The 57,671-nt window shown below is 35.5% G+C and carries 45 protein-coding genes (1 of these 45 only partly in view); 37 read left to right on the top strand and 8 right to left on the bottom strand.

The genetic code is table 11. The features are described 5' to 3' along the window. The 3 genes from TX86_RS17395 to TX86_RS25865 all read left to right on the top strand — a co-directional run. Positions 1-3,306, top strand: the 3' portion of a protein-coding gene (locus tag TX86_RS17395; RefSeq protein WP_042350864.1) for a S8 family peptidase. It extends 186 nt beyond the left edge of the window; only the last 3,306 of its 3,492 coding nucleotides appear in the window; its start codon lies beyond the left edge, outside the window; it ends in the stop codon at positions 3,304-3,306. Positions 3,307-3,530: 224 nt separating this feature from the next. Next, positions 3,531-7,067, top strand: coding sequence for a S8 family peptidase (locus tag TX86_RS17390; RefSeq protein WP_042350862.1), 3,537 nt, complete (start codon positions 3,531-3,533; stop codon positions 7,065-7,067). Between the two features lie 358 nt (positions 7,068-7,425). Beyond that, positions 7,426-9,378 (top strand): phosphodiester glycosidase family protein, encoded by a 1,953-nt coding sequence (locus TX86_RS25865; protein ID WP_052343719.1) that lies wholly within the window; start codon positions 7,426-7,428, stop codon positions 9,376-9,378. Positions 9,379-9,476: 98 nt separating this feature from the next. On the opposite strand, the gene TX86_RS17380 is transcribed toward TX86_RS25865, so the two are convergent. From TX86_RS17380 to secA2, 3 genes are all read right to left on the bottom strand, one after another. After that, on the bottom strand, positions 9,477-10,241 hold the full coding sequence (locus TX86_RS17380) for a TerC family protein (protein ID WP_081707737.1): 765 nt from the start codon (positions 10,239-10,241) through the stop codon (positions 9,477-9,479). A gap of 330 nt (positions 10,242-10,571) precedes the next feature. Next, positions 10,572-11,471, bottom strand: coding sequence for an accessory Sec system S-layer assembly protein (locus TX86_RS17375; protein WP_042350860.1), 900 nt, complete (start codon positions 11,469-11,471; stop codon positions 10,572-10,574). A 190-nt stretch (positions 11,472-11,661) separates the two neighbouring features. Continuing rightward, positions 11,662-14,019, bottom strand: a complete 2,358-nt coding sequence (gene secA2 / locus TX86_RS17370; RefSeq protein ID WP_042350858.1) for an accessory Sec system translocase SecA2 — start codon at positions 14,017-14,019, stop codon at positions 11,662-11,664. A 398-nt stretch (positions 14,020-14,417) separates the two neighbouring features. Between secA2 and TX86_RS17365 the strand changes: the two genes are divergently transcribed. Together TX86_RS17365 and TX86_RS17360 are read left to right on the top strand one after the other, a co-directional pair. Continuing rightward, the gene (locus TX86_RS17365) at positions 14,418-15,479 is read left to right on the top strand and encodes a glycosyltransferase family 4 protein (RefSeq protein ID WP_042350856.1); all 1,062 of its coding nucleotides are present in this window, start codon (positions 14,418-14,420) and stop codon (positions 15,477-15,479) included. Between the two features lie 587 nt (positions 15,480-16,066). Continuing rightward, positions 16,067-17,374 carry a Na+/H+ antiporter family protein gene (locus TX86_RS17360; RefSeq protein ID WP_042351198.1) on the top strand — a complete coding sequence of 436 codons (1,308 nt, stop codon included), beginning with the start codon at positions 16,067-16,069 and terminating at the stop codon, positions 17,372-17,374. A gap of 291 nt (positions 17,375-17,665) precedes the next feature. On the opposite strand, the gene TX86_RS17355 is transcribed toward TX86_RS17360, so the two are convergent. The 3 genes from TX86_RS17355 to TX86_RS17345 all read right to left on the bottom strand — a co-directional run bounded on the left by TX86_RS17355 (position 17,666) and on the right by TX86_RS17345 (position 20,784). Further along, positions 17,666-18,739, bottom strand: a complete 1,074-nt coding sequence (locus TX86_RS17355; protein WP_042350854.1) for an LCP family protein — start codon at positions 18,737-18,739, stop codon at positions 17,666-17,668. A gap of 382 nt (positions 18,740-19,121) precedes the next feature. Beyond that, positions 19,122-20,093 (bottom strand): LCP family protein, encoded by a 972-nt coding sequence (locus tag TX86_RS17350; protein WP_042350853.1) that lies wholly within the window; start codon positions 20,091-20,093, stop codon positions 19,122-19,124. 52 nt (positions 20,094-20,145) lie between these two features. After that, entirely contained in the window at positions 20,146-20,784 is a 639-nt protein-coding gene (locus TX86_RS17345) for a YigZ family protein (protein ID WP_042350852.1), read from the bottom strand. Positions 20,785-21,304: 520 nt separating this feature from the next. On the opposite strand from TX86_RS17345, the gene TX86_RS17340 reads away from it, so the two are divergent. The 31 genes from TX86_RS17340 (at position 21,305) to TX86_RS17185 (ending at position 53,768) form a co-directional block, all read left to right on the top strand. Next, positions 21,305-22,447 (top strand): sensor histidine kinase, encoded by a 1,143-nt coding sequence (locus tag TX86_RS17340; RefSeq protein ID WP_042350851.1) that lies wholly within the window; start codon positions 21,305-21,307, stop codon positions 22,445-22,447. A 76-nt stretch (positions 22,448-22,523) separates the two neighbouring features. Next, positions 22,524-23,207, top strand: a complete 684-nt coding sequence (locus TX86_RS17335) for a response regulator (protein WP_042350849.1) — start codon at positions 22,524-22,526, stop codon at positions 23,205-23,207. A 408-nt stretch (positions 23,208-23,615) separates the two neighbouring features. Beyond that, entirely contained in the window at positions 23,616-24,458 is an 843-nt protein-coding gene (locus TX86_RS17330; protein WP_042350848.1) for a DegV family protein, read from the top strand. 227 nt (positions 24,459-24,685) lie between these two features. Continuing rightward, entirely contained in the window at positions 24,686-26,119 is a 1,434-nt protein-coding gene (locus TX86_RS17325; RefSeq protein ID WP_500676234.1) for an ATP-dependent helicase ComFA, read from the top strand. After that, complete coding sequence (locus TX86_RS17320) at positions 26,112-26,831, top strand: ComF family protein (RefSeq protein ID WP_052343718.1); 720 nt, start codon at positions 26,112-26,114, stop codon at positions 26,829-26,831. The genes TX86_RS17325 and TX86_RS17320 overlap by 8 nt, the downstream gene beginning before the upstream one ends. A 93-nt stretch (positions 26,832-26,924) precedes the next feature. After that, the gene (locus TX86_RS17315; RefSeq protein WP_042350845.1) at positions 26,925-27,362 is read left to right on the top strand and encodes a TIGR03826 family flagellar region protein; all 438 of its coding nucleotides are present in this window, start codon (positions 26,925-26,927) and stop codon (positions 27,360-27,362) included. A gap of 145 nt (positions 27,363-27,507) precedes the next feature. Next, complete coding sequence (locus TX86_RS17310; protein WP_042350844.1) at positions 27,508-27,924, top strand: TIGR03826 family flagellar region protein; 417 nt, start codon at positions 27,508-27,510, stop codon at positions 27,922-27,924. A gap of 384 nt (positions 27,925-28,308) precedes the next feature. Further along, the gene (flgM, locus tag TX86_RS17305) at positions 28,309-28,575 is read left to right on the top strand and encodes a flagellar biosynthesis anti-sigma factor FlgM (RefSeq protein WP_042350843.1); all 267 of its coding nucleotides are present in this window, start codon (positions 28,309-28,311) and stop codon (positions 28,573-28,575) included. Positions 28,576-28,621: 46 nt separating this feature from the next. Next, positions 28,622-29,110 (top strand): flagellar protein FlgN, encoded by a 489-nt coding sequence (locus TX86_RS17300; protein ID WP_042350841.1) that lies wholly within the window; start codon positions 28,622-28,624, stop codon positions 29,108-29,110. A gap of 29 nt (positions 29,111-29,139) precedes the next feature. Then, the gene (gene flgK, locus TX86_RS17295) at positions 29,140-30,747 is read left to right on the top strand and encodes a flagellar hook-associated protein FlgK (RefSeq protein ID WP_042350840.1); all 1,608 of its coding nucleotides are present in this window, start codon (positions 29,140-29,142) and stop codon (positions 30,745-30,747) included. Between the two features lie 14 nt (positions 30,748-30,761). Next, the gene (gene flgL, locus TX86_RS25860; RefSeq protein ID WP_052343717.1) at positions 30,762-31,868 is read left to right on the top strand and encodes a flagellar hook-associated protein FlgL; all 1,107 of its coding nucleotides are present in this window, start codon (positions 30,762-30,764) and stop codon (positions 31,866-31,868) included. 138 nt (positions 31,869-32,006) lie between these two features. Continuing rightward, the gene (locus tag TX86_RS17280) at positions 32,007-32,579 is read left to right on the top strand and encodes a DUF6470 family protein (RefSeq protein ID WP_336469865.1); all 573 of its coding nucleotides are present in this window, start codon (positions 32,007-32,009) and stop codon (positions 32,577-32,579) included. A 16-nt stretch (positions 32,580-32,595) separates the two neighbouring features. Then, complete coding sequence (gene fliW / locus TX86_RS17275) at positions 32,596-33,033, top strand: flagellar assembly protein FliW (protein WP_042350837.1); 438 nt, start codon at positions 32,596-32,598, stop codon at positions 33,031-33,033. 4 nt (positions 33,034-33,037) lie between these two features. Continuing rightward, positions 33,038-33,259 carry a carbon storage regulator CsrA gene (gene csrA / locus TX86_RS17270; RefSeq protein ID WP_042350836.1) on the top strand — a complete coding sequence of 74 codons (222 nt, stop codon included), beginning with the start codon at positions 33,038-33,040 and terminating at the stop codon, positions 33,257-33,259. 156 nt (positions 33,260-33,415) lie between these two features. Then, a complete protein-coding gene (locus tag TX86_RS27535) occupies positions 33,416-35,131 on the top strand; it encodes a flagellin N-terminal helical domain-containing protein (protein ID WP_042350834.1) in 1,716 nt (571 codons plus the stop codon). 201 nt (positions 35,132-35,332) lie between these two features. After that, positions 35,333-35,689, top strand: a complete 357-nt coding sequence (flaG, locus tag TX86_RS17260) for a flagellar protein FlaG (RefSeq protein WP_042350833.1) — start codon at positions 35,333-35,335, stop codon at positions 35,687-35,689. Between the two features lie 15 nt (positions 35,690-35,704). Beyond that, positions 35,705-37,786 (top strand): flagellar filament capping protein FliD, encoded by a 2,082-nt coding sequence (gene fliD, locus TX86_RS17255; protein ID WP_042350832.1) that lies wholly within the window; start codon positions 35,705-35,707, stop codon positions 37,784-37,786. A 37-nt stretch (positions 37,787-37,823) separates the two neighbouring features. Further along, on the top strand, positions 37,824-38,222 hold the full coding sequence (gene fliS / locus TX86_RS17250; protein WP_042350830.1) for a flagellar export chaperone FliS: 399 nt from the start codon (positions 37,824-37,826) through the stop codon (positions 38,220-38,222). Beyond that, positions 38,222-38,569, top strand: a complete 348-nt coding sequence (gene fliT, locus TX86_RS17245; protein ID WP_042350829.1) for a flagellar protein FliT — start codon at positions 38,222-38,224, stop codon at positions 38,567-38,569. The genes fliS and fliT overlap by 1 nt, the downstream gene beginning before the upstream one ends. Before the next feature lie 365 nt (positions 38,570-38,934). Further along, a complete protein-coding gene (gene hpf / locus TX86_RS17240; protein ID WP_042350828.1) occupies positions 38,935-39,489 on the top strand; it encodes a ribosome hibernation-promoting factor, HPF/YfiA family in 555 nt (184 codons plus the stop codon). A gap of 821 nt (positions 39,490-40,310) precedes the next feature. After that, positions 40,311-42,818: a preprotein translocase subunit SecA gene (gene secA / locus TX86_RS17235; protein ID WP_042350827.1), complete on the top strand. Its 2,508-nt coding sequence runs from the start codon at positions 40,311-40,313 to the stop codon at positions 42,816-42,818. A 180-nt stretch (positions 42,819-42,998) separates the two neighbouring features. Next, positions 42,999-44,100 (top strand): peptide chain release factor 2 gene (prfB, locus tag TX86_RS17230; protein WP_154663152.1). Its coding sequence is split into 2 segments (ribosomal slippage): positions 42,999-43,070 and positions 43,072-44,100, totalling 1,101 coding nucleotides; the frame shifts between segments, so codons are not numbered across the junction. 252 nt (positions 44,101-44,352) lie between these two features. Beyond that, the gene (locus tag TX86_RS17225; protein WP_081707736.1) at positions 44,353-45,198 is read left to right on the top strand and encodes a YitT family protein; all 846 of its coding nucleotides are present in this window, start codon (positions 44,353-44,355) and stop codon (positions 45,196-45,198) included. Positions 45,199-45,248: 50 nt separating this feature from the next. Beyond that, positions 45,249-45,590 carry a cytochrome c551 gene (cccB, locus tag TX86_RS17220; protein WP_042350823.1) on the top strand — a complete coding sequence of 114 codons (342 nt, stop codon included), beginning with the start codon at positions 45,249-45,251 and terminating at the stop codon, positions 45,588-45,590. Positions 45,591-45,909: 319 nt separating this feature from the next. Next, positions 45,910-46,596, top strand: a complete 687-nt coding sequence (ftsE, locus tag TX86_RS17215; protein WP_042350821.1) for a cell division ATP-binding protein FtsE — start codon at positions 45,910-45,912, stop codon at positions 46,594-46,596. Beyond that, on the top strand, positions 46,586-47,470 hold the full coding sequence (gene ftsX / locus TX86_RS17210; RefSeq protein WP_042350820.1) for a permease-like cell division protein FtsX: 885 nt from the start codon (positions 46,586-46,588) through the stop codon (positions 47,468-47,470). The genes ftsE and ftsX overlap by 11 nt, the downstream gene beginning before the upstream one ends. 84 nt (positions 47,471-47,554) lie before the next feature. Then, a complete protein-coding gene (locus TX86_RS17205) occupies positions 47,555-48,877 on the top strand; it encodes a murein hydrolase activator EnvC family protein (protein ID WP_042350818.1) in 1,323 nt (440 codons plus the stop codon). Positions 48,878-49,115: 238 nt separating this feature from the next. Then, positions 49,116-50,258 (top strand): iron-containing alcohol dehydrogenase, encoded by a 1,143-nt coding sequence (locus TX86_RS17200; protein WP_042350817.1) that lies wholly within the window; start codon positions 49,116-49,118, stop codon positions 50,256-50,258. Between the two features lie 188 nt (positions 50,259-50,446). Further along, the gene (locus TX86_RS17195) at positions 50,447-51,895 is read left to right on the top strand and encodes a S41 family peptidase (protein ID WP_042350816.1); all 1,449 of its coding nucleotides are present in this window, start codon (positions 50,447-50,449) and stop codon (positions 51,893-51,895) included. 133 nt (positions 51,896-52,028) lie between these two features. After that, complete coding sequence (locus tag TX86_RS17190; protein WP_042350814.1) at positions 52,029-53,222, top strand: PDZ domain-containing protein; 1,194 nt, start codon at positions 52,029-52,031, stop codon at positions 53,220-53,222. Positions 53,223-53,585: 363 nt separating this feature from the next. Then, positions 53,586-53,768, top strand: a complete 183-nt coding sequence (locus tag TX86_RS17185; protein WP_042350813.1) for a DUF4083 family protein — start codon at positions 53,586-53,588, stop codon at positions 53,766-53,768. Positions 53,769-54,541: 773 nt separating this feature from the next. Here the strand turns inward: TX86_RS17185 and TX86_RS17180 are convergent. Continuing rightward, a complete protein-coding gene (locus tag TX86_RS17180; RefSeq protein ID WP_042350812.1) occupies positions 54,542-55,738 on the bottom strand; it encodes an MFS transporter in 1,197 nt (398 codons plus the stop codon). 108 nt (positions 55,739-55,846) lie between these two features. Between TX86_RS17180 and TX86_RS17175 the strand changes: the two genes are divergently transcribed. After that, positions 55,847-56,215: a winged helix-turn-helix transcriptional regulator gene (locus tag TX86_RS17175; protein ID WP_042350810.1), complete on the top strand. Its 369-nt coding sequence runs from the start codon at positions 55,847-55,849 to the stop codon at positions 56,213-56,215. Between the two features lie 65 nt (positions 56,216-56,280). Here the strand turns inward: TX86_RS17175 and TX86_RS17170 are convergent, their stop codons facing one another. After that, on the bottom strand, positions 56,281-57,126 hold the full coding sequence (locus tag TX86_RS17170) for an aldo/keto reductase (protein WP_042350809.1): 846 nt from the start codon (positions 57,124-57,126) through the stop codon (positions 56,281-56,283). Positions 57,127-57,671 lie beyond the last annotated feature (545 nt).

Raw genomic sequence — 57,671 nt, 5'->3', positions numbered from 1 at the left:
ATCATTAAGTACAATAAAGCACTCACAGCTACAGAACATAAAGCTGCTGGAGGAACGCTGGTTCGGCAAGTTGCTAAATTGAATTATGCCGAAATCAAAGTAAAGAACAAGCAAAATTTAGCTAAAGTCATGAAAGCGTATCAAAAGCTAGGAAAAGTAGAATCTGTTCGACCTAGTATGTTATTCACCACCAGTTCTCTAGGCGATCCTAAGGCGAGCGAACAGTATCAACATGCGATGCTCCGTACAGAGCAAGCATTGCAATTAACAGGAAAGAATAAAGTGATTGTAGCTGTTATTGATACAGGTACAGATTCAAAACATCCTGATTTAAAGAATGTTGTACTACCAGGTTATAATGCTGCAAACCCTGCGAATCAAAATATTGCACAAGACATTGATCATGGTACGCACGTTTCAGGTATTATTGCCGCTGAAAAAGGAAACGGTATAGGTGGCTATGGGATTAACCCTAACGCAAAGATATTGCCAATCGATGTTTTTGATGGTGGCTGGGGTGCGTCTGATGTAAGTATTGCAGATGCCATTTTATATGCAGTTGAGAAAGGTGCAAAAGTTATTAATATGAGCTTAAGTGGACCTGGGACAACACCAATTCTTGAGGATGCAGTATCAAAAGCTATTGAAAGCGGCGTTGTTGTTGTAGCTGCTGCTGGTAATAGTGGCAGTGATGAAGTAGAATATCCTGCAGCCTATGAAGGTGTAATTAGTGTAGGTTCAATCAACAAGAAGAAAGAACTGTCTTCCTATTCTAATTTTGGACCTTCTGTAGACGTTGTAGCTCCAGGAGAAGATGTTTATAGTACGTTATACAATTATGAAAAGAAATCAACTTTCATTTCTGCTAGTGGTACGTCGATGGCATCGCCAGTGGTAGCAGGTGTAGCTTCGCTTCTGCTAGCGAAATATCCAAACTTAACACCAGCTCAAGTAGAATATATTTTAGAGAAAACAGCGGATGATCTTGGTGAAAAAGGCTTTGATACAAAATATGCGAACGGCCTTGTTAATCCCGTCAAGGCATTATCTTATAATGTGAAAGATATGCCATCCTATGTGAAAAATGAATGGACACATAAAGAAATTCAACTGCAAGCTGAGCAAGTAGATGCAACGGAGAAGGTTATTAAAGAAGGGGCTATTACAAAACCTTACGAACAAAAATGGATTCAACTTGAAGTGAAAAAGGGTGAGTATATTCAAACTGTTCTAGAAGGCTCTAAAATGTACGATTACAAAATCATGGGGCATTTCTTCGGGGGAAATAATAAAGTAGAATCATTTGATGTAAATGATTCACAAGAAGGTACAGTTGAAGGGAAGCTCATTCAAGCTCCATTTGATGGAACACTTGCAATTGGTGTAAAAGATGTAAATGGTAGTTTCGATGATTCTGTAAACCAAGCATCTAAATATAAATTAACAGTTGAAAAGGTAGCGGAATTACCTAAAGATGAATCAAGTGTAGAAAAGATGATTGATATTTCAAGTCTTCCATATCAATCGGGTAAGTCATTTACTCTAGCTGGTGAAAAAGGAGATTATGATTACTTTACACTGAAAGTACAGGAGGAACAGTTAGTTAAGCTTAATATGTCTGGTATTCCAGGTCTTAATACGGAAATCAGTGTGTATAATGCAAGCAATTTAGTAGATGGAGATTCAAGTGAACAGCCTTCCGAATTAGAGAAACTAGCTAGACTAAAAGAAGCTTTAGAAGGTGAAGAAAAACTACCAGCAGATTTTACAGGTAATAGTTATGGCGTAGGGAAAGGTGAAAGTGTTACATTTACAGCCCAACCAAACCAAGAGTATATTATTAAATTAGCTGGTGATGCCGTAAATATGAATGAAATCGATTTACTATTTGCTCAAATATTTGGCATTGATTTATCGTTACCAGATGAAGAGAAACCTTCTTCTCTTATTCCATATTCACTTAATGTGACAAGTAAAATGTTACCAGCCGATGAGGATGGATTAGATAGTAGTGTTCTAGGTGAAGAAAATCAAAACCATTCTGTAACGATTATTATTAGTAATGCTGCGAAGAAGAACAATAGTATTCGAGCAGCTGAAGATAATTATTTTGAAGAAGCAAATACAAAAGTGAATACCATATTAGAAAAAGCTTTGCCATACACAATTGGAGATAAAGCAAAAGGCTATATTCAAAATGAAATGGACCAAGATTATTTCTTTGTGGAGCCAGAAGAAACAGCAATCTATCAATTTGGATTGAAAAACTATGATGGCAATATTCCTTTTGCGGATATTATTGAGGTTAGTGAAGAAAAAGGTGAAGATGGTAAGACATATCTGATTCCGAATTATATTAGTGATAACATCGACTGGAGTGGCTTTGACAGAAGTGGTATGGAGCAATTCTATACAGGAATGGAAAAAGGTAAGAAATATTTAGTGAAACTTGCACCTAATGCAGAACAAGGAATATCTTTTGAACCGTATGAGTTAACGTCTAAGAAGATAATAACAGATCCATCTGATGCTTATGAGCCAAGTGATTATAAAAATATTAAAAACTTACCAGCCGCTACTTTCCAAGGTAATTTTGCAATGCCAAATGATAGTGATATTTTCTATTATCAAGCACCTGACACAGGTATAAAAGCAATTTCAGTTACAGCGGAAAAAGCGACTGAGGCGATGAAACAGCAATATCCACAAGAATTACTTAGTGATTTTGAAGGATTCGCTAGTGTAGTCGAAGATAAGAATGGTAATCGAGTGTTTGATGAGGGAGACGAAGTGGTTGCCTACATTGAAAAGGGACCAAGTGGATTCTCTTCAGGTTCATTTAAAGTGAAACAAGGACAAGGTTATTTGATTGAAATTTATGGATATACCACAGGTAATATACCGTTAACATTGCTACCATATACTTTTAAGCTAGAATCTATGAATAAGCAAGATGAGGTCTCAAGCCAACTAAAACCAATTAAAATGAAACAAGAAAATGGTGCGTTACAAACAGCAACTGGCTATTTGAATGCGGGTATTAACGGCGGAGACATTGATTGGTATCAGTTCGAAGTGAGTAAAGATTCGACTGTTACGGTAAAACTTGAAGCAGGTAAAGAAATAGATGGTGTACTCGGTATTTATCAAAATGGGAAGCTCATTCAAAACTCAGATCTTTATCATTTAGGTGATGATGAAGTGATTCAGTTGAATTTGGAGAAGGGCAAATATCAGGTGAAGGTAAATGATGCATATGGTACGGCAAGTATTTCACCGTATACATTGAAGGTTACAACGCCTTAAATTATATGTAATTAAAAAAACTGTTCCGTCTGTCGGTATACCCGGCGGAAGGTGCAGTTTTTTTGTATTTAAAAATATTTGAAATAAATATAAAAATATCCAAAATAATGAAACTTTTCCCAATTTCTATACGTCTAACAATCATGGGGTTTGCTATCTCTTATTGCAAAAGAGATTAGTAAATACATAATCTAGTAATTTTTAATATGAAAAGGGGGAAATGTATGAAGAAGAGTTTGAAAACAGTTGCTGCGTTTGGCTTGAGTTCACTTCTATTAGCATCTGCTGCTATGCCGTCAGCTACACTAGCAAAAGCAAAAACATTGCCTGTGCTAGATAATTTTAAGAGCATCTCCTATTTACAGTCTCAACAATTACAGCAAGATCAGCAAAAATCACCTTTTAGTGAGGATACTTTTATTATTCGATATAACAAACCGCTTACAGCAACAGAACATCGTGCAGCTGGTGGTACACTTGTACGTCAAATCGCTGATTTAAATTATGCAGTAGTGAAAGTAAAAAGCAAAAATGATTTAGCAAAAGTAATGAAAGTTTACCAAAAGCTAGAGAAAGTAACGTCAGTTAGCCCTAGTGTTCTTTATAAGCTGCAATCTCTAGGCGACCCTAAAGCGAATCAGCAATATCAATTGTCTATGCTACAAGTGGACAAGGCTCAACAGCTAGCAGGGAAAAATAAAGTAACAGTTGCTGTTATCGATATGGGAACAGACCCAAATCATCCGGATTTGAAAGATAATTTACTACCTGGTATTAACATTGCAAATCCAGGGAATCAACCGTTTGCAGCAGATCACGGTACACATGTATCCGGTATTATTGGAGCGGTCAAAGGCAATGGTATAGGTGGCTATGGGATTAATCCAAATGTGAAAATCTTACCGATTGATGTGTTGGATGGTAATGGCTATTACTTAAGTGATTATGTGCTAGCAGATGGTATTCTTACAGCTGTTGCAAAAGGTGCAAAGGTTATTAATATGAGTCTAGGAATGCCGTATAATTCTCCAGTCACAGAAGCGGCTGTTCAGAAAGCAATCAAAGCAGGTGTAGTAGTAGTAGCTGCTGCTGGAAATGATGCAGCAGATTATGTGAATTATCCAGCGGGCTATGAAGGTGTTATAAGTGTAGGGTCTATTAATAAGGAAAAGAAATTATCGGAGTTCTCAAGCTTTGGTCCTTCAGTTGATATTGTGGCTCCAGGTGAAGCAGTTTATAGTACGCTGTATGAGCCTTATAAAAAATCAACATACGCGGAAGGTAGCGGTACATCAATGGCTTCCCCAGTCATTGCAGGTGCAGCATCACTTTTATTATCGAAATATCCTAATTTAACACCAGCACAAGTGGAATACATTTTAGAACAAACAGCGGATGATTTAGGTGAGCCAGGTTATGATACGAAATATGCGCATGGGCTAGTGAATATTGTAAAGGCTTTATCATATGATGTTTCGAAACTACCAGCCTATGTAAAAGAAGATTGGACAAAGCAAGAAATCCTTGCGAAAGCAGAGAAAGTAGATGTTAGTAATCCGGTTGTGAAGGAAGATAGTATTACGAAACCGTTTGAGCAAAAATGGCTACAATTTGAAGTGAAGAAGGGCGAATATATACAAACGTCTTTACTAGGTGCAAAACAATATGATTATAAAATCATGACACATTTCTATGGCGCAAATGGAAAAGTACAATCTTTAGATATTAATGATTCGCAAGACGGTAGCTCAGAAGGTAAGTTACTGCAAGCACCATTTGACGGTACAATGGTTATCGGTGTGAAAGATGTTAACGCTAACTTTGATGACTCTGGAAACAAGGCATCTTCATACAAACTTTCTGTAACAGCAGCTAAAGAATTACCGAAAGATGAGTCCACCATTGAACAAATGATTGCTATTCCAAGTCTTCCATATAACACAGCGAAATCTTATACATTAGCAGTGAAAAATGGAGATTTTGATTACTTTACATTAAAGGTAAAAGAAGAACAGATGATTAGAGTGAATTTGTCTGAAATCCCAGGCTTAAACACAGATATTAGTGTGTACAATTTAAACAATATAATTCCAGAAGATGCGACTGGAGAGAATGGGGAACCTCTGTCACCTCAAGCAAAGCTAGATATGCTTAAAGTGTATTTAGAAGGAGAAGAATCAGGTGGACCAGAATTCTATGCGAATAATGGGAAGATTGGTCAAGGGGAATTATTAACCTTTACTGCTCAAGCAGATCAAGAGTATATCATTAAAATAGGCGCAAATGCATACGACTACAATACATTTTATTTCGGTCCGTCAATGGCTACGACAGAAATACTTGCATCTGAAGGTAATAACTCTTCCTTATTACCATACTCCTTAAAAGTTGATAGCAAGGTGTTACCAGAGGATGAAGATGGCATTAATGAAGAAACGTTATATGGAGAATCAGCAGAAAATGAGAAGAGTGGTGAGGCAGTAGCTACTTCTCAAAGATTATGGCAGAAGCAACGTTCTGCTGTTAAGGCTGCAAGCGATCCATATTTTGAAGAACAAAACCGTATCATGAAAACGTTACTTGATGGTGCTCAAAGTTATGGAATCGGTGACCGAGCGAAAGGATATTTACAAAACAATACGGATATAGATGTTTTCTTAATTAATCCTGAAGAAACAGCGATTTATGAATTTGGTATTAATAATAGAGAGAAGAAAACTCCATACGTAAGCATTTCTGAAGTGGTAGAAGAGAAAAATGATGATGGTGAAGTACTAACGTATCTAAACGGTATTAGCGAAAATATGGTTTGGGGTTGGTATAACGCTGACATGAAGGATAAGTTCTATACAGGCTTACAAAAAGGGAAAAAATATCTTGTAACGATTTCTGGTAATTATTATTCTGAAGATGGAAATGCAATATCATTTGAACCATATGAGTTAACAAGTAAATTAGCCGTTGCGAATCCTGAAGATGAATATGAGCCAAACAACGAAAAAGACGATATCGCAAAATTATCTTCGTCAAGTATAAAGGCAAACTTAGCTATGCCTAATGATATTGATCGTTATTATTATGCAGCAAACGAAACAGGTATTAAAGGTATCTCAGTGGAAGTAGATCCTGTGACAAATGCGTTAAGAAACCAGTATCCAAGTGAATTAATCCAACCATATCATGGCTATGCAACAATTATTGAAGATTCGAATGGTAACGGTAAATTGGATGAGGGTGACCAAGAAATTCAAGTAATTGAAAGAGGTTTACAAAATTTTACATCAGGGTCCTTTAAAACAGTTCAAAATAAAGGATACTTTATTGTCGTTGGAGGTTACAGCTTAGACTATACATCTTCATTCTCGTTACTACCTTATACATTGAAATTAGAATCGCTGAATAAGAAAGATGAAGTATCTAGTCAGGCGAAACCAATGAAGATGAAGCAAGCAAGCGGCACTTTACAAACAGCTACAGGCTACTTGAATGCAGGAGTTACAGGTGGAGATGTGGATTGGTATGAATTTGACTTAAAGAAAAATGCTGCTGTAACAGTGAAACTTGAAGCTGGAAAAGAAGCAGATAGCGTTATCAGCCTGTATTCTAATGGTAAATTAATTAAGGAATCCGATTCATACCATCAAGGTGATCTTGAAGAATTCCAAATGAATTTACAAGCAGGCAAATATCAAGTTAAAGTAAGTGATGCAAATGGTGCAGCTAGTATCACGCCATATACATTGAAAGTATATGCTCCTTAATTCAAATAGTTTTTAAGAATGCATGATTAAGAGGTTATTTCCAAAGTGAAAATGGAAATAACCTCTTTTTTACCTGAAAAATGGAATAAAATATGGAAAAATATTATAATTATATCCAATAGAAGAAATATTTTCATAATAGTCTTGTAATACGTTTGGTATATGATAAAATATGTATTGTAATACCATTTCCGTTTTGTAATACGATAAACGTAGGTCAAAGGTTGGTCGAAGACAAAAAAGATATCTGCTTACTAGCAGATATCTTTTTTGTTTTACCCATAACGTTTGGAATAGAAAGGTAAATATAGTAGAGTAGTAGAGTAATAGAAGAAAAATTAGAAAGGTTGTAATAGTTTTGAATATTAAAAGAGTAACATCTAGTTTACTTCTCTGTTGCTGTGCTTTACTGGTTTTTGGGGGTTCGAAGAGTTTTGCTGCCTATACGGCGGTAACACCTGGCGTTGATTGGAGTTCTGAACAAACGGTTATCGATAAGCGGAATCAATTAGTTAATACATTGAAACTTAATTTAAATAACCCGTATACAACGGTTGATTTTGGTGTATCAACGCCTATTGAAAAAATGTTGCCTGTAACGTCACTTGCAAAGGTCGAAACTCGTGACAAACATCACGTTGTCGGAGCTGTTAATGCCTCTGTTTATAATATGACTACTGGTAATATTTCTTATCTATTAGCGAAGAATAATAAAATTCTCCATTTAGGTAAAGAAGCAGATGCGGATACAGGCTATATGCATGTTCCAGCTGCTATCGGTTTAACGAAAGATAAAAAGGCAATTATTGATCGTTTTAATGTTGATATTGCTGTTACACATAATAATCAAACGATAAAGATGAATCATTATAATGTAGATAGAGAAGATAACAATAGTGTTTTATATACTTCTAAATATAGTTATGGAGACACTATTGGTAAAACTCGAACAAATCAATTTGGCTATGAAGTAGTTATTAAAGGTTTATCGAAGATTCTTGATCAAGAGGCATCATTTGGAGAAACTCTTACAGGGAAAGTAGCAAGTATTAGACCTTATGGACAAACAACGGGTAGTACAATCCCGAAAGATGGTTTTGTCTTATCTGCTTCAGGAACGCAAGTAGCTGCTTTGAAAAATATGAAAATAGGAGACTCTGTCTCTGTTACATTAAATATTGATGATAAATGGAAAGATGCACAATTTATGTTAGCGAGCGGTCCGTTGCTAGTGCAAGATGGAAAGGTAAATATAACGGTCTCAGGTGATAAAGCTAGGGAGCGATCAGCTCGTACGGCTGTTGCAATCGATATAACAGGTAAGAAAGTATTTATGGTTACTGTTGATCAAAAAGGAAAAAATAAAGGTATGACATATCGCGAATTTGCTAATCTTTTAATTAAGAAAGGGGCTTACCAAGCTATTAATTTAGATGGTGGTGGTTCAACGACAATGGCTGTTAGAAGTCCATGGAATCGTTATGCTTCATTAGTGAATATGCCAACCTACGGCAATCAACGTTATGTTACGGCTATATTAGAGGCGATTAGCACAGCTCCTTATGGTGTACCGAACGAACTTCAAGTATCTCAATCCACTAAAGGAAATGTAGTGGTAGGAAGTAAGGTAAGCTTTAATGTTACATCTGCATTAGATAGCTATAAAAATCTTTTGAATCCTTCTGCATATCCTGTTCAATATTCCGTTGAGGGAAATATAGGACGTATGGACAACTCAACATTTATAGCGGAACGAGTGGGTACAGGCAGTGTAGTGATTAAGAGCGGTACTGCTGTGAAGAAAATTCCAGTTACAGTAATCGACAATAAACCCGTCGTTGTAAGCTCATTAGATTCTGTTAAACAGTGGAAGCCTGCAAGTGCAAAAGCAAAAACTAGTTTAATAGAAAATCATAGTAGCTTGAAAAAAGAAGGTACAGGATATATTGGAATCAAGTATGATTTTACAAGCTATAAAAGTAGTGCTGTATCTGCTTCATATATGAAGCCTTCATCAAAATTAACTGTACCTTCGACACCAACTTCACTTTCTGTTTGGGTATGGGCGGATGCGAAGAAGCATTGGCTACGAACTAAAATTTTAGATAAGAATGGTAAAGAGTACACACTTAATTTCACGGAAGAACATAAGCTTGATTGGAAAGGACAATGGAAGCAAGTAAAAGCAGTCATTCCAAAAAATATTGCTTATCCAATTTCCATCGAAAGTATTTATGTAGCTGAAGGAAATGCTACTAATAAAAATAGTGGTACAATTTATTTAGATGCATTGATGGCTAACTATAATTAATAGAAAAACGGATGTCCTCGTTTCATAAGGACATCCGTTTTTTATATTCATATAATATGCTATTTTTTATTCGTTGTATGAAAATACAATGTGGAATGTTAGACAGTTCGTCCTTCTTTTCCTTTGTGAAAATAATGAACAACAAATGTAACAACGAAAGCTAAAATCATCACTGTGAAGAAGATACTATTAGGAATTTCAATGTCTAGTAATGTTAATCCCATCTTTGCTCCAATGAAGGCGATAAGAATATAAGCGGTTGTTTCTAGTTCCGGCACTTTATTCATCAGCTCGATAAATAGTGTTGCAATTCCACGCATTAATAGAATTCCTAGCATGCCCCCTAACAGAACGAGCCATAATTCATCCGATACTGCTAGCGACGCAAGGATACTATCAACTGAAAAGCTTAAATCCATCAATTCAATGCTAATGATGGTAGCCCAAAATACACCGAACATCTTGACTAGCATACCACCAGCAGCCTTTGGCGTGTGGTTTTCTTCTTCTGTAGTACTTTTTGAACTATATTTATCTTTAAAGAATTTGAAAGCTAACCATAATAAGTATAGAGCTCCTAATAATTTAATAAACCATAAGTGAATTAAATAGGCTCCTAAACCAATTAGAATAAAACGGAAGATATAAGCACCCCATAATCCATACACTAATGCTTTCTTTTGTTGATGCTTTGGTAGTCGCTGTACAAAAGCAGATAGTACTAATGCGTTATCGGCAGATAGTAAGCATTCTAGTACAGCTAATGATAGAATCATTCCCCAAGAGCTTGGCTTTGAAAGTTCTTCAATCCACATATTTAAATCTAGTAAGCTGGCATATGATGCGAATATGTCATGTATCAACGTTTCTTCCCCCTTAATAGGTAAGTATAGACCTATTGAAGACAATCATCCAGAATCACGCTCAAACTAAGAAAAGCGCAAGCGCCCGTTCTGCGACGTATAGATTGGAGCACTTCGACTGAGATAAAGGAAACACGAAGAGGTGGTAGCCGATTCGATGTTGACTTATCGTAGGGAGATGGGCGAAATCTACTAGTCGCTGGGCGCTGGAGCTAGACACCATTCAAAATTATATACTTTCTTACCTGGTCCTTTTTGATAGGTTCTAGATTCTTGCCTTACTTCAATGCAAAAAACAGACTCATTCAAAAGAATAAGTCTGTTTCTTGATTAAGCTTCTACAGCTGCAACTTTCCAAGAGCTGAAATCAAGCTCATCTTTTAATACTAATGATTTTGGGAAGATGAATGTCCAAGGCTTAGTTGTGTTGGCTTTCACTTCTAAGTCATCTAATTTAAAAGCTCCCTTTGCAACGATGTCACCAGAAGCATCCCATACTTGAAGCGGCAATTGTTGAATGCTAATTGATTTAGGGCTACCGTTTCTGATTAGGACAGTTACATGTAAATTCCCATCTTGATGTTGAACTGCTTGTAGACCCATAAAGTTTACTTCACCGTGTTTTGGAGGAGTTAGCCCATCTACGATTTCTTGCAATTGAGCTTTACCTTCAGAGCTTAAGCTCTTATCCCAAGATTCAGCAAGATCTAAAGCGTGCTTCGGTTTAATCTCAAAAGCAAGTGTCCAATCAGTTGTTGAAAACTCACTTTTCATTAGAGATTCTTTTGGAAATACGAATTGCCATGGACGGCTACTAGTCTTTGGTAGTTCGCCTAGTTCTGACATATCAAATTCATGACGAGCAAATGGCTCTTGGTTTTCGTCTAATAATAATAACGTAACATTTTCAAATGTAATCGCTTTGTTTAAACTGTTACGGACAAAGGCGATAGCAACTATATTATCCCCATTTTGTTGTAACTCAATTCCAGATAATGAAATTTGATTAGGTTTCAGTGGTGATAGTTCATTATTCAAGAAACGATATACATAACCTTGTTCTTGAGAAAGTGTCCAAGAAGGGTGTAACGATAATTCTGTTTCGATTTCTGTTTCTTGACTAAAATCGATATTTTCATCCTTCTGGTTTAAAATTTCCTCTGAAGAAACGGTGCTTTCTTTTCCTTCATTTTTTAGTTTTTTATCATTTTTACGAAACATGGAAAGCATAAGTATTCCTCCTGAATGTCTACTGATTTATTTAATCTCGATGTGTCTAGCGTAAGTAGCTCAGCTCCTAGTGTGCTTCGCCATCCTCCCTACGATAATCGACTGTCGTCTCTTCGTGTATCCTTTATCAATAGGAAGAGGGCTCCAGCACATACGGAGCTTAACGGAGCTTAACGGAGCACTTACGCTTTTATTGTTGTAAATTAATTAACTGAATTAAATGAGCTGTTTCTAGAGCGATGTATTTACCGATTTTGTTGTAAGAAAGTGTGAATAGTTCTAATCCTTCTTTTTGGTAAATACGCATTGGGTCTTCTTGTTGGTAATAGCGAAGACCAATACCTTCTTTTAATCTGGCCATTAGTTCTAGATGGCTAACCCATTGACGATCTAATACACCAATAATGGCATATTTTAATGAAGTCTGGAAGTTTTCAGATTCTTCTTGTGCAAGCAGTTGCTCTAAATAGCTGTCTAAGTAAGGCTTCACGATATCCTGAGCATCTTGTTGATTTGTCATTCGATCAACAAGTGAAATTTCATGAGTAGCTAAGAGGCTATTTAGTTCTTCCTGAAGTGCTTGAATTGGCCATTCTTCTGGAACAACTTCTTCTCGACATGCTTGTTCAATAGCATTGTTCACAGAAAGTGTAATCATTTTTTTCGCTAGCTCGATAATCTCTTCTCCAGCAATTACTTTATTGCGGATAGAGTAAATAATATTGCGCTGTTCATTGATAACATCATCTAGCTTAAGGTTGTATTCACGCATGCCATAGTTTGATCCTTCTACAATACGCTGCGTACGATCGATGAATTCATCAATTATTTTATTAGTTATTAATCCGGTAGTATCTGCTTTTAGTTTTTTACTCATTTTTTCTACTTCTTCATGAGCAAAACGACGGAACATATCATCTTCTAAAGAGAGGAAGAATTGCGTTCTTCCTGGGTCCCCTTGACGTCCAGCACGACCTCGTAATTGGTTGTCTACTCTTCGGCTTTCATGTTTTTCCGTTCCTAAAACAAATAGTCCACCGATTTCAGATACACCTTCACCAAGTAAGATATCTGTACCACGACCAGCCATATTTGTTGCGATTGTAATATGATTTTTTTGTCCAGCTAAAGAAATTAGACGAACTTCTTGTTCAACGCTTTTCGCGTTTAAGATTTCATATTCTAGCCCAGCTTCTTTTAGTAAATCAGCTACTTTTTCAGATTGCAGAATGGATGTTGTTCCAATTAGAACGGGCTGACCTTTACTATGGCATTCTTTCACTTGCTCAAGCATCGCAGCGTATTTTTGCTCTGTTGTTTCGTACATGCGATCTTTTAAATCTTCCCTAGCTTTTGGTCTATTTGTAGGAATTGGCACAACTTGCATTTTATAAACTTCCAAAAATTCCTTCTCTTCTGTTTTGGCAGTACCAGTCATACCAGAAAGGAATGGATACATTCTAAAATAGTTTTGGATGGTGATAGATGCTTGTGTTTTATTTTCTTCTGTAAGAACTAATCCTTCTTTAGCTTCAATTGCTTGATGCAAGCCATCACTCAATGAACGCCCTTCCATGATACGGCCAGTAAACATATCAACAAGAAGAATTTTACCTTCTTTGACAATGTAATCAACATCGCGTTTGAACATAACATGCGCACGTACACCTTGTATCACATAATGGTAAAGTGTTTGGTGATCTAAGTCATATAAGTTATCAACACCGAATGCTTTTTCAATCTTTTCAATTCCAGCATCCGTTAAGTTCGTTGCTTTTGTTTCTTCATCAAATGAATAGTGCTCATCTTTTTTGAATGATTTCGCTAAACGAGCTGAAATATAATGAAGGTCTGTGTTTGCTTCCATTTTTCCGGCGATTATTAGCGGTGTTTTTGCTTCGTCAATAAGTACGCTATCTACTTCATCGATGATGGCAAAGTGATATGGGCGTTGAACTTTTTCCTTTGGATCGACAACCATATTGTCTCGCAAATAGTCAAAACCAAATTCAGTACCTACACCATAAGTGATATCTGCATTATAAGCTGCTTGTTTATCAGGAGTTTGCATTTGAGGTAGGTTTAACCCTACAGTTAAGCCTAAAAATTCATGAATTTGTCCGATGATTTCACGGTCACGATTTGCTAAATATTCATTAACCGTAATGACATGAACGCCTTTTCCTTCAAGTGCTCTTACATAACTTGGGAGAGATGCTACGAGAGTCTTTCCTTCACCTGTAGCCATTTCGGAGATGTTTCCTTCACAGAGAACAAGTCCACCAATTAATTGAACATCAAAATGGCGCATACCTAAAACACGTCTGGATGCTTCACGAACGACAGCGAAAGCATCAGGAATAATATCTTGAATCTTTTTACCGTTCTCTAGTTCACTTTTGAAAGTAACGGTCATATCTTTTAATTGTTCATCACTGAACGATTGATACTTTTCTTCAAGTGAGTTGATTTGATTTACAATCTTATAATATCTTTTAAGCTTTTTTTGACTATTATCTGTAAGTGAATTTTTTAAAAAGGATAACATGATGATTGAATGCCCCTTATATCTAAGTGAATTTTCTATTTTTTACAATATCTTATATCTTACCAAAATTAAGTAATAAAAACTATACTATAGGATGAGAAAGATTTTGGAACATTTTATGACTGAATGAATGATTGCTAGAAAAGGATTCTATTAAGTTTTTAATTACTTCAAATATGATATTAATGAGAAGGAATTGTTAAATTTTATCGATTTCAGATAAAAATAGTTTGAAAGTTTTAGTAGGATTCAGTAAAATATGCTAGAGTGATGTTTTACGATGTAGATATATGGGAATTTAGATGAATGATAATTACCCATACTCTGCAAACAAAAGTTACAATTGACAATTTAAATCTTACTACAATTGGTTATGATAATATCTGAGGAGGTACTACATGGTCTACCTTACCTTGTTAATATGTTTTATTGCTACGCTGATTATTACACCCTTGGTAAAAAAATTGGCCTTCAAGATTGGAGCAACTGACAAGCCCAATCATCGTAAAGTTCATCAAAAAATTATGCCACGTCTTGGTGGTTTAGCGATATTTATTAGTTTTTTAATTGGTATGTTGGTTCTTCAACCACAACCACAAGATAGCACGAGTGCATGGGCAATCATCATTGGTGCAAGTATTATTGTTGTCATTGGTGTCTTCGATGACATGTTAGAATTATCGGCTAAAGTGAAGTTTATCGGTCAAATCGCGGCTGCATTAATCGTAGTGCTTAGTGGTGTCCAAGTCGATTACATTAACCTTCCATTCGGTGGAGAAATTCACCTTGGTATGCTAAGTATTCCATTAACAATCATTTGGATTGTAGGTATTACGAATGCCATTAATTTAATTGATGGTTTAGATGGATTAGCTGCGGGTGTCTCAACCATTGCTTTAATTACGATTTCTGGAATGGCGATGTTAAAAGGCGACATGTTCGTTTTAAGCATTGGTGCGATTTTAATTGGTAGTACATTAGGATTTCTTAAATATAATTTTCACCCAGCTAAGATTTTCATGGGTGATACAGGCGCGCTTTTCTTAGGATTTATGATTGCTGTTCTGTCACTTCTAGGATTTAAAAACGTAACAATGATCTCGTTAATTGTTCCGGTAATCATCCTAGGTGTTCCGATTTCTGATACATTCTTTGCAATCATCAGAAGAATCGTGAATAAGAAGCCGCTATCTGCTCCTGATAAGTCGCATTTGCATCACTGTATGCTTCGATTAGGATACTCACATCGACAAACAGTGCTCATTATTTACGCAATGGCTGCATCATTTGGTTTAGCCGCATTTATTTTCTCAATGTCGACACTTTGGGGTGCGTTGTTAATCATAGGGATCTTGCTATTAGCGATAGAAGTATTTGTTGAGAAAGTAGGGCTTGTTGGTAGTAACTATAAGCCACTTCTACGAATGATTTCAACAAAGGATGCAAATTCCGATAAATAATATAACTAACATTAAGCTGACCGATTATGGTCAGCTTTTTTTGTTGTCTAACTTTATTTCTGCCTTTTTTGATAGAAAGTTCAACAAGATGATTAATCATTAATCAAATAAGACCGATGACGGTTTTCATAATGTCTAGCTCCAGCGCCCAGCTCCTAGTGTGCTTCGCCATCCTCCCTACGATAAGTCAACATCTCGAATCGCCTAGCGTCTCTTCGTGTTGTCCAGTTCCGAACGCCATCGGCTCTCGAGGTCATAAGTCAATCAGTCCAGAAGGTTAAAAGCGACCTTCTAGCCAGCTTGCCTTATGCTTGTCACCGATAAACGGGCGTTCTCCACATTTCGGTTTTTCCTTTATCTCGGTTGGAGGGCTCCAGCACATACGGAGCTAATCATGGCGCTTGCACTTTTCATAATGGCTTTATACATATAAAGGATGCCTTCATCTTTAGTTAATATGCTTCTTATTTTTCCCATATTTTAAATTGACCACATTCTTATGAAATTGCCAAATTATACTTCTAGATACATTCAATTTAGTTTGTTAAAGTACTAATATATTAAAGAAGAGAAGTTGGTTTGATATGATGCTTACAAACGCAGTACTTATTAGTGTGATATTGCTTGTTATATTAAGTTTATTAAGAGTGAATGTGTTATTTTCCCTTATTATTGCAGCTTTAGTAGCAGGTTTAATTTCGGGGATGGATTTAGTTGAAACAACGTCTGTGATGATCTCAGGAATGGGTGGGCAGGCGAATACAGCCTTAAGTTATATATTGCTTGGTATTTTTGCGGTGATGATTGGAATGTCTGGTATTACGACTATTCTAGTGAATAAGATGTTAGTCGTATTCAAAGGGAAGAAAGTTGCTCTTGTGCTAACGATTGCAGGTATTGCTTGTTTATCTCAAAATGTAATTCCTGTTCACATCGCATTCATTCCCATCTTAATACCACCTTTACTGGTTTTATTTGATCAATTGAAGTTAGATAGACGAGCAGTTGCAGCTGCACTAACTTTTGGATTGAAAACACCATATATAATGATACCTGCAGGTTTTGGATTAATATTTCAAGGTATTATAAGAGACGAAATGAAAGCTAACAACATGTTTATTGCTTTGAATGATGTTACGATTGCAATGCTTATTCCGGGTGCAGGAATGATTGTTGGCTTGCTAATTGCTATCTTTATTACGTATCGCAAAGATCGTGTCGTGAATTCCTCTTTGAAGCAACATCAGAATATAGAAGTTAATATAAGTGATTTACAGTGGATATTTACCCATTGGATAACAATCATTGCAATCATTGTAGCCTTAGCGGTTCAATTATTAACAAAATCATTAGTACTAGGTGCATTAATCGGAATAGCTGTATTATTTGCTACGAGAGTTGTTAAAATGAGTGAAGGCGACCGAATTGTCCAAGAAGGAATGAGTATGATGGGGACGATTGCCTTTGTTATGCTTATCGCGTCGGGTTATGCAACCGTTTTGAAAGAAACTGGTGCGGTAAATGATTTGGTACAACAAACAACTGCTGTTATAGGTACGTCAAAGTTGGCAATTGCCTTTGTTATTTTACTTGTTGGATTAGTTATTACAATGGGGATAGGCTCTTCGTTTGGAACAATCCCAATCCTAGCAACGCTATATGTTCCGATTTGTGCGGCAGCTGGATTCTCACCATTGGCAACTGCAGCTCTTATAGGAACAGCTGGCGCATTGGGGGATGCTGGATCGCCAGCCTCTGATAGCACGTTAGGCCCAACTTCGGGCTTGAATGCAGATGGTAAGCATCATCACATATGGGATACATGCATTCCGACATTTCTACACTATAATATCCCGCTGATTGTTTTTGGGATTATTGCTGCACTTGTACTGTAAGTATTTCCTATGCAATAATTTGGGGATGAATTAAGTGTTAGAATGGATTGTATGTATATACAGAAATATAAAGGGAAATGTTATTGTAGAAGTTTCACGGTAGTTTTCTTAAGGTGCTCAAAATATGGGCACCTTTTTTCATTGTATTAAGTATGGGAGAGAACCTGAAAATATAAGCTGAGAGCTCAAAATATGAGCGGAGAACCAAATTATATAAGCAGAGTACCGAATGCATCAGCAAAACCTCGAACATATATAATAAAAGGTGCCACATATTGAGGCACCTTTTTATTATAAATCTTGTTTATCTTCATCATCTGACGAATTAGTATTATTCATTGCTTCATTGATTGGTTGCTGCTCTTGAGCAAGGTTAGAAGAGGAAGCTGTGTTAGTTCCTTCTAAATGTGCTTTCAAGCTGTTTTTTGTATCTTCTAAAGCATCTTCATCAAGCTTGTAGTAGTAAATATCATTGATGTAATCGTCTTCACCTTGAAGTTGGATAGGCTCGATTTCTAAGCCTTTATTTTTTAAAGCGAATGCCATGAATGCTTTCATCTGGCTAAATGTCATGTTTGTTTTCATATTGTCGCCAATAGCCTCTAATACATTTGTATACTTTGCGAGAGAGGAAGCTGAAGTTGCTTTAGAGACAATAGCTTGGATAACTTCTTGTTGACGTTGTCCTCTTAGCATATCAGTGTCTTGTTTACGAGTACGAGCGAAGGCTAACGCTTCTTCACCATTCACTTCTTGTCTTCCTTTTTGTAAATGAATTGCATTATGACGATCTTCTGAATCTTTTTCAAACATTTCATATGGTACGTCTACTTCAATGCCACCCAATGCATCAACAATGTCGATGAATGCATAGAAGTTTACGCGTACATAATAATCAATAGGAATATCTAATAAATTTTCTACTGTTTCAATTGTACTTTTTGGACCGTTTAGTGCATATGCGTGGTTGATTTTTGTATAATCTCCTTTTTCAGGGACATATACATAAGAATCACGAGGAATGCTTAATAGTTTAACGGATTTATCTTTCTTATTAAATGTTGCGACCATTAGCGCATCTGAACGTGTTGAATCTTGGTAGTTACGGGAATTACTATCATCTACACCAATAATTAATATAGAGGTATTTTCTACTTTTGTAGATAATTCAGCGATGCTTCTATCGGTTCCATCTACTGATTCGAATGATTTATTTGCAACTTGTTCTGCTTTATTATATAGGTTAGCTACATAGCCAATTCCAGCCAACATTAGAACGAATATTGGCGTTAAGATCATGATGGCTAGTTTTTTTCGACTTTTTTTCTTTTTCGTAACGATGTAAATCTTACGGTTCTCATGCATCGAGTTGTTCTCCTTTGTTATACGTATCATGAAAAACAGGTATACCAAGATTTATTTTACCTTCTTTTTTAAAGTTCGTAAAATAATAATCACATTCTAGTAGTTTACCATAATGTTTAATTACTGTGTTCTATGTGTAATATTCGTAATAAAAAAGAAATTTGCTAGACATTTTATATCCATTTTTTTACTTTTTTTAAAAAGCGCAAGCGCCCGTTTTGCGATGTATAGATTGAAGCACTTGGTTTTCAAAACAGGTTGGCTTATTTCAGAGCATAGCAGGTGTAAGGTTGGACACAGCACAAATTTATATAACTTCTTATTCTTTTAAAAAAAACGCCTCATTTTATAATGAGACGTTTTGAATGGACGGGTCGCCCTCTTATTTTGCTTTATAATTTAAATGATCTTGTAGTTCTTTTTTCGTTTTTTCTAATGCATCTTGATCAGGCATGAAGTACCATGTACCTAATGATGAATCTCCTTCACCTTCTAAAGTTAATGTTTTAATATCTTGAGAAGTAAAACCTTTAAATTTTGTTGTAAAGGCTAGAAGGTCTGTTACCTTTAAGTTTGTTTCTACATTATCCCCTACGTGCTTCGCTATATCATCGACTTTTAATAAATTCTTTGGTGTAATCAGTGCATCAAATGCAGCTTTTACCACTTCTTTTTGTCGATCAGCACGACCGAAATCTCCATTTGGGTCACGCTTACGCATTCTAGTATAACCTAGAGCTTCTTCACCATTTAACTTTTGTTTACCTTCCTTATAATACAGTTTCTTACGAGGGAAAGTATCTGTGTATTCCCAGAAATCAAATGGTACGTCTACAGTTACTCCACCTATTTCATCAATGATTTCTTTGAAGCCTTCAAAGTTCACAGTGGCATAGAAGTCAATCGGAATGTCTAGAAAGTCTTCCACAGTTTCGATTGTTGATTCTTTACCATTATTATAGGCAGAATTTATTTTTGCTTTTTTATCTTTACTTGGAATGTATACTCGTGTATCTCGTGGGATACTCATTAGCTTCATTGATTTAGATTCAGGGTTGAAAGTAGCAACCATAATGGAATCTGTACGGCCACCTTTTCCTCCAGAGGCATAATCTTCTACACCTAATAAAAGAATGGAAACAGGCTCCTTACCAAATTGAACAGCTTTATTACGCAGTTTAGATTTTTCACCACGAGAAAGTTGAACGTATGAATCATTTGCAGCTTTTGTGGCTTCGTAGACAACGTAAGCACCATATCCAGCTATAGCAAGTATTATTACCATAAAGAAAAGAAGAACTTTTCTCCATCTTTTCTTTTTCTTCTTAACAATTCTTCTTCGAGTCTGTTCCATTTATGTTTTCTCCTTATGGATTGTGTAAAAATATAGACGTATAAACAGATAATTAAGTTTCAATAAGTTGCTCTTGGTATAATTGCTCTCCTTCGCGGATTTCACATTGACCATTTGTTAATTCAATCATCCAAGAAGTGAATAGATCTTTTTGAGGTTCTTCGACAAATGTAGAGATTTCTACTTTATCAAGGTAATTGATTTCTTTCAAACCATAATGGGAAGAGCGTAGTTCATTTTCCAATTTGCCTAACCATGTATAATCAACGGTTGTATGCATGACACGCATTAGCTTTCTCTTTACAATGCCTGTTGCGTTTAACCCTTCAGAAGTAGATTTACCATAGGCGCGAATCAAACCACCACCGCCAAGCTTAATACCTCCAAAGTATCTAGTTACAACGACAACTGTGTCTTTTAACCCTTTTTTCTTTAAGACTTCTAGCATAGGAACACCTGCTGTACCACTTGGCTCACCATCGTCATTCGCTTTTTGAATTTGATCATGCTCACCTATCATATAAGCGGAACAGTTATGAGTTGCATCCCAATGTTTTTTCTTTATTTTCTGGATAAAGGCTTGAGCCTCTTCCTCAGTAGTGACACGGTCAACATAGGCAATAAAGCGTGATTTTTTAATATCGATTTCATGTTCACCGTACCCTTTAACTGTAAGATATTCTTGAAGCATTCCTTACCTCCTGACCTAAGCAATTGTTCGTATGTAAATATAATGATTAAAAAAATACTATAACTCTTTTATTATAATCTTCATATTATTTGTGTTCAATTATTCATTTACATATTATAAAAAGAAAACCAGTTCTTTTTTATGCTGAAATAGTAAAAAGTTGTAATCAAAATTTAATACTATTGTACCAATAGCGTGTTATAATAAAAACTATGTCCATGGTGTTAATCCTTTAGAATGAGAAATTAGTTCAATATATTATCATTTTTTGTTTGATTCTGCTAATAATTAGGTTATTAGACGTATATGCAGAGTCAAGATTTATTTATAAGATAAAAGTGATGAGATATTGTACATATCTCCAAGGATAAAAAGACCATGTATTTTGATACATTCCTTCAAGTCAAAGTGTTAAATGCGGAATAAAGGTAACACTTGATGACTTATAACAGAATGATCTGCAACACACATCGTTTAAGATTTACTGAAAATATAGTTTGGTTAGTATGGAGGATTCCCAGTGACCATTAAAAATAATATAAATATTGCAGATTTAGATCAAATTGTAGACAAAATGATTCAAACTGTAGGGAATAGTAAAGATGAAATTTTTAAAATAGGCGAACAGAGTCGAAAAGAATTTCATTCTATTGCAAAAGAACTTGAAACCATTAAGAAACTTGTTCTACAAACAATCGAAAAAGGTGATGCACTCGAAATAAAAGACCGCCTTGCTCGTAACAGATTAGCCGAAGTAAAAAGCGATTTTACTAACTTTTCTGAAGACTATGTAGAACAAGTATATGATATAGCGAGTAAGATTCAGCTAGATTTACATTCAACAAGACAAAAAGAAAAGGAACTTCGTACTCGTCGCGATGATTTAGCGCGTCGTTTAATTGGTTTGAAAGAAACAATTGAGCGTGCTGAGTATCTAGTTTCTCAAGTAAGTGTTGTTTTTAATTTTTTAACAAGTGATTTAGTTAAAGTCGGAGATATGCTTCATGACGCCAAACGGCATCAAGAATTTGGTTTCAAAATTATTGAAGCTCAAGAAGAAGAGCGAAAGCGTCTATCAAGAGAAATTCATGATGGTCCGGCTCAAATGATGGCCAATGTGATGATGCGTTCTGATTTAATCGAACGAATTTTTCGTGAACGAGGCGTTGAGGAAGCGCTTGCTGAAATTAGAGATTTACGAAAAATGGTCCATAGTGCTTTATATGAAGTGAGAAGAATTATTTATGATTTAAGGCCTATGGCATTAGATGACTTAGGCTTAGTGCCTACACTTCGAAAATATTTACGTACAATTGAAGATTATAATAAATCAACAAAAATCGATCTTGTTACTATTAGACAAGAACTACGACTACCAACTAAACTAGAAGTAGCATTATTTCGTTTAATCCAGGAATCAGTGCAAAATGCTCTGAAGCACGCAACTGCATCGCTGGTCCAAGTTAAAATAGAGATTAAGCAAAAAAATGTGATTGCAATCATTAAAGATAATGGTAAGGGTTTTGACCCAAAGGCTAAGAAAGATGGTTCTTTCGGTCTTCTAGGGATGAAGGAGAGAGTAGAGCTTTTAAATGGTGATATCACTATTGATTCTAATGTGGGAAGTGGAACTCTCATTATGATTAATCTTCCAATTGTTTAAAATAAGAGTAGTATAAGAGTTAGCTCACACTAGGGTACAAATTTTAAGATGAACAAGGATTAGGGAGGGGAAGCAGTTGACTACAAGCATCATTATAATTGACGATCATCAACTATTTCGTGAAGGGGTAAAGAGGATTTTGGAGTTTGAATCAACGTTTCAAGTTGTTGCTGAAGGCGACGACGGCAACGAAGCACTTGGTTTAGTAGAAACTCACAGACCAGATGTAGTTATTATGGATATTAATATGCCACAATTAAATGGCGTAGAAGCTACAAAACAATTAGTACGTCAATTTCCTAATACGAAAGTAATCATATTATCCATTCATGACGATGAAAATTATGTAACGCACGCACTGAAAACAGGAGCAAGCGGCTATCTGTTAAAAGAGATGGACTCTGATGCACTAATTCAGGCGGTTAAAGTAGTCGCAGATGGTGGTTCATACCTTCATCCACGTGTAACTCATAATTTAGTTAAAGAATATAGAAGATTGGCTTCAGATTCATTTGGTGAAAGTGCTGCTACAACCGTAACCGAAATCAGAAGACCACTACACTTACTAACAAGAAGAGAATGTGAAGTATTGCAATTGTTAGCTGATGGACAAAGCAACCGTACAATCGGAGAAACGCTTTTCATTTCAGAGAAAACGGTTAAAAACCACGTAAGTAATATTTTACAAAAAATGAATGTAAACGACCGAACTCAAGCTGTTGTTCTAGCTATTAAAAACGGCTGGGTTGAAGTGAAGTAATAAATAAGTTTGAAAAAGGGATGCGATTATATGATTGCATCCCTTTTTTTAATGATAAGAAAGCATATAATTTTGTGTGGTGTCTAGCTCCAGCTCCCAGCGACTAGTAGATTTCGCCCATCTCCCTACGATAAGTCAACATCGAATCGGCTACCGCCTCTTCGTGTTTCCTTTATCTCAGTCGAAGTGCTCCAATCTATACGTCGCAAAACGGGCGCTTGCGCTTTTCTTAAGTTTATTTAGCAATTAGAAAATGAGTAAAAAAGTATAAATAGGCCGATAATGAAAACAATTAATAAACTAAAATTACTGTAAAATAACATTTTAATGCAAAGTTGTACATTATCATATAAAATGGTTAATATAATTGGAAAGAAGAAATATCTTAAATAAGGTAGGTACTATTTTATGAAAACGGCAGTTGTTACGGATAGTACAGCGTATATCCCGAAAACGTTGCGCGACAAGCTTAACATACATATGATTCCGTTAAGTGTAGTCTTTGGAACAGAATCTTATAGAGAAGAAATTGACATAACAGCAAGTGAGTTCTTTGAGGAAATTAAAAAAGAAGGTAAACTACCTACTACATCTCAACCTTCAGTAGGTATGTTCTTACAAACATATGAAGATTTAGCAAAAGAATATGATGCAGTAATCAGCATTCACTTATCAAGTGGTATCAGTGGAACCTTCCAAGGAGCAGTATCTGCTGGTGAAATGGTGGAAGGAATCGATGTTAATTGCTTCGATTCTGAAATCAGCTGTAGAATTCAAGGCTTCTACGTATTAGAAGCAGCAAGAATGGCACAAAACGGCGAAACACCTGAACGTATCATGGAGCGACTAGCAGAAATGAAGCAGTCAGTGACAGCTTACTTTATGGTAGATGATTTATCAAACCTTCAACGTGGTGGACGTTTAAGCAGTGCTCAAGCTCTAATCGGAAGCTTACTACAAGTAAAACCAGTTCTTCACTTTCAAGATAAGGTAATCGTACCTTTTGAAAAAATTAGAACACGCAAAAAGGCATTAAAAAGAATCATTGACTTGTTTGAAGAAGAGGCAAAAACAGGAGTTCCAATGGAAGCTGTTGTCATTCATGCATGTCGTGAAGAAGAAGCATTAGAATTAAAAGCAGAATTAGCAGCAAAATATCCAAACGTTAATTTTGAGCTTAGCTACTTTGGACCTGTTATCGGCACACACTTAGGTGAAGGTGCTATGGGTATTGGTTGGTATAAGAAATAATAATACGAGAGGCTGTTCCATATATGGAGCAGCTCTTTTTTGTTATGGCAAATAAATGATGAGTTAAAGCTAATAAAAGGTTGGATAAGGCGAATAAACGGAGAGATACGGCAAACAAATGAAGAGTTCGGGCAATAAATACTGAATATCCGTAGAAAATACTCATACGTGGAGGGATTTTGTGATGAATTGTCGAATGTACACTCAAACTCAAAAAGGAGGCGTTAATTATTTTCACTCAGTTATCATCCCCTAGTATTGATTGTAAACCATTTGATGCAAATTTCACTCCTTCACTACCGCTCCAACAGTTACTCTACGGAAAAGCATTGCTTCTAGATGAAATAGATCCTCAACACAATCTCACGGAACATGATCAGCAAGGATATATAGGTTATATAAACGCCATAGAACAAGATGCGAATGGACATAAATGCAATAGATGTGGAGCTAATGAATCGCATTGTTTTTATAAACATCATTGTGCCAAATGCCAAAAAGAATGTGTCTATTGTCGAAATTGCATTATGATGGGTAAATCGCGGAGTTGTACGAAATTAGTACTTTGGGCAGGAACACCACTTTTATTTTCGCCACACCCCGAACCTCTTCAGTGGCAAGGAGAATTATCAGATGGACAAGAAGCAGCCTCTAATGCTGTCGTAGAAGCAATTCTGCAGAATAAGGAGTTTTTGACTTGGGCAGTATGTGGAGCTGGGAAAACGGAAGTTCTTTTCAAAGGAATCGCTGTTGCTCTTTCTAAAGGTAATCGAGTTTGTATTGCGACACCTCGAACGGATGTAGTTTTGGAGCTTGCACCAAGACTAAAACAAGCTTTTCCACATACAACCACCGCCGCATTATATGGAGGAAGTGAAGAGAAAAGTGTTTGTGCACAATTAGTCATTAGTACCACTCATCAATTATTAAGATACTACAAAGCCTTCGATACAATCATAATTGATGAAGTAGATGCATTTCCTTATTCGGTAGATCGTGCTTTACAATTTGCTGTTGAAAAATCTAGGAGGGAACAATCTTCTCTCATATACTTAACAGCCACACCTTCTAATGTAATGAAAAAAGCAATGAAGGCAAATGATCTACCTTTCGTAACTATTCCGGCTCGCTTTCATCGTCATTCGATACCAGTCCCACATTTAAAATGGTGTGGTAATTGGCAAAAATCCTTTTCGAAAGGCAATATTCCCTCATCACTACTCAGCTGGTACCTTCAGAAACTACAAAGTAAGACACCTTTCCTCATTTTCTTTCCAAATATTGATTTGATGAATCAAAATCTAACTCTCTTTCAAAAACATTACGAAAAAATAGAAGCGGTGTATGCAGAAGATGTCAATCGAAAAGAAAAAGTAAGTAAGCTACGTGAAGGAGCAAGCTTAGGACTTTTAACAACTACAATTTTGGAAAGAGGCATAACCATTCCAAAATTAGATGTGGCCGTGATTGGAGCGGAAGAAGCTATTTTTACAGAAAGTGCCCTAGTTCAGATAGCAGGGAGAGTTGGAAGAAGCGCGATGTATCCAAGCGGAGATGTTGTCTTTTTTCATTATGGGAAGGCCCGAGAAATGCTTAAGGCAGTGAAACAAATTCAAAGTATGAACAAAGAAGCTAGAGAGCGGGGATTAATTGATGATTAGTTTATTTGCAAAACAAATTTGTTGGTTATGTCAAAGTGGTACTCCACTGACGTATTCCTGGAATTCGCTATCTCTACAACAAAACAAAGCGAACTTATGTCATCAATGTAGTAAGCAGCTCTTATTGCTGACTGGTCCACGTTGTTCAAAATGTTCAAGAATGCTAGATGAGCTAGACAAAGATTATATTCATGGAACAGTTTGTCACGATTGCTTCCGTTGGGAACAACAAGAGAGATGGAAAAACATCCTTCATGAAAATATCTCCTTCTATAAATATAATAGCTTCTTAAAAAATTTGATGGCTCGTTACAAGTACCGTGGTGATTATGCTATTGCAGAACTTTTTGCTACAGATATAAAAACAACTCTTTCTAAATATCCTATTGATTACATTGTTCCTATTCCTTTAAGCGAGGAACGTTTAGTAGAGCGAGGCTTTAATCAAAGTGAAGCATTTATTAAAATGGCTAAGCTCACACCTACTAATTTACTAGTTCGTATTCATTCGGAAAAACAATCTAAAAAGTCGAGAAAGGAAAGAATGGATTTAGACAATCTCTTTCAGTTGAAGGAGGGAGTAGATGTGAAAGATAAAAATATATTCTTAATAGACGATATATATACTACAGGCTCAACTTTACGATATGCGTCGGAAATACTGCGAAATGCTGGTGCGTATTCTGTGTCTTCTGTCACGATTGCTAGATAATAATATAGAAAGAAAACCAACAATACCATTCATTGCATAATGTATAAGACATATGGTTGAATTATTTTTAAAAAAGATTAGGAGGGAATTGCTGTGGGAGAAATTGCGAACTGCCCTAATTGCTCCACTATATTTGAAAAAACAAAATTTCGTGATGTATGTGATCAGTGCTATAAAGAAGAAGAAAAAATGTTTGATAAAGTTTATCGTTATATTAAGAAGAAGGAAAATCGTACAGCTACTGTTGAACAAGTACTTGAAGATACAGGTATAGAGGAAGAGCTATTAATAAAATTTATTAAAACAGGGCGCTTAAGACCATTACTTTATCCTAATCTTCGCTATAAGTGTGAAAAGTGTGGAGAATTAATACGAGAAGGTCAACTTTGCCCAACATGTAAAGAAAAAATGGTTAAAGAATTAAAAACATTTGAAGCAGAAGAAAAACGAAAAAATGACATAATAGAAAGAAGTAGTCGTAATACGTACCATGTAAATGATTACAAAAAAAGGTTTACGGACAACGACTAAATAATACCCTCTTCAGGCTTATTTCGCTATGTTTGTTAACTTATTGTGATATTTAGAAACTTCGAGAGTTTTTTGTTATATAATATAAAAAGGTAAAAATTAACTATTTTGTTGATTAATCTAGTTATGAAGGGGGATTCTACTAATGGGGGATGTATCGAATTGTCCTAAGTGTAGGGCTATTTTTCTTAGAACGAAATTTCGTGATGTGTGTGATAAATGCTTCAAGGAAGAAGAGAAAATCTTCGAGGAAGTGTATCAATATATTAGAAAAAAAGAAAATCGTAAGGCTATGATTAATCAAGTTGTTGAAGACACTGGCGTAGATGAAGACTTACTTATTAAATTTATTAAAATGGGTAAATTGAAATTATCGCAATTTCCGAACCTTGGATATAAATGTGAAAGCTGTGGTTCTTTTATTCAAGAAGGCTCACTTTGCGCTACTTGTACAAACAATATGCGAAAACAATTAAAGACATACAATCAAGAGGAAAAGCGTAAAGCCGAGCTAATTGAAAAAGAAAAGAAAGTTACGTTTTATACAAAGAATGAAGAGTAAACCGTGTGAGGATGTCATGCGGTTTTTTTGTAATTAGCCTCGCACTTGTCGTTTGGCTTCTTTTTACTTTGAAGGAAAAGAAGTAGCAAATGCAACAATTAAAAAGGACCGGTGCTGGTTTTTCTTATTGTCTAGCTCCATCGCCCAGCGACGTATAGATTTCGCCCATCTCCCTACGATAAGTCAACATCGAATCGGCTATCGCCTTTTCGTGATTCCTTTATCTCAGTCGAAGTGCTCCAATCTATACGTCGCAAAACGGGGCACTTCCGCTTTTCTATGTTGTCAATAAAAAATGTTACAATTAATTAAAACTTATTAGAGAATAACCGATATTGTATGTAAGATGATGTGTTACGGTTTCGAAAGTGAGGGAAGTGAATTATGAAAATCAATAATGTAGGCCCATCTGGTATGAATCCTTATAAGAATAATCTTAATAAATTCGATGCAACAAAGAAGTCTCTTTTCAGTGGAAAAGACAAGATTGAAATATCTACTACAGCAAAGGATTTACAGCAATCATCACAGATTGTGGCACAGCGCCAAGAAAAAGTTCAACAGTTGAAGCTTTCCGTCGAAAACGGAACATATAAATTAGATCCAAGAGGAACGGCAAGAAGTTTAGTTGACTTTTATTCGAAGAAGTAGCGTCAACAACGCTACTTTAATCGATGCGAAAAAAGGGAGGAACAACATGACTGCCGCTGCAATTATGAAACAAATTGATCAATTAATAAAGCTTCACAAAAGCCTTTTAAAATTGGCAGAACAAAAAACAGAAGCTATAACCCATAATAATATACAGGCTTTAGAGAAGCTTTTAAACGAAGAACAAATGCATGTTAAAGCAATCAATCAAGTTGAAAATCAACGTCAGAAAGAGGTAGTTGAATTTGGAAGGAAACATTCTTCAGCTACCTCTTTGACTATGTCAGACATTATTGCATCTATAGAAGGATCTGAAAAAGAACAGTTAATTCTTCAAAGAGAAGAATTAGTCCAGCTTTCAACAGAACTTAAAAACAAAAATAATTTAAATCAGCAATTAATCTTCAATTCGCTGCAATATATTAACTTAACATTAGACATGCTTAGACCACAGGATATGGTTTATAACTATGATAAACCAGCGCAGGCTAGTCAGCAGACTTTGAAAAAGGGTATGTTTGATTCTCAAGCATAAAAATATTCGAATGAAATGGAGGAAAGGTTATGGCTTCAACCTTTTTTGGATTAGAAACGGCAAAGCGTGGAATGTTCACTCAACAAGGTGCATTATACGTGACTGGGCATAATATTTCGAATGCGAATACACCTGGATATACGAGACAAAGAGTAGATTTTGTAACAACAACACCATTTTCAAGTCCTGGTATGAACCGTCCTGGTTATCCTGGTCAATTAGGAACTGGCGTAGAAGCGGGTGCTATTACACGCGTAAGAGATAGTTTCTTAGATGTTCAACTTCGTACACAGAATACGAATCTAGGTTTCTATGGTGGTATGACGGAATCATTAGTGAAAATGGAAGAGATTATGAATGAACCATCATCAAGTGGTTTGCATAGCGTTATGAATAAATTTTGGAATTCACTGCAGACATTAGCAAATAATACAGAGAATAGCGGTGCTCGAGACGTTGTTACCTCTACCGGTCAGATGGTCGCGGATACATTCAATTATTATTATAATTCTCTAACTCGTGTGCAAAATGATTTGGGAAGTCAAATTGATGTAACCGCTAAAGCAATTAACGATACGTTAAATAGTATTAATCAATTAAATAAGCAAATTTCTGAAGTTGAACCGCATGGTATGTTACCAAATGATTTGTATGACCAAAGAGATATGTTAGTAGATAAATTATCTGGGTTAATTAATATCAAGGTTACTAAGGTAAAACCAGATCATTATGGAAATGCGAAAGAAATTGCTGATGGACTATATAATATTGAACTTGTGCAAAAGGATGGAAAGCCTTATGATCCACCGATTAATTTACTCGAGGTAAATCGAGATGGAACAAGTGACTTTAAGCAATTACATGTCTATAAAGATGGCAATAAAGTTGAAGGTGTATATATAGACTCTATTACTAATTTTCCTCCTAATGCAGAATTGCCAACAGATTTACCAGCAGATTCACTTACTGGTGATCAAATGAATTTTTCAGGGGAACTATCTGCCCTAATTCAGAGTTTTGGTTATGAAACTGAGGATGGTACTGTTAAAGGGCATTACCCTGAAATGATTGATAATATTAATAAAATGGCACAGGCATTTGCGGCCGAATTTAATTTAGTTCACAAACAAGGTTACGAGCTAAATGGAGGGAAAAGTAATTTGGATTTCTTCCTAGGTGATCCTGATACTGGTGAAATTACAGCAGCAAATATCAAAGTAAACAGTGTAATTAAAAATGATCCTTCTAAAATTGCCGCAGGATTAGGTGATGGGAACGCAGGCAATAATAAGAATGCTCAAGCTCTAGCGGATTTAAAAACGAAAGCGTTTAGTGAATATCTATCTAAAGATCAAATTGATCCAGGTTTAACTGGGAATATAGATTCATTCTATCAGGGGATTATTGGGAAGTTAGGTGTCGTTTCACAAAGTGCTGCACAAGATTATAGTAATTCTAGTATTATTGCTGCTTCAGTAGAAGAACGACGTCAATCGGTAAGTGCGGTTTCGTTAGATGAAGAAATGATAAATATGATTAAGTTTCAACATGCTTATAATGCATGTGCTAGAAATATTACAGTAGTCGATGAAATGCTGGATAAAATTATTAATGGTATGGGTATTGTGGGTAGATAAGGAGCTGAAAATAAATGCGTGTTACACAATCAATGATTAGTAATAATACATTAAGAAATATCAGTAGTAGTTATAATAAGTTAAGCTATCTTAATAACCAGTTAATTACACAAAAAAAGTTCTCAAAGCCATCTGATAATCCGGTAGCTGCTATGCGTGCCATGGGATATCGAACAGATTTAAATCGAATTCAACAATATCAACAAAATGTTGGTGAAGTAAAGAATTGGGTTGATACAACAGGAGATTCTTTAGATCAAAGTGTTAAGGCGTTACAAAAGATTCGAGAACTTACTGTACAAGTTAGTAATGGTACGCTTGAAGAAAGTCAAAGGTCATACATTGCAACAGAAATTGAGCAACTAAAGCAACAAATTATGAACATCAGCGATAGTCAGATTGGTGGCAAATATATCTTTGGTGGTACACAAACTGATAAAAAACCTTCGGATAATTACTATGCTACTACAGGTACTATTGAAATTGAAGTGTTTGAAGGAATCAGATTACCTGCAAATACTTCTGGGGCAAATCTATTCCCGGGTGTTGTAGGAGCATCATCGAGTACTAGTGTCTCACCGTCAACAGAAGGTGCTAATATAGTGACTGGAACTTACAATGGTACGGAAGATAAAAAGATTTCTTTAAAATATGAAAATAGTAAGTGGCAAATATCTGAAGATGGAACTAATTGGACAGACATGACTGGGCCAAAAACAATAGATGGTGTAACGATTAATGTTCCTACTACAACCGAAAATAGCTCGTATGAAATCAATCTTAATCCTGAACGAAAAGGTGTAATTTCAGAATTAATTGATACGATTAATGGAAATGGAAGTAAAGAAGAAATTAATAGTTTTTTAGAGAAAATTGACACGCAAATTGATAATTTCTTAAAAGAACAAGCAAACATTGGAGCAAGACAAAATCGTGTCGATTTAATGGAAGATCGTTTAGGTAATCAAGAAGTATTTGCAACTCGAATTTTGTCTGATAATGAAGATGCTGATATGGAAAGAGTTATTATTGATTTAACAACACAAGAAGCGATTCACCGTGCTGCTATGTCTTCAGGGGCACGAATTATTCAGCCAACACTTATGGACTTTTTAAGATAGAAAGCTATTCCGACGGGATAGCTTTTCTTTGTAATTTATATAGTAGTAAGAATTAGTACACGAGAGATTATATAGATGCCAATTATTCGAGGATATATGTTGTACTTTTTATAAAGAGCCTAAGTAGAAGGAGTGAAAATGATGAAATTGCCACAGATCAGAATGCAATCTCAGCAGGCTTTGATTTCTCTACAAACCAGAAATGCTATTATGGAGCAACAGCAACCTGCTGCACAATTAGACATTCAGCAACCACCAGCTGAGATGACAATAGATAGAACGCCTTCAAAGTTAACGATTGACCAATCGGCTGCAAGGGAAGCAATCGATTTAAAATCAATTGCTAAGAGAATTGAAGAGTTCGCTGAGAATGGACGGCAAGATTGGTTACAAGGTATAGCAAGAAGAACGCAAGAGGGCGAAGAATTATTGAAAATCGAAAATGGTGGAAATCCAATTGCTAATCAAGCAAAGCAAGTTAGCGAAAGATCAGAAAAACAATTTAATATAGGGTTTGTTCCTCCTCTTTTTAGTGTAAAGTTACATTATGAGCCTACTAAACTTGATATTAATTGGAATGTAAATAAAGTGATTAATAATACAAAGATAAATAAGCCTACTTTAGATTACACTCCAGGCGAAGTTGAAGTAGGGTTAAGACAAAAAGAGTCATTGCAGATTGATTATGTGAATGTGAACTTTCAAGCATAGGGAGAGACCTTGAGAAATGAAAATTAATACGAAATACCATGGAGATATAGTAGTGAATCAGCAAGATATATGGCAGTTTCCAGCAGGCGTACCAGGCTTTTTAGATGAAAAGCAATTTGTTCTGTATCCTTTGGCAAATGATAATGTCTTTTCTGTTTTACAATCTGTCTTACATAAAGACATTGCATTTATTGTAACGAATCCATTTTTATTTTTTAAAGACTATGATTTTATTCTGGAAGATCAGATTGTTTCTTTCTTAGAGATAGGTAACAAGCAAGATGTGTTAACTTTAGTGATTCTTACATTAGGAGAATCTCTTGAGTCAACAACAGCTAATTTACAAGCTCCAGTGATTCTTAATATGAAAAACCATACAGCGAAACAAGTTATACTACATAATTCACCTTATCAAACAAAACATGCCTTAGTTGTACATGTTGGACAGGGGTGATGGAATGTTAGTGCTAACTAGAAAAATAGGTGAAACGATTATTATAGGCGAACATATTGAAATTAAAGTAATAGAAGCGAAAGGTGATCAAATTAAATTAGGTATTTCAGCGCCAAAAGACGTTGAGATTCATCGGAAAGAAGTGTATGAATCTATTCAGAACGAGAATAGACAAGCTGTAAACAATACATTTTCGCTGGAACAATTGCTAGGTGAAAAGAAATAAGACAAAATATATAAAGTTTATTAAAAATAAACTAAAATAATTGAAAAATGAGACGATATATTACTTGTAAAGAAAGTGGTGTACGGCCGACACCCTTTCATAAATAAAAACAGTTCACAAGGATGTGAACTTACCTAATTCAAGGAGGAAAATACAATGAGAATTAATCACAATATCTCAGCTCTTAACACATATCGTCAAATGGGTGCGAATCAATCTGCAGCATCAAAAAACATGGAGAAATTATCTTCTGGTCTTCGTATTAACCGTGCAGGAGATGACGCAGCTGGTCTTGCAATCTCTGAAAAAATGCGTGGTCAAATCCGTGGTTTGGATATGGCATCTAAAAACTCACAAGATGGTATCTCAATGATCCAAACTGCTGAGGGTGCATTAAATGAAACACATTCAATCCTACAACGTATGCGTGAACTAGCGAACCAAGCTGCCAACGATACTAACGTAGGCGTTGACCGTGGAGAAATCCAAAAAGAAATTAACCAATTAACTTCTGAAATCAACCGTGTAGGTAACACTACTGAGTTTAATACTCAAAGTTTATTAAAGGGAAATGGTGGAGTTAAATTAGAAGGCATTGGAGCTGGCGCTGCAAGTTTAGGAGCACTTACAAATGGTGCGGAAAGAACTACGACAGAAGCTGCAGTTACATTAACAGTTGGTACAGCTGCAAGTGCAGCTGATACAGTTGCTGTGACAATTAATGGACAAACTTTAACGGCAACATTTAGAGCTAATGGTACAGCTAATCAAGCATCACATGAAGGATACAACATAGCATCAGGTGGTAATAATACAACTGCAGATATCAATATCGATGCCAGTCAAACTACAGGTGAGACAGCTGATGCATTGAGAGATACATTCCAAAAAATGATTGATTCTAATGATGAATTAAAAGGTAATTATGTAGTTTCTGGAACTGGTAACGATCTTACAATTACTGCTGTTAAAGGTGGTAAATACGAAGGAAGTGCTGGAACGGTTTCTGCATTTACGGCAGCAGCAGTTAGTGTTGGTGGCGGTAGCGTGGGTGCAGCGGCTACTGGTACGACGACTGCTGCAACCCAAGCTAATAGAACAATAACTATGCCAACTGTAGCTAATGCAGATGATGCAGCTGCATTAATTGGTAAAGGTATGACGATTAATGGAAAATCGATAGAGTTTTATGATGCTAATAAAGGTGTGTATACTGGCTCTGCTCAAGGTATTAACATAGGTGGACTTACAACGACTACAGCAATAGTAGATGCGATTGTTTCACAAGCTAAAATTGATGGAGTGACTTTATCGAATGATGCAGGTAATCTAAAAGTTTCAGCTTCGCAAGGTGGAGTTGCTGGAAATAAAATTGTTGTAGCGGATGGTGGCGTACAAAAAGATTTCCAAGCTACTTTCCAAGTAGGTGCTAACAAAGGTCAATCAATGACTATTCAAATTGGTGATATGCGTTCAGCTGCTTTAGGTCTTACTGGTAAAGCTGGAGACGAAGGTTTCACTACAACTGATGTTGTAAATGATGGAACTAATAATACTGCTAAAGAAGCAGCATTAGATGTTTCTAATCATGAAAAAGCTTCTAGCGCTATTAAAGTAATTAATGATGCTATTGAACAAGTATCCGCTCAACGTTCTAACCTAGGTGCATTCCAAAACCGTTTAGAGCACACTATCAATAACTTAGGTACATCTTCTGAAAACCTAACAGCTGCTGAATCTCGTATTCGTGACGTTGATATGGCTAAAGAAATGATGGAACAAACTAAGAACAACATCTTACAACAAGCTGCACAAGCTATGCTTGCTCAAGCTAACCAACAACCACAAGGTGTTCTTCAATTGTTACGTTAATTTTCAGTTTTATAAAAAAGGCTCTAGCTTTGCTAGAGTCTTTTTTCCATTTAATAATATAAAAAGATAAAAAGTGTATAAGTTGATTATTGAATCTTTAATTACAATATTTACTGGAATTCAATAATTTTTATAAAAAAGATTCGTATAAGACCGATACTAAATAAAAGAGTTGAAGTTATTTTGAAGGGAGCGGGTTCAATGATTGATAAAACTTCTTTGTCTGCTGGTACATTTCAATCTAATATGAATAGAAATTTAGATTCTAAAGTAGAAAGGGGAAGTATATCAGAAAACATTGAGCAGCCAGAAAGTTTACTTCCTAATAATCAAATAAAAGAAAATCTTAGTAAAGTTGTAGATAGTATGAATCAATTCTTGCAGCCATCTAATACGCATCTGAAATTCGAATTTCATGATGAGTTGCAAGAATATTATGTTGCGATAGTGGATAACAAGACTGATGAAGTTATTAAAGAAATCCCTCCTAAGAAGCTACTCGATATGTATGCTGCTATGACGGAGTTTTTAGGGGTATTAGTGGATAAGAAAATTTAAGGAGGCAGATTTTTAATGAGAATTGGTGGTTTAGCCAGTGGAATGGATATCGACTCCATTGTGAAAAAAATGATGCAAGCTGAAAGCGTACCTTTAGATAAAATTAAGCAGAAGAAACAAATTTTAGAGTGGCAACGTGATGATTATCGTTCAATGAATTCAATATTATTTAATTTCAGAACTAACGATTTGATGAATATGAGGTTAACAACAGCTTATCGAGTAAGAAATGTTTCTTCTTCGGATGAAGCGAAAGTAACAGCTACTGCAACTGCTGCGGCCAATCCTTCTTCTTACAATATATCTAGTGTCAGTAAACTAGCAAAGTCAGAAATGAGAAAGAATCAGAGTTCAATTGGTAAACTAGATGAAAATAAGAGTATCTATTTACAGGATAAGAATAATGCAGCATGGCACGACGGAGCGATCAACAATGCTTCCAAAACAATTGAAACAGAAGGAAAACAATTTGATTTGGAATTGAAAAACGTTACTATTTCAAGCTCTAAAGATGAGCGCGCTATGTGGAATGTGAAAGTGAATGGTAAAACGTATGAAGTTGTTACTCAAGAATCTAATTTGACGAATGATAATCAAGTCTATATAGATATGGATGGTAAGCTTAATTTTAATAATAATATTGCCAAAGGAAGTACTATTTCCATTGAATATACAGCAGATGCTCGTACAGAGAAAGTGAAACTAGGTGAAAATCCAGGTACGTGGCAGCTTGGACAAAAACCAGTTAATTTTGATGCAACTAACCCCATCACCTTTAAAATAATGAAGAATGGTGTAGAAGATACAACGGAAAAATATGAAGTTGATACCGATGGGAAAACAATCAAAAATAAAGCTGGTACAGCAGTTGGAACAATCGAGTTAGAAACTGGTAAAATCACCTTTAATTCAGACGGCTTGAAAAGTGATAGCAGTACGAAATATGAATTAGAAATTGAATACAAACATAAATATTCTAATTTTGGAATTGACACGATTACTTCTACTGGAGAAAGAAAAGCTAATTTTCTTGTTAGTGGTAGTGATTCACTGAATTCTATTATCTCTAAAGTAAACAATTCGAGTGTGGGCGTGTCAATGTTCTATGATTCATTTAAAGGTGATGTAACGTTGACTAGAACAGAAACAGGTGTGTTTAAGAATGATGGTACTAGTGTAGATGATTCTACAGTACCTCCTCCAACATATGTATCGCAAATCAGTACAAGTGGAGATTTTATGAAAGAGTTCTTGAAGTTTGATAATGCTGATCCTGTTCTAGAAAAGGCACAAAATGCTACATTTACAATTAATGGGTTGGAAACGCTGCGAAGCTCTAATACATTTACGATTAATGGTGTATCGTTCACTCTTAAACAAGAATTTACTACGGGACCCGCTGTAACAATTGGTATAACAAATGATAGTAAAAAAGTATATGAAAATATAAAGGGCTTCGTGGATAAATACAATGAAATGATTGATAAAATTCAGTCCAAGTTAGATGAAGAGCGATATAGAAAATATCAACCTTTAACTGATGATGAAAAAGAGCAACTAAGTGACAAACAACAAGAAAAATGGGAAAGTTTAGCGAAAAGTGGTTTGTTACGAAGAGATCCAACTTTAAGTAACGTATTATCTCAAATGAGACTTAATTTGTATGGAACTGTAAATAATAGTGAAATTTCACCTGAATATAATCAATTAACTAAATTGGGTATTACAACCACTAAGGATTGGTTATCAGGTGGTAAGCTTGAAATTAATGAAGAACAGTTAAAAAAAGCAATTGAAAATGATCCAGAATCAGTTGAGCAACTATTTCGTGGTGAAGGTGGAGTTATTCAAAAGCTATCTGATACTATTACAAACGGAATGGATACTTTAAGAGACAAAGCAGGAAGTGCGAACTCCGTAAATGATACATTTTCAATTGGTAAAGAAATAAATGATCTTGAAAAACGTCAAGTGAGCTTTGAAAAGAAATTACAAAGTTTAGAAACTCGATATTGGGCACAGTTTACAGCAATGGAACAAGCCATGCAAAAAGCTAACTCACAGTCATCATATCTAGCGCAATTCTTTGGTAATTGACAAGAATACTTAACTAAAAAAGGGGTGTCTTGATTTCATGGTTATGAATAATCCATACAAAACTTATGAACAGAACACTGTAAATACAGCTTCACCTGGAGAATTAACCGTTATGTTGTATAATGGTTGCTTGAAATTTATTTCAAAAGCGAAACAGGCTATTGAAGAAATGAAGTATGAAGATCGTAATTTAAACATACAAAAAGCACAAAATATTATCCGTGAGCTAATGGTTACATTAAATATGGATATCGATGTGAGTAAAAATATGATAATATTATATGAATATATATTTGACAGATTAACAGAGGCGAATATTCATAATGATATGAGAGCATTAGATGAAGCAACTGTCTTAGTAACAGATTTTCGTGATACGTGGAAGCAAGTAATTCAAATGAATCGAAAGCAGCAACATCAAGGTGGAATTGTCTAATGAGAGATTCTATTAAAAGCTGCTTTGAAATTACAGAACAGTTAAGGCAAATAACACAGTTGCCAAAAGATCAATTGCAAGATGAACAATATCATGAAATAACAAAATGTTTAGCTGATAGAGAAGAACTTTTACAAGATATAGTTCCTCCTTTTACAGATGAAGAAAAACAAGTAGGGAAACAAATTGTTCAATTAAATCAAGTGATTGATAAAAGGTTAGTAGAAATGAAGAAGGACATAGCTATTAAAATAAAAAACTTAAAGAAAAAAGAGCAGTCTAGCCAAAGTTATTTAGGCTATTCTCAGGCGGCTCCTAGTAGTTATTTTTTAGATAAGAAGAATTAAGGTGAATCCGATGTGGATTCACCTTTTTGTTATGGGGGTGAGGTTGATAAATCTGAAATGGGTATTTCTCTATCTTAATATGTGAAATAGAAATACTACATCAACTAGGTAAGTTTAGTCTTTAAAATTTATTCTTGTTCAGTCTTAATGCGTTATTGATTAGAATAATAAAAAAATGATTACATATACTGTTTGTACCATTTGTAAGGTAAAATGCTTTCCAAATAGTGAAAACATTGTGAGGTTTTTTGTTCAGAAATTCGACAAATTTTTTTAATGTTTCAAGAAGGGTTTAGAAGGGGTATTATAGAATTTATAGAGTATAGATTTACTCATTAATAGTTTTATTGAAGGAGGACTCACTTATGGATTATAACATTCGTGGTGAAAACATTGAGGTAACTCCAGCTCTACGCGAGTATGTAGAGAAAAAGATTGGAAAATTGGAAAAATATTTTAACAACACACCAAATGCAACAGTCTACGTAAACCTAAAGGTTTATAATGATAAAACAGCTAAGGTTGAAGTAACAATTCCAATGCCTAACCTTGTGCTTCGCGCAGAAGAAAGAAAAGAAGATATGTATGCGGCGATTGACACAATTACTGATAAGCTTGAGAGACAAATTCGCAAGCATAAAACTAAAGTAAATCGTAAGTTCCGTAATGATGGTAGTGTAGAAGTATTTGCTTTTGAAGGTGACGAGCCTGCAGTAGAAGTAGTAGATTCAGAGGAAAGTGAACTGGAAGTTGTACGTAATAAGCGTTTTGACCTAAAGCCAATGGACAGTGAAGAAGCAATTCTTCAAATGAACATGCTTGGTCATAACTTCTTCGTTTACACAAATGCTGAAACAGAAGCGACAAATGTTGTGTACAAACGTAAAGACGGCCGTTATGGTTTAATTGAACCTAATTAAGCAGTAACGAAGTTCTTTCTATAATGTAAGTCTAAGGAGTCGGCTTTTCATGTATCGTAAAGATGCAGGGGAGTCGACTTTTTCTTTGTACTTTAAGAAAGTTTAACTTCATTAAAGGAATAAAGTATAAGAAAAGACATCGACTTTCGCCATTAGGGGCGATAAGTCGTGTTTTTCTAATGTAAGTTATCCCGTTCAAACTGGTGCTAAGACTCCCACTTCAACAAGGCAGTAAAGATACGTAGACGAGTAAGTGGGAGATCAAGCACCAGTAAGAACCCGATTGGTTCAACTAATAATCGATGGTGGATGAATGCCCCCCACCGATTAAAGTTTCACTTTATTGTTTCTATTTTTAGCAAAAAGGATAAGATGTTAAAGTAATCACTTTTGTTGAAACTAAATGTTCCTTTATTTCGTATAACAGGAATGAATGGTTGAAAGCTTGTTATTATAAGAAATGATTTTAGAGTAGTATAATGAAATTACTTACCTCTAGATACCTCGCATGTACCACACGTATTAATACAATGAAGTGAACATAGGATTTGTGGGCATTTTTGCTTTTACCTTAATAAAACCCATCGAACAGTATGGAACTTTCTTTTCAGCTTCGTTTCGAACTGAAAGTTTTAGCATTAGGTAGAACGAGCTAAATAGGTGGCAATCGCTCTAGTCAGTATGTTGTACCATACATGTAGAAGTGGTAATATAAAAAAATGGATATTTCTTTTTTAAGTTCATATATTGTAGTCTTTTGGACTATAGTTTAATCAAATTGTGTATTATTCATCATCACAAAACAGAGGAGCGTTTGTGAAATGTTATCGATTTTAAATAAAGTGTTTGATCAAAATAAGCGTGAAGTGAAACGTCTGCAGAAGTTGGCAGATCAAATAGAAGGTTTAGCAGCATCTACGGAAAAGCTTTCAGATGCTGAATTACAAGCGAAGACGGAAGAATTTAAAGAACGTTACCAAAAAGGTGAATCTTTAGATGCGATGTTAGTAGAGGCTTTTGCGGTTGTTCGTGAAGCATCTAAGCGTGTACTTGGAATGTATCCATTCCCTGTTCAGCTAATGGGGGGCGCGACTCTTCATGATGGTAATATCGCGGAGATGAAAACCGGGGAAGGTAAAACCCTTACTTCGACTATGCCTGTATACTTAAATGCGATTACAGGAAAAGGTGTTCATGTTATTACAGTCAATGAATACTTAGCGTCTCGTGATGCGACTGAAATGGGTCATTTATACGAGTTTCTAGGACTAACAGTAGGTTTGAATTTGACTGGTCTTTCAAGAGAAGAGAAACAAGAAGCATATCGTTGTGATATTACGTATGGAACGAATAATGAATTCGGATTCGATTATTTACGTGATAACATGGTGCTTTATAAAGAGCAAATGGTTCAACGTCCATTGCATTTCGCTGTAATTGATGAGGTTGACTCGATTTTAATTGATGAAGCGAGAACACCATTAATTATTTCTGGTAGTGCTCAAAAGTCTACGCAGCTTTATATGGTAGCGAATGCTTTTGTTCGTACGTTAACGAAAGACACGGATTATACGTATGATGAGAAGACAAAGGGTGTGCAGTTAACAGAAGAAGGTATTAACAAAGCTGAGCGTGCATTTAAGCTGGATAACTTATTCGATATTTCTCATGTTGCGTTAAACCATCATATTAATCAGGCGTTAAAAGCGCATGTTAGTATGCATAACGATGTTGACTATGTTGTACAAGATGGTGAAATTGTAATCGTTGACCAATTTACAGGTCGTCTTATGAAAGGTCGTCGTTACAGTGATGGTTTGCACCAAGCGATTGAAGCAAAAGAAGGCTTAGATATTCAAAACGAAAGCATGACGCTAGCGACTATTACATTCCAGAACTACTTCCGTATGTATGAGAAGCTAGCAGGTATGACGGGTACGGCGAAGACGGAGGAAGAGGAATTCCGTAACATTTATAATATGAATGTTGTTGTTATTCCGACGAACCGTGAGATTACACGTGATGACCGTGCTGATTTAATCTATGCATCTATGGCTGGTAAATTCAATGCAGTAGTTGAAGATATTAAGCAACGTTATGAAGCAGGACAACCAGTTCTTGTTGGTACGGTTGCGATTGAAACTTCGGAGTTAATTTCGCAGTTGTTAACGAAGCATAAGATTCCTCATAATGTATTGAATGCGAAAAACCATGGTCGTGAAGCAGAAATTATTCTAGATGCAGGTAAGCCTGGTTCTGTTACGATTGCTACAAACATGGCTGGTCGTGGTACAGATATCAAGCTCGGCGAAGGTGTAAAAGAACTTGGTGGACTAGCTGTAATTGGTACGGAACGACATGAGAGTCGTCGTATTGATAATCAGCTTCGTGGACGTTCAGGTCGTCAAGGAGACCCAGGGGTTACACAATTCTATCTATCTATGGAAGATGAGCTGATGCGTCGTTTTGGCTCTGATAATATGAAGAATATGATGTCTCGTCTAGGTATGGATGATTCTCAGCCAATTCAAAGTAAAATGGTAACGAAAGCGGTAGAATCTGCGCAGAAACGTGTTGAAGGTAATAACTTTGATGCACGTAAACAATTACTTCAATATGATGATGTATTACGTCAACAACGTGAAATCATTTATAAGCAACGTTTTGAAGTACTTGATGGTGAGAATTTACGTGAAATCGTTGAACGTATGATTGCTTCATCTGTTGAACGTCATGTAGGTGCTTTCACTAGTCAAGAAGATCAAATGAACTGGCATTTACAAGGTATTATTGATTATATCAATGGTAATCTTCTTCAAGAAGGTGTGATTACTGTAGCTGATTTACAAGGTAAAGAAGCTGACGAAATCATTGAATTGATTCTTGCGAAAGTGAAAGAATCATATGATGAGAAAAAAGCGCATTTAGAAGCTGAGCAAATGCGTGAATTCGAAAAAGTAATTGTACTTCGTGCTGTTGATAGTAAATGGATGGATCATATTGATGCGATGGAACAACTTCGTCAAGGTATTCACTTACGTGCGTATGGTCAAATCGATCCGTTAAGAGAATATCAGCAAGAAGGTTTTGCGATGTTTGAAGAAATGATTACATCGATTGAAGACGAAGTGGCTAAGTATATTATGAAAGCTGAAATTCGTAATAATCTTGAAAGACAAGAAGTAGCCAAAGGTCAAGCTGTTCATCCGAAAGAAGACGGCGAAGAAGTGAAGAAGAAACCAGTCCGCAAGAAAGCCGAAGTAGGGCGTAACAATCCATGTCCTTGCGGTAGCGGTAAAAAATATAAAAACTGTTGCGGGCGCGCATAAGTCGTGATTTAAGCAACAATGGAAAGAGGATGAGCAGTTATGATTGCCGCCTCTTTTCCTTTGTAATAGAATAAGTATGGTATTTTATTTTAGAAATTGATTTAGTGATGGTACTTGAAAGCTTCTATTCATATGAGTGCTGTTGCTTTTCTTGAATATATTATTTAGAGGTGAATGAGCATGGAATTAGCAGAAATTAGGTCAGAGCTCGAAAAAACAGCTAAGAAATTAGCGGACTTTAGGGGGTCTCTTTGACTTAGAAGAAAAAGAGGCACGTATTGCAGAGTTAGATAATATTATGACAGATCCAGATTTCTGGAATGATCAACAAAAGGCACAAGGTATTATCAATGAAGCAAATGGTTTGAAAGAATTGGTTGAGCAGTTTCATTCAATGAACGAAACACATGAGAATTTGGAGCTTACTTTTGAGTTATTGAAAGAAGAACAAGATGAAGAACTTGAAAGTGAATTAATAGAAGAGTTAAATCAATTAACTGCGCAAATGAATGAGTATGAACTTCAAGCGTTGTTAAGTGGTGAATATGATCGAAATAATGCAATCTTAGAGCTTCACCCTGGTGCAGGTGGTACGGAGTCTCAAGATTGGGGTTCTATGTTGTTACGTATGTATACTCGTTGGGCTGAGAAGCAAGGCTTCAAAGTTGAAACTCTTGACTATTTAGCTGGTGATGAAGCTGGTATTAAGAGTGTGACGCTTTTAATTAAAGGTCATAATGCGTATGGTTACTTGAAAGCTGAGAAAGGTGTTCATCGTCTTGTACGTATTTCACCGTTTGATGCTTCTGGTCGTCGTCATACGTCATTTGTTTCATGCGATGTTATGCCTGAATTTGATGACAATATTGAAGTTGATATTCGTACGGAAGATTTGAAGATTGATACGTATCGTGCAACAGGTGCCGGTGGTCAGCATATTAATACGACGGATTCAGCCGTTCGTATTACACATATTCCAACAGGTGTTGTTGTAACGTGTCAAACGGAGCGTTCACAAATTAAGAACCGTGAACGTGCAATGAACATGTTGAAATCAAAATTATATCAACGTGAAATCGAAGAGCAACAAGCGAAGCTTGATGAAATTCGTGGTGAGAAGAGCGATATTAGCTGGGGAAGCCAAATTCGTTCTTATGTCTTCCATCCATATTCAATGGTAAAAGACCATCGTACAGGTACAGAAACAGGTAACGTTCAAGCTGTAATGGATGGCGATCTTAATGCATTCATTGATGCTTATTTACGTTCGAAGTTAGCATAATTCAATTGTAAGAAAACTGTCAGGATTAATTTCTGACAGTTTTTTTGTTTTTAAAGTTAAAAAATAGAATTATCTCATGATTAGTGATGGATAGGAAATAATAAATGAAGAGAATGGATAATGTTGATTGATTTACCGCTTTACTACGTTATCTGGCTGTTATTTACACGTTTTTATCTGTGGTGCTATACTCATTTTTGGCAAAAAATAAAAAAAGCCTCTTTTTAGAAGATGATAATGTGGAGGATCTTGATGAATAACATGAGTTTTTGGAATAAGGCAATGGAGTATGTTTACGTATTAGTAGGTTCAGCAATTGTGGCGATTGCCTTTAATGTGTTTTTACTTCCGAACCAGATTGCTTCGGGTGGAGTTAGTGGAATTAGTACGATTATGTATGCGAAGTTTGGGTTAGAGCCTGCATTCGTACAATGGTCTTTGAATATACCACTATTTATTGCAGGTTTTATTTTGCTTGGCACACAGTTTGGTGTGAAAACATTGGCAGGTACTATTTTCTTTCCGTTTGTGGTGTTTTTAACAAATGATTGGGATCCTTGGACGTCAGATGCGTTGCTTGGTGCTATATTTGGTGGAATGGGTGTTGGTCTTGGCCTTGGAATTGTATTTAAAGGAAAGGCTTCAACCGGTGGAACGGATTTGGCTGCGCAGATCTTACATAAATATACGCATATTAGTTTAGGGAAATGTGTGGCAGCTATTGATGGATTAATTGTGTTAGCGGCTTGTTTGGTCTTTGATATAGAGAAGGGTTTATATGCGTTAATTGGTTTGTATGCTACTGGTAAAACCATCGACCTTATTCAGATGGGATTTGATCACACGAAAATGACGTTGATTATTACGAATAAGGAAGAGGAAATTCGTAAAGCGATTTTTGAACATATCGATCGAGGCGTTACGGAGCTTAGTGGAAAAGGTGGCTATACAGATAGTGATAAGCCGGTATTGCTTTGTGTGGTTAATAACTCGCAATTCACAAAATTGAAACAATTAGTCAAAAGCATTGACCCACATGCATTCGTGGTTGTTACAGATGCATCAGAAGTACTAGGGAAAGGTTTTAATAATGCGTAGTATGGTATAATATTGGTGTATTTGTAACTTTTTTCTAAGGGGGAGTTTGTGTGAACAAAAAGCTACTTGCTTTGTTTTTGGGTACTTCTCTTGTTCTAGCAGCGTGTGGGGGAGATAAAGCGGAAGAAAAACCAGCTGAAAAGGGAGAAGCAGGCACTACGTCAACTGCTGATGCTGGTGAAGAAGCAAAGTTATATGACAACAAATGTTCAGGATGTCATGGGGGTAATCTTGAAGGCGGTGTAGGACCAGCGCTTGATAAGGTTGGAGCATCTAAGTCGAAGGAAGATATCGAAAAGATTATTAATGAAGGAAAAGGTGCTATGCCTTCTGGTGTCATTCCAGCAGACTCAGCTACAAAAGTTGCAGCATGGTTAGCAGAGAAAAAATAAAATTCAAGAAAAGAAATAAGCTATTCCTAATACACTATAGGTTTAGCTTTTTTTAATGGACATTTTGCGTTAGAATGAATAGGTTGGTTTAAATGGAGTATGTAAAAAACGTTATATTTGTCATATGAATTTGAAATGAAAATGTAATATTATTTACCCTGTATATGACAAAATTTGATGATATAATTGCTTATGTTAGTCAAATAGGTTTAGTAGATTGTATATTATTGCATCATATGAACGAAGCCTGTCGAAAACAGGCTTTTATACTGAATAAGCTCTGGAAATATGAATTGAGCGAAATATAGGTGGTTTTTTTATGATAGAAATGGTTGATGTTAATAAAACTTATCCGAATGGCGTTATAGCCGTAAATGGAATTAGCGTAAAGATAAAAAAAGGTGAGTTTGTTTACGTAGTTGGTCCGAGTGGTGCTGGGAAATCATCATTTATTAAAATGATGTATCGTGAAGAAAAGCCTACAAGTGGAACTATTACTGTGAACGGTGTAAGTCTAGCAAAAATAAGAAATTCAAAGGTTCCGATCTTTAGAAGAAATATTGGAGTAGTCTTTCAAGATTTTAAACTATTACCAACTCTAACTGTCTATGAGAATATTGCCTTTGCATTAGAAGTAATTGAAATAGAACCAAAAGAGATTAAAGAGCGTGTTATGGAAGTGCTTGATCTTGTTGGTTTAAAACATAAAGCTCGAATGATATCGACTGATCTTTCAGGTGGAGAACAACAGCGTGTTTCAATCGCACGTGCGATTGTTAATAAACCGAAAGTAGTTATTGCTGATGAGCCAACAGGTAACTTAGATCCTGAAACGTCATGGGAAATCATGAATATTTTCGAGGAAGTAAACAAGCGTGGAACAACGGTAGTAATGGCTACTCATAATAAAGAGATTGTAGACAATTTAAGACATCGTGTAATCGCTATTGAAAGCGGAAAGATTATACGTGATGAACAACGAGGTGACTACGGATATGAATATTAATAGTCTTAAACGTCACTTTAGAGAGAGCTTTAAGAGCCTTGGACGTAATGGTTGGATGACATTTGCATCAGTTAGTTCTGTAACAGTTACCCTTCTTCTTGTAGGTGTATTCTTTGTTATCATGATGAACTTAAACAACATCGCGAAAAATGTTGAAAATGATGTAGAAATTCGCGTGCATATTGATGTTGCGGCAACGCAAGCGGATATTGATAAAATAGGAACAGAATTGAAGGATATCTCTAAAATAGATAAAGTAACCTTCTCTAGTAAAGAACAGGAATTAAATAAGTTAAAAGATTCACTAGGTAAATCTTTTAGTTTATTTGAACAAGATAATCCACTGCGTAACGTGTATGAGGTGAAAACAAAAACACCTAAAGATGTTACAAGTGTAGCGAAGAAGATTTCGAAATTAGAATTTGTAGATAGCGTTCAATACGGTAAAGAATATGTAGAGAAGCTATTTGACTTCGTTGACATTGCAAGAAATATTGGACTAGCACTAACAATTGGTTTATTGTTTACAGCTATGTTCTTAATCTCTAATACAATTAAAATTACAATTGTTGCGCGTAGAAAAGAAATTGAGATTATGCGTTTAGTAGGTGCTACAAACTCCTTTATTCGTTGGCCATTCTTCCTAGAAGGCTTATGGCTAGGTATGTTAGGAGCAGTTATTCCAATTATCTTAATCGCAACAACTTACTATAATATGTACGAATATATGACTCCTCGTATCGGTAATAAGTTCGTAGAATTACTATCATTTAGTCCATTTATATACCAAGTATCTAGTGTGTTAATTCTAATTGGTGCTGTAATTGGTGTTTGGGGAAGTATGATGTCTGTACGTAAGTTCTTAAAAATCTAAACAGTGATGCGGGCCTACTATAGGTCCGCATCTTATTAGCTTAATTAGTAGAATAGAAATAGAAAGATAAGGGTGACGAGAATATTGAAAAGCAAATTATTCGTATTAAATGCAGCCGCTGTAATAGGACTTAGTAGTATTCTTGCTGCTCCTGCTGCATACGCGGAATCAATTAATAGTTTAGAAAATAAAAAGAGTCAAATTCAAGATCAACGCTCAGGTTTAGAATCAAAAGTAAATACAGCGAATGATAAAATTAAGCAATTGCAAGATCAACAAGATAAAACGCGTGCTGAAATGAAGCGAATTGATTTAGCTATCGGTGAGACGAATACTAAAATTCGTGAAAAAAATGAGCAAATTACAACTACAAAAGCTGAAATAGAAAAGCTGAAAGCAGAGATTGTTGTTCTAAAAGAACGTATTGCGAAACGTAATGATATCTTAAAACAACGCGCGCTAACTTACCAAGAGAATGGTGGTAAAACGAATTATTTAGAAGTAATCTTTGGCGCATCAAGCTTTGGTGATTTAATTGATCGTGTGTCAGCTGTTTCTGAAATTATGCAGGCTGATGAAGCTCTAGTAAATCAACATGAAGCTGATAAAAAGCAACTTGAAGAGACACAACAACAAGTAGAAAATAAATTAGCTTCTTTAGAATCTATGAAAAAAGATTTAGAATCTATGAAAGCTAAACTATCAACGCAAAAAGTAGAAAAAGATAAGTTAATGGCTCAGTTAGAAAAAGAAGAAAAAGACACTCATACATATAAGATGAGCTTAGAAGAAGAAGATGAAATGCTAGCAGCTCAGCAAGCGACAATTAGTAAAGCAATCGCTTTAGAGAAGCAACGCCAGAAAGAATTAGAAGAAGCACGTAAAAAAGCAGCTCAACAAGCGGCATTAAATAATGCTTCAAGTGGTGGCTCTGGTAGTAGTTCTAGTAGTAATTCTGGTGGCAGTTCATCAGGTGGAAATGTCAGCAATGAAAGACCAGCCATTTCAGGCGGTGCCTTTACAAGACCAGCTGTCGGTACACTAACGTCAGGATTTGGTGGACGTTGGGGTGCATTCCACTATGGTGTGGATATTGCGAATTCAGCTGATGTGCCAATCTTAGCAGCAGCAGATGGAATTGTAGCGCGTTCATACTATTCTTCATCATATGGTAATGCAGTGTTTATTACACACTCTATTAATGGTCAAATCTATACAACAGTTTATGCACATATGGAAAGTCGTATGGTAAGTACGGGAGCAACAGTTAGCAAAGGTCAACAAATCGGTATTATGGGGAACACAGGCGAATCCAAAGGACAACATCTACACTTTGAATTACACAAAGGTAGCTGGACACCTTCTAAGAGCGGTGCGATTAACCCAGTTGGAATCGTTCCTCTATAATAAAAAAAGACATCTTACAAATTGTGAGATGTCTTTTTTTATTACCCGGTACTAAAGATACGAGAAAAAACGTTACAAGAAAGTTCAAGAAGTCTGTGAAGGAATAGCAATTGAAAAGGGTATAATTCATTTGTAAGAAATATTACTATATTGAAAAATTATTAAATAGAAACATAATATTTCTTATTTGGAAAAACTTGTGAAATGTTGAACGAACTTATTTAGGAGGAGATTTAACATGATGTACTATTTACCAAGCAAGAATTTAATTGGAAGAGACTGTTTGAATGAGTTAGGATCAGAGGTTCAAAATTTTGGCTTTAAGAAAGCGCTAGTTGTAACAGATAAAGTGTTGAATGGTAATGGAGTTGTAAAGAAAGTAACAGATCAGCTAGACAAAGTGGATGTAGCATATACGATTTACGATGAAGTAAATCCAAATCCTACTTGTGCAGAAGTACATAAGGGTGTAGAGATTTTGAAGCTTGAGAACTGTGATTTTATTCTTTCAATCGGTGGTGGTTCTCCACAAGACTGTGCAAGTGCAATTAGTATTCTAGCAACAAATGGCGGTAATATCCGTGATTATGAAGGTATAAATAAGTCGAAGAAATTAGGTTTTCCAACAATTGCGGTAAATACAACGGCTGGAACATCTGCAGAGATTACGATTAACTATGTTATTACAGATGAAGATCGTGGCGTGAAAATGGTATGTGTAGATAAGAACAGTTTAGCATTATTATCTGTTAATGACCCAACTTTAATGTTCGACAAGCCTGCAAGTTTAACTGCAGCAACTGGTATGGATGCTTTAACGCATGCAATTGAAACAATTGTTACCCCAGGTGCAACGCCTCTTACAGATGCAACAGCACTAGAAGCTGTAAAAATCATCTTCAAGTATCTTCCAACTGCTGTAAAAGATGGGCATAATGTAGAAGCTCGTGAACAAATGGCATATGCTTGTTTTCTAGCTGGTATGGCTTTCTCAAATGCTGGATTAGGTTTTGTACATGCGATGGCACACCAATTAGGTGGGGTATACAATCTTCCACATGGCGTATGTAATGCAATGCTTCTACCAATTGTAGAACGTGAAAATGCGAAACATGCACCGAAGAAGTTCCGCTTCATTGCAGCTAAACTTGGCCTTGATGTAATGGGCAAATCTGATGAAGAGTGCAGTCAATTTGTTTTAGACAACATTGTCGCGTTATCGGAAGAAGTAGGAATTCCTAAATCACTAAAAGAGCTTGGTGTAGAGAATCCAGATTTAGACCTTCTTGCAGAAAATTCTCTAAAAGATGCTTGTGCTCCTGGCAATCCATTCATGCCAACTAAAGAAGAAACAATCGAGATGTTTAAAGAAATTTTATAGAATGTGCGATATGAAAGCTCTGTAAAGATTAATCTTTGCAGAGCTTTTTTTAAAACATATAATGTCCAAGCTATACATACATTGATAGAAAGTCAAGATAATTTCTTAAATGTTGAAAAGAGCCTGTTGTGAGAGTGCAGCCATGACAATCAGTCTACTAAAGCAACCTCTTTTGAAAGGAGCTCATTATGACGAAAAAGTGGATGCTTCCGGCAGCTATAACTGTATCGCTTACGGTAGGTGTTGCAGGTGGAATGTATGTTGGTCCTGATATTTTCTTGAAATGGAAGACTCCAAAGAATGATACGAGTGAGGAAGGACATTCTTTACAAATAGATTCAAAGACTGATTTAACAAAAGTAAAGCAAGCATATGATTTAATTCGTCAGTATTATTTTAAAGAAGTTGATGAAGATGTACTAATGTCGGGGGCGATACAGGGAATGGTATCGACCTTGAATGACCCGTACTCTGTTTATATGAATAAAGATGTTTCAGCACAATTTAATCAAGCATTAGATTCATCATTCGATGGAATAGGTACGGAAATCGGTGTAGAAAATGATAAGGTTATTATTGTTGCTCCTTATAAAAATTCACCTGCTGAAAAAGCTGGTCTGAAGCCGAAGGATGAAATTATTTCTATTGATGGAAAAATAGTAAAAGGATTAAATGTACAAGAAATTAGCATGAAAATTCGCGGGAAAAAAGGGACAAAAGTAACGTTAGAAATTAAGCGCTCAGGCGTTTCAAAAACACAAACTTTCGCTATTAAGAGAGATAAAATACCAGTTGAAACGGTTATGTCCGAAGTGAAGGAAGAAAGCGGAAAGAACATTGGTTATATTGAAATATCATCTTTTTCGAAAGATACATCGAAAGATTTCGAGAAGCAATTGAAAGCACTTGAGAAAAAAGACATTGAGGGACTTATCATTGATGTACGAGGAAATCCTGGTGGATTGCTTTCTTCTGTAGAAGAGATTTTGAATGAGCTGATAACGAATGATAACCCTTATTTGCAAACGGAAAATAGAAGTGGTGAGCAAACGGAATATTATACGAAGTTAAAAGAAAAGAAACCGTATAATATTGTTGCTCTTATTGATAGAGGGAGTGCTTCTGCATCTGAAATATTAGCGGCAGCTTTACAAGAAGCAGGTGGATATGCTCTTATTGGTGAAAAATCCTACGGCAAGGGGACCGTTCAGCAAGCTATTCCAATGAATGATGGTAGTGATGTGAAACTAACGGTTTCCAAATGGTTAACGCCGAAAGGTAATTGGATTCATCAAAAAGGTATTGAACCGACGATTGAGATTAAGCAGCCTGATTTATTTTGGACACAGCCTATCAATATTGACAAATCTTTAAAACGAGATATGACAAACGAGCAAGTGAAGCATGCACAAGAGATATTAAAAGGTCTCGGCTATGAACCAGGAAGAGAAGATGGTTATTATGACTTACGGACAGAGATAGCAGTAAGAGCGTTTCAAAAAAGTGAGGGTTTAAAAGCGACTGGAAATATTAATTTAAAAACAGCAAATGCTTTGGAAGATGAAATCAAAGATGAAATGAAAGATAAAGATAATGATATGCAGCTTCGAGCTGCAATACGCTATTTGTTGAAATAGGTGAGTGATGAGCACTTTAGTGAAATAGATAAGTGCTCTTTTTTGCTTTATTTTTGGCATAGGAATTGTAGCTCGTCTTTGATAAAATAGTAGTTAGCATATTTAGTATATTGTGAAAGGAAGGTGTACTTAGGTGGGAACAGAATGGGTCGTAGAATTAGTAAAGGGCATCGGTAAACTCTTTTTGAATCCACTATTTTACTATTCCTTTTTGCTTTGTATCGTAATGGGTTATCGACGTGTTAAGCAGGAAAGAAAAGACTTCAAGATTCGTGTGCAAGATGGTTTATATGAAATGAGAAATCTTCTGCCAATGGGAGTTGTGATTGGCTTAGTGCTTTCAATTTTGACGATTACTTTAGGGTTTACTATTCCTATTGTAGCTATACAAGTGATCGTTATTATGACAATTTTAATGAGTTTAACAACGAGATTTCGATTTTTATCACCTACATATGTCATAGGTATTACTATTTTCGTATTGTTTTTTCTTTACAAAAAAGATGTTCCTATTTCATTTCTAGGGGATGCAATTAATGAAATGGACGGTCAACTTTTTCCTGCATTAGCGATTGTGATGGGACTATTAATGATTGCTGAAGGAATTTTGATAAAGAAAAATGCGAGTAAGAGTACCTCTCCAAAGTTGATTACATCGAATAGAGGTATGATTGTTGGAGCGCATGGTTCTAAGAGAGTTTGGATGATTCCGCTTATGCTTTTTGTTCCTGGTGGTGAGCTTGCTTCACCATTTGACTGGTGGCCGGTGCTTTCACTAGGTGAAGGTATACAAGTAACGCCAATTCTAGTTCCATTCTTATTAGGCTTTTCGCAACAAGTACATGGAAGCTTGCCGAAGGAGTCCATTCAGATTAGTGGGCAAAGAATCATTGCTTTAGGAATACTCGTATTGGCTATTGCAATCGGTAGCATTTGGTTGCCTATACTTACTATAGCGGCTGCCACTATTGCTATTCTAGGAAGAGAATTGACATACTATTTTAATAAGCTTCACGAACAACAATCTCCCTTTTATTTTTCCAAACGAGATCATGGGGTACTTATTTTAGGAATTATTCCAGATTCACCAGCTGATAAAATGGCTTTAGAAGTCGGCGAAATTATAACGAAAGTAAATGGGACACCAGTACATACCGAAAAGCAGCTTTACGAAGCATTGCAATATAATCCCGCTCATTGCAAACTAGAAATATTAGACTCCAATAATCAAGTTCGCCTGGTGCAGAAAGCTCTTTTCCAAGGTGAGCATTATGAACTTGGCATTCTATTTATTCCAGAGGATCGGAATGAGAAGCAGACGGGATAATTGTTGTGTGATTTTCCATAATTAGTTAGAAATTTTTCAAAATAAGCTGGAGTGGTTTTTCAAAATTAATTGGAATTACTTGATAGCAAAAAAGCATGTTTCTGAAAATCATTGAAACATGCTTTTTTTAGTTAAGGTTATTGCACTAAAGCACCCGATAGTTTAAGTATATTCTTTCACAAACTTTATGATTGTGTTATCAAAAATCTCTATCCTTTTGTTATAAAAATGCAGTGTGAGAACTGCAAAACATTTTACTCTTTTGTTTTTTTATTACATAATCAACCTTGTGTTTCCTTGTAATAAAATGTAAAAACTATTCATCTTAAGTGATACAATTATCAAAAACAGGTGGGATTTTTAATGAACTATGATGATCTGATAGCCCAACTATTTTTATTTGTTATCACATTAGCAATATTATTTGGTGTTTATCGTGTTATTAAATTTGTATTTTCCCTAAAGAATCAGTCCAGTAATTCAAAGTCAGTTGAGGAAAAACTTGATAAAGTTATTGAATTACTAGAGAAAGATAAGAAAAGTTAATCTCTTCAGTTTGAAGGGATTTTTCTTTTAGATGACTAAATCATCCTTTTGTTTCCTAATCTTTCTTAATTCAAATTAACCAAAAATTGTATCTTTTCATAAAATTAAGTCTTAATTATGGTAGAAACTTCTGGTTGGGTTAATCTGCTTACATTTACAACTTTGCTATATTATATAGTTCCGATTGTTTTCGTAATTTGGTTTGTAATAAAATATTTCAAAATACAAAAGGAACGAAATGAACTTTTAAGGCAAATTTCCGAAAAACTAGATAAACCCCAAGAATAGAGACGAGAATAACTCGTCTTTTATCCTTGCGAAACTAAATAACTCTTTAGTTTAGTATTAGTAAATGACATAATTCTTCTTCCACTAACCTGCCCCGTTAGTCCAAAAAGAAAAAGCTACCCATAATTAAAGTGGACTAAATTTTTTTAATGAATGATGAAAAATTGTGGCATTTGTTCTAAGTATAGATACCTCATTCTAATTAATTATGAAAAAAACGCGTCCTAAATCCTTAAATCATTAGTTGGAAATTTTTCATATTAAGTTTGAATGGTTTTTCATAATTAATTGGAATTGTATTAAATAAATGATAAGAAGGTAATCATTTTTAGATTATCTTCTTTTCATATTCATTGAAATCTTTGTTGGAGAAATAATACATCATGAAAAACCTTTTGATTTCATTTACGAATTGCAATATGCCTATAAATCTTAATTAATGATAATCATTATTGTGCAAGCTCTACTTCTTTTTAAAAAAGAGGCTAAGAACACTCATTATTTTTCTTTTTATCGAAAAATAGCCATAATAGTGTAACAACAGCTGCTAGCATAACCATTAAGAATCCATACAAAGGTGTATGTGCTAACGATTGATGGTGAATAATGAAGCCTCCAATATATGATCCTAAAAATATTCCTATGTTGAAAGCGGAAATATTTAATGCTGAGGCCATTGAAATAGCTGAAGGCACATATTTTTCAGATAGTAGTAAAGCATATAATTGCAAACCAGGAACATTCATGAACATAAATAGACCCATTATCAGTACCATAATTAATCCGATAATCGGTGATTCAAGAGCGTAGCCAATGCCAAGTAACGCTAATGCAAGACCAACAAAAATAATAAAGATTGAACGAATCGGATTTTGATTAGCGAAATGGCCACCTAGTGTATTACCAATAGCTACGCAAATACCATAGACAACTAATATAATGACTACCGCATGTGGCGAATAACCCATATATTGTTCCAAAATAGGTGAAACATACGTGTAGACAACGAAGGCACCTCCGTATCCAATTGCTGTAATGAAAAGTATTAATAACATTCGAATATTGCCTAATACCTTACCGATATCACGTAAAGAGATTGGATTACCTTTTGATAATTGGTTGGGTACTAAAAAAGCATTACTAATTAAACCGATAATCCCGATAATGACGATAAAGATAAACGACATACGCCAGTCTGTTACTTGTCCAATAAATGTACCAAGTGGGACACCAGTCACAGTAGCTAATGTTAATCCTGTAAACATAAAGGCAATAGCACTTGCTCGTTTATTTGGTTCAACTACATCTGCCGCTATGACAGAAGCGATGGACATAAACACACCATGTGATAATGCTGAAATAATACGTCCTATTAACAGGATAGAGAAAATAGGTGCTATAGCTGCGGTTAAGTTCCCAACTATAAAAATGGTCATAACAAGCAATAAAACTGTTTTTCGACTAAGGGGAGATGTTAAGGCTGTTAATAATGGAGCCCCAACAGTGACGCCAAGTGCATATATAGAAACGGTTAAGCCTGCTGTGCTTAAAGATATACCAAAGTCATCTGTAATTAATGGTAAAAGCCCGACACTGATAAATTCAGTAGACCCTATACCAAATGCACTGATTGCAAGTGCTAGCAAAGTTAATTTAGCACTTGGCTTTTTTGAATGTGACATACTACTAATATCTCCTTTGATTTTTTATATCATGTGTAGTAATATTCATACACGCCTAAAAGATATGTAGAGTACTTTTGGTTATTTTTGAATATTACGGGGGTTACTATGCAAAAAATTTATAATATTGGTGTTGAAGCTACGCTTGAAGTCATTGGTGGTAAATGGAAACCAATCATTCTTTGTCATTTAAACCACCATGGTAAAATTCGAACAAATGAGTTTCGACGATTGATTCCAGGAATTTCACAAAAAATGCTCACAAGTCAATTAAGAGAGTTAGAGCAAGATGGATTAATCCTTCGAACAGTCTTCAATCAAGTACCGCCGAAAGTTGAATATTCCTTAACGCCCTATGGACAAGGAATGGAACCGATTCTGAACATGCTTTGCACTTGGGGCGAAAAGCATGTTGAAGTATTACAGGTTAAAGGCGAAGATGTAATTTTAAAACAACGTGATGAAATAGCCAAGTAGCAAACATCGTAATGAGAGGAGAAAGAGACTGTCAAACACCAGACAGTCTCTTTTCCTTTTAATGCTTATAGAGCAAAGTCGTATTCATCTGGATTTGGTCCAATTCGTTGTTCAAGATTCATTGCATTGATCATAGCCATTTCTTCATCTGTTAGATTAAAGTCGAAAATATCGGCGTTTTGCATCATTCGTTCTCTGCGCACAGATTTTGGAATAGTGATAATGCCGTTTTGTACATCCCAGCGTAAAATAACTTGAGCGTTTGATTTTCCATATTTTGTTGCGATTTTAGAAATAGTTTCATCTTCAAGAAGTCCACCTTGCATTAAAGGTGCCCATGCTTCAAGTTGAATTTGGTGCTTGTCACAGAATGAACGAAGCTCAATTTGTTGCAAGCGTGGGTGGAATTCCACCTGATTCAAAACAGGTTTAATACGAGCAAATGATAATAAATTTTGTAAGTGTGAAACAGTAAAGTTACAAACACCAATTGCCTTGATCTTTCCTTGATTATATAGGTCTTCTAGCGCTTTCCAAGATTCAGCATATTTATCTTTACCTGGCCAATGAATAAGATAAAGATCTAAATAATCTAACCCTAGTTTTTGTAGGCTCTCTTCATATGCAGCGATGGTTTCATCATAGTTTAATCCGTCATTCCATACTTTTGATGTAATAAACAGGTCTTCACGTCGTAAGCCAGTAGATGCTAAAGCTTGTTTAATACCTTCTCCTACACCAGCTTCATTGCCGTAAATAGTGGCTGTATCAATGCTTCGATAACCAACCTCAATAGCTTTTTTAACCATCTCAGCAGTAGCATCATTCTCTACTTGAAAAACACCTAAACCCATACCAGGCATTTGTAGGCCGTTATTTAATGTGATTGTATCTTGTAAATGATTAATCATGTTGAATCCTCCAATTGTTTGATAGCTTATTACTCCTTTATTATGAGGCCCCTATAGAGTAAAAAGAAGTACGCACATTTTTGTTACATAGAAACGTGAAGGTAACTTTTGTGAGTTGACAAGGGTTAGAGGCACCTAAATCTCTATTTCAATTTCAATCACCATCTTTTTATCAGTATTTTCCTAATTATATAGCCAAGAAAACGTGGGCAAACTAGTTTCTATTTGAACTATCCTGCACCGTTAGTGACATAACAAAAAAGGCTGCCTATTAGCAGCCTTGATCTTCAACTCTAGCACCCATTAAGTACATGTATTGCCAAACTTAATTTTTAAATCATTACAAGAATGCTGCTCCTTTCATATTATGAGGTCACCAGATATTTCTTATCGTAAGAGTTTTAAAGTTTCTCATACTCTAGATGGGCTTAGTTCACTTGTAGATTTTCTTCAGGAAATTAAGAGAGATACAGGTAAGAAACCACTTATTATTTAGTTAAAGTAGAAAAGATATATATCAAAAAATACAAATCATAAAACCATGA

The organism is Bacillus massiliigorillae, assembly GCF_000380245.2.
Lineage (GTDB): Bacteria > Bacillota > Bacilli > Bacillales > DSM-1321 > Bacillus_AD > Bacillus_AD massiliigorillae.
Note: the sequence above shows the minus strand (reverse complement) of the source record. Positions and strands in the feature narration are given on the sequence as shown.

Coding starts and splice junctions, on each gene's coding strand:
- TX86_RS17390 (WP_042350862.1), top strand. CDS start 3,531: ATGAAGAAGAGTTTGAAAACAGTTGCTGCGTTTGGCTTGAGTTCACTT.
- TX86_RS17375 (WP_042350860.1), bottom strand. CDS start 11,471: ATGCTTTCCATGTTTCGTAAAAATGATAAAAAACTAAAAAATGAAGGA.
- secA2 (WP_042350858.1), bottom strand. CDS start 14,019: ATGTTATCCTTTTTAAAAAATTCACTTACAGATAATAGTCAAAAAAAG.
- TX86_RS17365 (WP_042350856.1), top strand. CDS start 14,418: ATGGTCTACCTTACCTTGTTAATATGTTTTATTGCTACGCTGATTATT.
- TX86_RS17360 (WP_042351198.1), top strand. CDS start 16,067: ATGCTTACAAACGCAGTACTTATTAGTGTGATATTGCTTGTTATATTA.
- TX86_RS17355 (WP_042350854.1), bottom strand. CDS start 18,739: ATGCATGAGAACCGTAAGATTTACATCGTTACGAAAAAGAAAAAAAGT.
- TX86_RS17350 (WP_042350853.1), bottom strand. CDS start 20,093: ATGGAACAGACTCGAAGAAGAATTGTTAAGAAGAAAAAGAAAAGATGG.
- TX86_RS17345 (WP_042350852.1), bottom strand. CDS start 20,784: ATGCTTCAAGAATATCTTACAGTTAAAGGGTACGGTGAACATGAAATC.
- TX86_RS17330 (WP_042350848.1), top strand. CDS start 23,616: ATGAAAACGGCAGTTGTTACGGATAGTACAGCGTATATCCCGAAAACG.
- TX86_RS17320 (WP_052343718.1), top strand. CDS start 26,112: ATGATTAGTTTATTTGCAAAACAAATTTGTTGGTTATGTCAAAGTGGT.
- TX86_RS17310 (WP_042350844.1), top strand. CDS start 27,508: ATGGGGGATGTATCGAATTGTCCTAAGTGTAGGGCTATTTTTCTTAGA.
- flgM (WP_042350843.1), top strand. CDS start 28,309: ATGAAAATCAATAATGTAGGCCCATCTGGTATGAATCCTTATAAGAAT.
- TX86_RS17300 (WP_042350841.1), top strand. CDS start 28,622: ATGACTGCCGCTGCAATTATGAAACAAATTGATCAATTAATAAAGCTT.
- flgK (WP_042350840.1), top strand. CDS start 29,140: ATGGCTTCAACCTTTTTTGGATTAGAAACGGCAAAGCGTGGAATGTTC.
- flgL (WP_052343717.1), top strand. CDS start 30,762: ATGCGTGTTACACAATCAATGATTAGTAATAATACATTAAGAAATATC.
- TX86_RS17280 (WP_336469865.1), top strand. CDS start 32,007: ATGATGAAATTGCCACAGATCAGAATGCAATCTCAGCAGGCTTTGATT.
- fliW (WP_042350837.1), top strand. CDS start 32,596: ATGAAAATTAATACGAAATACCATGGAGATATAGTAGTGAATCAGCAA.
- csrA (WP_042350836.1), top strand. CDS start 33,038: ATGTTAGTGCTAACTAGAAAAATAGGTGAAACGATTATTATAGGCGAA.
- TX86_RS27535 (WP_042350834.1), top strand. CDS start 33,416: ATGAGAATTAATCACAATATCTCAGCTCTTAACACATATCGTCAAATG.
- flaG (WP_042350833.1), top strand. CDS start 35,333: ATGATTGATAAAACTTCTTTGTCTGCTGGTACATTTCAATCTAATATG.
- fliD (WP_042350832.1), top strand. CDS start 35,705: ATGAGAATTGGTGGTTTAGCCAGTGGAATGGATATCGACTCCATTGTG.
- fliS (WP_042350830.1), top strand. CDS start 37,824: ATGGTTATGAATAATCCATACAAAACTTATGAACAGAACACTGTAAAT.
- fliT (WP_042350829.1), top strand. CDS start 38,222: ATGAGAGATTCTATTAAAAGCTGCTTTGAAATTACAGAACAGTTAAGG.
- hpf (WP_042350828.1), top strand. CDS start 38,935: ATGGATTATAACATTCGTGGTGAAAACATTGAGGTAACTCCAGCTCTA.
- secA (WP_042350827.1), top strand. CDS start 40,311: ATGTTATCGATTTTAAATAAAGTGTTTGATCAAAATAAGCGTGAAGTG.
- TX86_RS17225 (WP_081707736.1), top strand. CDS start 44,353: ATGAATAACATGAGTTTTTGGAATAAGGCAATGGAGTATGTTTACGTA.
- ftsE (WP_042350821.1), top strand. CDS start 45,910: ATGATAGAAATGGTTGATGTTAATAAAACTTATCCGAATGGCGTTATA.
- ftsX (WP_042350820.1), top strand. CDS start 46,586: ATGAATATTAATAGTCTTAAACGTCACTTTAGAGAGAGCTTTAAGAGC.
- TX86_RS17200 (WP_042350817.1), top strand. CDS start 49,116: ATGATGTACTATTTACCAAGCAAGAATTTAATTGGAAGAGACTGTTTG.
- TX86_RS17195 (WP_042350816.1), top strand. CDS start 50,447: ATGACGAAAAAGTGGATGCTTCCGGCAGCTATAACTGTATCGCTTACG.
- TX86_RS17185 (WP_042350813.1), top strand. CDS start 53,586: ATGAACTATGATGATCTGATAGCCCAACTATTTTTATTTGTTATCACA.
- TX86_RS17180 (WP_042350812.1), bottom strand. CDS start 55,738: ATGTCACATTCAAAAAAGCCAAGTGCTAAATTAACTTTGCTAGCACTT.
- TX86_RS17175 (WP_042350810.1), top strand. CDS start 55,847: ATGCAAAAAATTTATAATATTGGTGTTGAAGCTACGCTTGAAGTCATT.
- TX86_RS17170 (WP_042350809.1), bottom strand. CDS start 57,126: ATGATTAATCATTTACAAGATACAATCACATTAAATAACGGCCTACAA.